Consider the following 57,043-nt stretch of genomic DNA (forward strand, 5'->3'; position numbering starts at 1 on the left):
GCCGGTGGCGGCGCGGGTGAAGGATCTTCAGGAGCCCACGGCGAAGATGGGTAAGTCGCATGCGCGGACGGCGGGGATCGTCCATCTGCTGGACGAGGCGGAGGCGGTGCGCAAGAAGGTGGCGCGGGCGGTGACGGACGCGTACCCGGATGTGGTGTACGACCCGGTCGAGCGGCCGGGGGTGGCGAATCTGCTGGAGGTACTGGCGGCCTGTACGGGTGGCGAGCCTGGGGCGTTGGCCGGGGCGTACGGCTCGTACGGGGCGTTGAAGAAGGATGTGGCGGAGGCGGTGGTGGAGCTGTTGCGGCCGGTGCGGGAGCGGCATGCGGAGCTGGCCGCGGATCCGGGATATGTCGACGGTGTGCTGCGGGCCGGGGCGGAGCGGGCCCGGGCGCTGGCGCGGCCGCGGGTCGATGCGGCGTGCCGGGCTGTGGGGTTGCTGCCGCCGGGGTGAGGGCGGGGCGTGCCGTAGGGGTGAGCTCTGTGAGGGGTGCCCTGCGGGGGGCTTTCCCCTTACGGGTCGGCAGGTCGGTAGAGCCCGTAGGGGAAGGGGCGCTGCGTCGTGGCGGCGCCGAGGGGGCCGGCCCGCAAGTGGGCGGCCTCGGCCGCGCACCGGCCTCGCCCCTGGTGCGGTTCCCGGACTCGGCCTCGGCCCCGTGGGAGAAGGGTGGCCCGGGGGCGGCCCCGTAGGGGAAGAGCCCGGGGGGGGGAGCGGCCCCTACGGGGCGGATCCGTCCCGTAGGGGCCGCTCGTGGGCAGGGGGTCAGCCGTTGCCGGAGGCGAGTTCGCGGCTGCGGTCGCGGGCGGCTTCGAGGGCAGCGAGGAGGGCGGCGCGGACGCCGTGGTTCTCCAGTTCGCGGATGGCGTTGATGGTGGTGCCCGCGGGGGAGGTGACGTTCTCGCGGAGTTTGACGGGGTGCTCGCCGCTGTCGCGGAGCATGACGGCGGCGCCGATCGCGGCCTGGACGATGAGGTCGTGGGCCTTGTCGCGGGGCAGTCCGAGGAGGATGCCGGCGTCGGTCATGGCCTCGACGAGGAAGTAGAAGTAGGCCGGTCCGGAGCCGGAGAGGGCGGTCGCGGCGTCCTGCTGGGACTCCGGGACGCGCAGGGTCTTGCCGACGCCCGCGAAGATCTCCTCGGCGCGGCGGAGGTGGTCGCCGGTGGCGTGGGTGCCCGCGGAGATGACGGACATGGCTTCGTCGACGAGGGCGGGGGTGTTGGTCATGACGCGGACGACGGGGGTGCCGGTGGCCAGCCGTTCCTCGAAGAAGGCGGTGGGGACGCCCGCGGCGCCGCTGATGACGAGGCGGTCGGCGGGGACGTGCGGTGCCAGTTCGGTCAGGAGGGTGCCCATGTCCTGCGGTTTGACGGTGAGGATCAGGGTGTCGGCGGCGGCTGCGGCCTCGGCGTTGGTGACCGCTTCGACGCCGTAGCGCTCGCGGAGCTGGGCGGCGCGCTCGGGGCGGCGGGCGGTGACCAGCAGGTCGGCGGGGGCCCAGCCGCCGCGGATCATGCCGCTGAGCAGGGCTTCGCCAATTTTTCCGGTGCCGAGTACGGCGACCTTCTGAGCCATGTTGCGCTTCACCTCGCCGGTGGTGGTGTCAGGGTGCGGTGCCGGTTTCCCCGCCGGTTCTCCGGTCGGGGCCCACGGCCGGCCGGTGGCCGGGCGGGCGGCGGCACGTCCCTGGGGGTGCCTGGTTGCGCGGTCATCCTCGCACCCGGGGACAGTGGGTGGCGGGGGTGTTCCGGGGTGCGGACGGCGGGCCCCTCTCCCCCGGCCCTACGGGCTCCGGGTGACGCCTCCGGTTCGTGGGCCTCGGTCCGTTCCGGGCCCTGCGGCTCTCCGCCGCGTTCCACTCTCTTCGGCATGCGGCGTTCCACCCTTATTCCGCCCCGTTCCACCCATTCCACCCGTCTCGCGGGTCCGGTTCGTTGCTGGTCGCCGGTTGTGTCCTGCCCCGTGCCGGAAAAGTCCGTAGGGTCGGCGTTTCGTGATCATGCAGGGGCCGGGCGGGGTGACCGGTGCGGTTCCCGGCCCGGTGTTCCGGGTCCGAGCCGATGTCTGGAGAGCTGTGAAGCGCCGGTCCGTCCGTTTCCGTCGTGGGGCCGCCGCCTCGTCCGCCGCGCTCGTCGCCGTACTGCTGGTGTCGTCCTGTACGCGGGGCTCCGAGGTCAAGGGGGCGGTGGGTGCGGGCGGGGTCGGGGATCCGCTGTTCCCGACGCTCGGCAACGGGGGGTACGACGTACGTCATTACGGGCTGGAGCTGGCGTACGACGTGGCGGAGCGGCAGCTCGATGCGACGGCGCGGATCACCGCGAAGGCGACGCGGGACCTCCGTGCGTTCCGGCTGGACCTCCAGGGGCTGCGGGTCACCTCCGTAAGGGTCGACGGTGCCCCGGCCGGGTTCTCCCGTAAGGGACACAAGCTGACGGTGCGTCCGGCGGAGGGGCTGCGGAAGGGGAGCACGTTCCGGACGACCGTGGCGTACGACGGGGTGCCGCAGGAGATGACCGACGCGGACGGGTCGGCGGAGGGGTGGGTGAAGACGGCGGACGGGGCGTTCGTGTCGGGGGAGCCCGCCGGGGCGATGACGTGGTTCCCCGGGAACAACCATCCGCGGGACAAGGCGGCGTACGACTTCCGGATCACCGTGCCGCGCGGGTACACCGCGGTCGCCAACGGGGAACTGCGGTCGAGCGTCACCTCCGGCGGGCGGACGACGTTCGTGTGGCACTCCGGGGAGCCGATGGCGACGTACCTGGCGACGGCGACGATCGGGCGGTTCGACGTCCATCAGTCGCGGACTGCGGACGGGTTGCCGCTGTACGTCGCGGTGGATCCGAAGGAGGCGGCGGGCAGCCGGGAGGCGCTCGACCGGCTGCCGGAGGTGCTGGCCTGGTCGCGGAAGCTGTTCGGGCCGTATCCGTTCGCGTCGGCGGGGGCGGTCGTCGACCACACGCCGGAGCGGATCGACTGGGTGGCGCTGGAGACGCAGACGAAGCCGGTGTACGCGGGTGCCCCCGATACGTCGACGGTGGTGCACGAGACGGCGCACCAGTGGTTCGGGGATTCGGTGACGCCGCTGACCTGGGAGGACGTCTGGCTGAACGAGGGTTTCGCGCAGTACGCGGAGTGGCTGTGGGAGGCGCACGAGGGCGGGCGCACGCCCCAGGAGCAGTTCGACGCGCTGTACGCGCTGGAGGAGGGCGACGAGGACGAGGTGGACGGCATCTCGTACGAGGAGCTGTGGGAGTTTCCGCCGGGGGACCAGGGGTCGGCGGAGAACGTGACGGGGGCGCCGGTCTACGATCGGGCCGCGATGGTGCTCCAGCAGCTCCGGAACGCAGTCGGTGACAAGGTGTTCTTCCGGATTCTGAAGGAGTGGCCGGCGGCGCACCGGCACGGGAACGCGGATTCCGAGGAGTTCATCGACTTCTGTCAGGAACGCACGGACGAGGATCTGACGGATCTCTTCGACGACTGGCTGTACGGGGAGGGGCGGCCGGACTGGGAGTACTGAGCGGCCGGTCCTGGGGTGCGTGCCCCGGGTGAGGAGGGTGCGCGCCCTCGGGTGCGGGAGGGCCTGGCTTCCCCTGCGGTTTGCCCGTGCGGGCCCCCTCAAGGCCGCCCAGCCGCTACTTCCGCTTCCCCTTGGGGGATTTCGCGTTCTGGTCGTTCTTCGCGCGTTTCGCCGCCGGGTTGCCGGTACGGGCCGTGCGGCGGCGTTCGTGGCGGGAGCGGGCGGCGGCGTACTCGGCGCGGTGCAGTTTCTCGCCGGGAGCCTCGATCAGACTGCGGCAGAAGTAGGCGAACAGGGAGCCGAGGAAGCCGATCAGGAGCAGGCTCTGCGCGGAGCGGTCGGCGGCGCTCGCCGAGGACGGGTCGGGGCGGCGGACGAACCCGTCCCAGGTGCGGCGGAACGCGAGCGCGCTGCAGACCGCGAACCCGGCGATGACCAGCACGGTCACCAGCGGTCCGACCTCACCGATCGCGAGGCCCTGGAACGCGAACCGCAGGATGAGCGCGCCGACCACGGTGAGCAGCAGCGATCCGGCGGCGACGGCAACGCGGCGCAGGGCGTAGCCGTGGTCGTGGTGGAGCCAGCAGGTGCCGAAGAAGCGGATCGGCTCCGGCTCGGGCCCGCCGTCCGCCGGGCCGGTACCGGTGCCGGTGCCGCGTTCCGGACCGCCGGGGGTCGTCCGCTCGTCGCTCATACTCCGATTATCGCCGCCCCGGGCGCCGCGGGCCCCGGGCCACCGGGCGGTCCTGCCGGGCACCGCCTGGAACGGGTGGGAACGGGCTGCCCGGCGCCTGGAACGGGTCGGGTATCCCGCTGGAACGGCCCGGCGACCGGTACAGGACGACGGCCGCGCACTCCGCCGAACACCGCGGCGCACGGGGCCGGACTCACTGCCTGGAACGGCCGGCTCACCACCGGGAAACCGGTGGGCCCACCGCCTGGAACGGCCGATGCCCGAACACGTCGCCGTACGAGCCCCGACGGCACAGCCGCCGCCCCTACCGGTCCGGGCTCACGTCCCGGCCGGGCCGCGCGTCCGGCGACGGCCCGCGGCTCATCCAGGCGGCCTGGAAAACGGCCCCCTCCCGCACGGCGTCGGCCGTTCGCCTCAGGACGCGCACCGCGGCGCCACGAACCCGCTGCTCCCCGTCCGGACGTAGCTGTCGGAGACGTAGCCGCCGCCTCCGATCGCATCCCAGATGTCGGAGACGCCGGTCGGACCGGAGACGCGCTGGCCGTGGCGCTGGCAGCGGATCTGGACGTACGAGCCGGCCGGGAGTCGCCGGATGACGGCGGTGGCGGTGCTGGGGCCCTGGCGGACGTTGACGCGGTAGCCGGGGACCAGCGGGTAGGTCGCGGCGGAGGCGGCGCGGGCTTCGAAGGTGCCGTCCGCCGTGCCGTCCGCCGGGGTCTCGCCGGGTGCGGACGGGTCCTGGGTGTCGCTCATGGTTGCTCCCCCGTGGAGTGCGCCGTCGGGCGCGCGGTGGTGCGCCGCCCGGTGCGGGCGGGCGCCTGTGCACCGGCACGCTAGCAAGCCCCGTCCGTCCCGTACGCACCATCGACTAGGCTCCGCGCGTACCCCTGCGCCCTTCTGAGCGCGGGGTTCGGCACGGCGAAGGACACGGGGGTGGACGATGTCGCCGCTGCGGGAAACCGGCGCGGAGCCGGAAGCGGAACGTCCGGGATATGCGGGGCAGTACCGGCTGGAGAGGCGGCTGGGCGCGGGCGGTATGGGCGAGGTGCATCTGGCCCGTTCGTCGTCGGGGCTGCCGCTGGCGGTCAAGGTCATCCATGCGGAGTTCGCGCAGGATCCGGAGTTCCGGGGGCGGTTCCGGCAGGAGGTGGCGGCGGCCCGGCGGGTCAGCGGGGCGTTCACGGCGCCGGTCGTGGACGCGGACCCGGATGCCGCCCGGCCGTGGATGGCGACGCTGCACATCTCCGGGCCGACCCTCGCCGAGCAGGTGAAGCGGAACGGGCCGCTGCCCGCCTGTGAGCTGCGGGCGCTGGCCTGCGGCCTCGCCGAGGCGCTGCGCGACATCCACCGTGCCGGGGTGGTGCACCGCGATCTGAAGCCCAGCAACGTCCTGTTGGCTGCGGACGGGCCGAAGGTCATCGACTTCGGGATCTCGCGGCCGTCCGACAGCGAGATGCGCACCGAGACCGGAAAACTCATCGGGACGCCGCCGTTCATGGCGCCCGAGCAGTTCCAGCGCCCGCGTGAGGTGGGGCCGCAGGCGGATGTGTTCGCACTGGGGTCGGTGCTGGTGCACGCGGCGACGGGCCGGGGGCCGTTCGACTCGGACAGCCCGTACATCGTCGCGTACCAGGTGGTGCACGACGACGCCGATCTGGACGGTGTGCCGGAGGAGTTGACGCCGCTGATCGCCGCCTGTCTGGCGAAGGATCCGGCGGACCGGCCGACGCCGCGCGCCCTGATGGACCGGTTGCGGACGGAGTTGCCGACCGAGGTCCACCTCGACCTGTGGGAGCGGCTGGCGGAGGGCGGCCCGTCCGATACGCCGGTGGGGTTCGCGGCCCGGCCCCGCGTTCCGGGGCAGGCGGGCCCGCCGGATCATTCGCTCGTTCCAGGGAAGCCGGGGGCGCCGGGGCAGGCGTTCGTTCCGGGGTGGCCGGCCGCGGATGCGCCGTCGACGGAGGTGACGCACGTACGGGACGCGCTCCGGGAGGTGACGGACGGGGAGCCCGGCGCGGAGCCGGGGGCGGCGTTCCAGGGTGGGACGGGGGCCGGGGCCGATCCGGGGGCCGCGTTCCAGGGTGGTGCGGAGTCCGACGTCCGGACCGGGGCCGCGTTCCAGGGTGGAACGGAATCCGGCGCCCGGCCCGGGGCCGGGCGCCAGGCCGAGGGGCGGCCCGAAGACCCGTCCCGCTCCTCGAACGATGCCCCCGGGAAGGCCCGCCGCCCCCGGCGTCGTCTGTTCGTCTGGGCCGCCGCCGCTCTTGCCGTGGCTCTGACCGGCGGTTTCGTCATCGCGCAGGCCACGTCCGGGGGTGGGGCGCCGCGTCGTCCCGCGCCGTCGCCGAGCGGCGCGTTCCACCCCTGGCGCACCACGTTGCTGCCGCGTCCCGCCGGGCACGAGGCCGAGATGCCCGCCTGTTCGGCGGGGAGCGGCGGCGCCGTTTTCTGTGCGCAGCGCGGTGTGACCGCCGCCCGGCTCGATCCGGTGACGGGTGAGGTGGTGTGGCGCCGCGCCGCGCCGCCTTCCGGGAAGACGGACACCGCGCCGCCCGCACCGCGGCTCTCCGGCGGTCTGCTCTACGTCACCTCCGCCGACGGCACCCGGCTGAGCGCCCTCGACCCGTCCGCCGAGGGCCGGGGCCGTACCCGCTGGTCCACCGCCCTCACGGCGTACCAGGGCGGCGCGTCCCTCACCGGGAACACGGTCCTGCTGACCGCCGCCGACGGCACGGTCACCGCCCTCGACAGCGCCACCCACCGCCCCCGTTGGCACCGCGCCTTCCCCGGGCACGCGCTGCCGTCGTTCCGGACGTACGGGACCGACGTCCGCACCGCGTACGCCGCCGAGACCGGCGCGGACGGCACCGCCACGCAGGTCACCGCGATCGATCCGGCGTCCGGTGACGTCCGCTGGCAGGCTCGGCTGCCCGGGATGCTGACGGTCGCCGGGGCGGGCGCCTCCGGGACGCTCTATCTCACCGCCGGCGAGCCGCAGTTCGCCTCCCGGACGACCGCCGTCGTCCGCTACGACCCGCGGACCCGGCACAGCCGCCGCCTGCCGCTCGCCGCCCCGCTGGACGGCGTTCTCGCGACGGTGCGTGGTGAGACGGCGTACCTGCTGGCCGAGGGCGGCGCGCTCCAGGCCGTCGGCGAGCGGAAGTGGGACGTGGAGACCTCCGTCGCGCGCGGTTCCACGCCCGTGGTCACGGCCGACGACCGCTTGTACTTCTCCTCCGCCGACGGCCGTCTCCTCGCCCTCGATGCCCGGAACGGCGATCTGACGGGCCAGACCCCGCCCCGTCTGAAGGCCACCCGCCACAACGGTTTCCTGGAGACCGTGCCCGCGCCCGCCCCGTCCCTGGGACGGATCTACGGGACGTCCCCGGACGGCACGATCTTCGGCATGTTGACGAAGGACCCGGCCGCCTGGTGAGCCGGGCCCTTCGGTGACGTCGAACGCCTTCCGGCGCACCGCTGTTGGCCGCCGGGACGAACACGGGCCGGGCCGGGAACGCCTTCGCGGCGAGGGCGCGGTCCGGCCCTAGCGCTCCTGGAATGGGGCGCGTTCGACCTGACCGAGGCGGGAGAGGCCGCCCCCGGTCCCTCTCCTCGGCGCGCATTACGACGGCGCGTGATGCGGAAGGAGTCGCCAGGAGGCGCTCGGGCGACGCAGCGGGGATCGTCCGAGAAGGCTGTCCGCGGAGGACCGGAAAATAGGCAATGTACGAGTAAAGGCGACTGCTATTGTCGCCAGTTCGTCTCTTTCCGATCGATACGAGGACTTCGCATGCCTGTGCCCGCTCCGCCCGGAGAGCAGCAGCCCGACGGCAGACCCGATGAGACGCCCGACGGCGCCGCACGCGATCCCTGGGCGGCGCCGCCGCCCGGGACGGAACCGGTCGAACGGGCGCCGTACCCGGCGGCGGCACCCTGGGGCGCGCCGCAGCCGCGCAACGGCATGGGCGTCAGCGCGCTGGTGCTCGGCATCACCGGTCTCGTACTCAGCCTGTTCATCGTGCTGTTCTGGCTGGCGTGGCTGCCCGCGCTGCTGGCCCTGATATTCGGCGGCATCGGCGCCTCGCAGGCGCGCAAGGGCGTGGCGACGAACCGTGGCATGACGCTGACCGGCGTGTTCCTGGGGATCGCCGGACTGCTGATCGCGGCGGTCAGCCTGATCTTCACGGTGGTGATCGTGGACAGGGCGGTCGACCGCGTCCGGTCCGAGGCCGAGGAGATCAAGGCCACCGACGAGGCGTCCAAGAAGGCCGAGGCGGCGGCGGAGAAGGCCCGTCACCTGACGTTCGGGGAGACGTACACGTTCGCCAACGGCCTGAAGGTGACGGTCGGCGAGCCGGGGCCGTTCACCCCGGACGAGTTCGCCAACGGGCACGCCGAGGGCAACAAGGCCATCGAGGTCACCGTCACCGTGGTCAACACCGGTGCCGAGCGGGTCCGGGTCAGCACCGGGCTCCCCGATGTCAGCGACGCGGACGGCGCGACGGCGGAGCTGGTGATCGACGGCAGCGGACGCCAGAAGGTCATCGACGGCTACGTCCTGCCGGGCCGCAAGGCCGTCGGCAAGTACGCGTTCTCGCTGCCCCCGGAGGCCGCCGGGAAGGCCGAGGTCGCGTTCAGCCCGGACGCGATGAAGATGGACGACGCGTACTGGAGCGGGAAGGTGGGCGGCTGACGCCCCGTAGGGGTGAACCCGGAGAAGGCCCGTAGGGGTCGTCTGCCATGAAGGCCGAGGGGGCCGATTCCCCTAGGGACAAGGCCGTAGGGGACTTCACCGCGGGGCCGGTCACCCAAGTCCTTTGAGCGCAGAGCCCGTACGGGACGTCCCGTACGGGCCCTGTTCCGTCAGTCCTCGTTGCCCGGGAGGACGCGGGTGCGGACGCGGCCCCCGCCGGGCGGGGCGTCCTTGCGGCGCTCGGCCAAGGCGGACTCCGCGAGGTGCCGCGTGGCGACACGGGCGAGCGTCTGGAGGGCCGCCTGCGCCTCCAGGTGGTCGAGACCGTCGACGTCTCCGGTGACCAGGGGGCTGTCGCCCGTCAGTCGGGTCCACCCGGTCTCGTCGCGCCCCACCCGGAGCGTGAGGGTCTCGCCCGTCGGCAGGGTGAGCGTGACGCTCGCCCCGTCGGCCACCGCGTGCCGGCCGGTGTGGAGGAGGGCCTGGCGGCGGTGGTCGGAGTCGGCCGCGAGGTCGGCGGGTCCGGCGACGGCGGCCAGGGCCCGGTGACTGTGGTGCGTGAGCGCCTCACCCTGAACCGCCAGGCCGGGCAGCGTCTCCCGGGGCGTCCAGCCCGGCCCCTGATCCGTCGGCGGCTGCAGCACGTCGGCGACGGTTTCCAGCGCGCCGGCCGCGGCGAGGGCCGCGCGTGCGAGGGGGTCGCGGGGGTCGTGCACGTAGGCGGGCCGGGCGACGGCGTCGGCGATCCGGGCGGCGGTCCGCACCGCGTCGCCGTGCAGGGGGACCCCGCCGGCCGCCCGGGGGCCCGGCGCCTCCTCCTCGCGGGAGCCGCGGTCGATGTTCCGGGCGGCCAGGTCCGCGTAGATGGTGTCGCGGGTGACCCGGGCGAGGCGGGCCAGCTCGGCGACGTTCCGGGTGCCGGTGCGCCAGGCGGCGGCGACGGCGTCGGCGCGGTCCTCGCTGAGCCGTTCCCGGCGCGCGGCCCAGGCGATGAGGTCGGACAGGGCGGCGAGGCGTGCCGCTTCTGCTTCTCGGGATTCGGGCATGCCCGAACCTTATGTCGACTCACTCGACATGTCGAGTGAGTCGACACTTTTCGGGGCGGTGTACCCCGAGGAAGAGCCCGCGCGTCCCTTCCGGGATGCCCCCGGGGGCGGGCAAGGGCGACGACGGGGCGCTCGGCGCGGACCCGCACACCCCTTACGGGACGGCTCCGGGCGGTCTGTCCCCTCGGGCGCCGGTCTCCCCATACTGGGCGGCGACGACAGGAGAGACCATGGCATCCGCTGTCCCGAGCCCCTACTCCAGCGCCGTCCACTGGCCCGTAGGGGAGACCACCCTGACGGCCCTCAGCGACGGGTTCTTCACCGCCGATCTGGCGACCGTCCTCCCCCGCTTCGACACCGGGGAGGCGGTACGTCTCCAGAAGGCGGCGCACCGGCCGGAGTGCGCCGCCCTCACCCACACCATGTACCTGCTCCGGGGGCCGGGCCACGGCCCCGCACTGATCGACGCGGGCATGGGGAACGACTCGGTCCCCACCCTGGGACGGTTGCCCCACGCGCTGGCCGGGGCCGGTGTGCGCCCCGAGGAGATCGAGACCGTCCTCCTCACCCACCTCCATCTCGACCACAGCGCCGGGCTCGTCACCCCCGACGGCGCCCCGTACTTCCCGCGCGCCGAGGTCGTCCTGCACGCCGACGAGCTGGCGCACTGGCTGCCGGACGGGGCCGGCGCGCCGGTGCCGGAGCCGGACGAGGGGCTGCCGCCGTGGGCGCCGGAGATCATCCGCGCCGGCGCGGCGCGCGCCCTGGCGCCGTACCGGGAGCGGATCCGCACGTTCACCGGTGAGCACCCCGTCCTGCCGGGCGTCACGGCGTTCCCGTTGCCCGGCCACACCCCGGGCCACTGCGGCTACCGGCTCACCGGCGGCGGCCGGACCGTCCTGCTCGTCGGCGACCTGCTGCACCTGCCGGCCGTACAGGCACCGCGCCCCGACGCGACCGTCGTCTTCGACTCGGACGCCGCGGCCGCGGCCCGCACCCGGGAGGCGGTCCTGCGCGGGGCGGCGGCGGACGGCGCCCTCCTCGCGGGCGCGCACACCGAGTACCCGGCCCTGAGCCGGGTCGAACGGCACGGCACGGGGTACCGGCTCGTACCGGAACTGTGGATCAGCGCGATGGTGGAGGCGGCGGGACCGTAGGGGACATCGGGGCCCTACGGGGAGGCCGGGGCTCCGAGAGGTGCCGGATTCCCGTAAGGGGGGCAGGCCCGTAGGGGACGTCAGGCCCGTACGTGATCGCCCGTCCCTTACGGGACTCCGGGCCGTAAGGGACAGGCGACTCCCCTACGGGATGCCGAGCCCGTAAGGGCCGGAGCCTCCCCTAAGGGACACGGGCGGTCCCGTACGGGACCGCCCCGGCCCCACCGCACACCGCCCCGTCCTCACCGCTCCGGCAGGTGGATGACCGGGAAGCTGCCCGTGGCCGTCGGGGCGTTCTCCGGGAGCCAGAGGATGGCGACGGCGCCGGTCGAGCCGTCGCCCACTTCGTCGGCGTTGCGGAAGGTGAGGCGGGCGCCGAGGACCCGGGCCTGACCTGCGGCGATGGTCAGGCCGAGGCCGTGGCCACGGCCCGCGCGGTCGCTACTGCCGGTACGGAAACGGCTCGGGCCCTCCTTCAGCAGCGCCTCCGGGAAGCCCTTGCCGTGATCGCGGACGCGCAGGATGCGGCCCTCGACGGTGACCTCGATGGGCGGTTTGCCGTGCCGGACGGCGTTGGCGATGAGGTTGCCGAGGATGCGTTCCAGGCGGCGCGGGTCGGTGGTGACCTCCGCGTCCCGGACGATCTCGACCCGTACGTCCGAGTTGAGGGCCCGCACCCGGCGGCCGACGAACTCGCCGAGCGCCACGTCCTGGAGTTCGGCGCGTTCCGCGTAGCCGTCCAGGCGGGCCACCTCCAGCACGTCCTCGACCAGGGTGCGCAGCACCTGCGCCCGGTCGCGGACCAGCTCCGAGGGCCGGCCCGGAGGCAGCAGTTCGGCGGCGGTGAGCAGACCGGTGACGGGGGTGCGCAGTTCGTGGGCGATGTCGGCGGTGACCCGGCGCTCCGCCTCGATGCGCTGCTGGAGCGCGTCGTTCATCGCGTCGACCGCCCAGGCCAGATCGTCCGTCTCGTCCCGGATGCGCCCGCCGACCGCGTCCCGGATCCGGACCGAGGTGTCGCCGTCGGCGAGCTTCCCGGCGGCCGCCGCGGCCTTCCGCAGCCGCTGCGAGAGCCGCCCGCCGACCAGGACGCCCAGCGCGCAGCCGCCGACGACGACCGCTGTCGAGCCGATGACCAGCGCCTGGTCGAGATCGTCGAGGACCTTGAAGCGGTCGTAGAAGCGGTTGTGCATGGACAGCACCCGGCCGCCGCTGAGCGGGGAGGCGGCCCACACCTCGGGGGCGGCCTCGCCGTTGTCCTGGAGGTAGGTGGCGCGGGTGTTGGTGAGGACTTCCTTGCGCAGCTCCGCGGGGATCGCCGGGTCGTCGATCTTGGCGCTGAACAGCAACTGGCCGGTCGACTCGTAGATCCGCTGGGTGGAGTTCAGCCGCTCGATCTGGACGTCACGGCTGTTGTCGAGCATCGAGGCGCGGGCCGCGTTGTGCACCACGAGGCTCAGCGCCAGCGCCACCAGGGCGCCGACCAGCGCGATGGCGGCGCTGAGCTTCCACCTCAGCCCCGTCCGCAGGGGGAGCCTGAACACCTGGCGCGTCAGCCTCTCAGCTTGTAGCCGAAGCCGCGGACCGTCTCGATGCGGTCCTGTCCGATCTTGCCGCGCAGCCGCTGCACATGGACGTCGACGACGCGGGTGTCACCGCCCCAGCCGTAGTCCCACACCCGTTCCAGCAGGCGGTCGCGGGTCAGGACGGTGCCGGGGGCGTCGGAGAACTCCAGCAGCAGGCGCATCTCGGTCGGCGTCAGCGCGACCGGCTCGCCGCCCTTGCGGACCTCCATGCCCTCGGTGTCGACCTCCAGGTCCCCGAAGCGGAGTATCGCCTCCGCGGGCTCGGCGTCCGCACCGGACGGCTGGGCCCCGCTGCGCGCGTCCGGCCCGCTGGCATGGCCGAAACGGCGCAGCACCGCGCGGATACGGGCGACGAGGACGGCACCGTCGAACGGCTTGGTGACGTAGTCGTCGGCGCCGGCTTCCAGCCCGAGGACGACGTCGATGGAGTCGGCACGCGCCGACAGCATGATCACGGGAACGGTGGACTCGTCCCGGATACGGCGGCAGAGGCTGACGCCGTCCAGGCCCGGCACCATCACGTCGAGCAGCGCGATGTCGGGCCGGTCGGCGCGGAACGCCTCCAGGCCCGCGAGACCGTCGGGCATCGCGGTGACCACGAAACCGTCGCGTTCCAGGGCGAGTTGGGTGGCCTCGCGGATGACATCGTCGTCCTCGACGAAGAGCACATGGGTGTCGGCCATGCCGTTGTCTCAACCCTCCGATGTGTCGTCGTCATCGGGCCCGGGGCCGTCGACGGTGGTCTTGCTGTAGTCCGTGTGGTAGCGGTCCAGTTCCGCGAAGCGGTTGCGGGACCAGTGGTAGGTGGTCACGTCCTCACCGGACGGGCAGCACACCTTGTCCCCGGTGCCGTAGGTCTGCTTGGAGACCTCCAGGTCCCCCTTGTTGACCCCGGCGGAGACGGACGGCTGCTCATCGCTGAACACGTTGTCATACCCGCTGCCGCCCGCCTCGCTCTTACGGTAGACGTACGCACCGATCCCGATGGAATCCGCGCAGGTCATGACGTTGACGATGACGTCGGGAGCCTTGTTGCCGGTGAGCGAGGCGTACGTCACCTCGACCGGGTACGCGTCCGCGACGCACGGCTTGGCGAGGGTGCGCCGCACCTCGTCGCTGACCTTCGGGTCGCCCTTGAGCAGCGCCACCGCGTCGATCTTCTTCAGGGACGCGGACGTGGTGGGCGACGGGTCGGTGGTGGGGGCGTGGCCGGGTGCGGGGGCGGTGGTGGCCGTGCCCTCGCTGCGGACGCCCTCGCTGCCGGGGTTGCAGCCCGCGAGCAGCAGACCGAGCGCGGCCACTCCCGCCGTGGCCGCGCCGCCTGTGGTCAACCCGCCCACGGTCAACCTGTTCCTGGACAATCCGCTCCCGCTCACCGCGCTGTTCGCACAGCCGCCGTTCCTGATGCCGTACCGGTCAGGCCGCGCACCGCTCCCGCTCCGTCTCGCCGCGCTCCAGCATGCGCGCGTCGATGTCACGGTCGGCCAGCTCCTGACGGAGGCGGGCCAGGGCCCGGTGCAGCGTGCTCTTGACGGTACCCGTCGACATGCCGAGCGCGGCAGCCGTCTCCTCGGTGCTCATCTGCTCCCAGTGTCGCAGCACCACGACGCTGCGCTGCTTGGGCGCGAGCACCCCGAGGATGTCCATCAGGAGGGCGCGGTCGGCGCGCTGCTCGGTGCCGTCGTCGACGCTCGCGTCGGGCAGTTGCTCGGTCGGCACCTCCTCCAGCTTCCGCGCCCGCCACCACTCGGTACGGGTGTTGATCATGACGCGGCGGAGGTAGGCGTCGGCCAGCGACTTGTCGGCGATGCCGTCCCAGCGGCCGTACGTGCGCACCAGCGCCGTCTGCAGGAGGTCCTGGGCGTCCACGGGGTCCGGCACCAGCCGCCGGGCGCTGCGCAGCAGCGCATCCTGCCGCGTCCGTACGTACTCCTCGAAGTCCAGTACCTTGCCGCCGCTGGTCGCCATCCCGACGCCTCCGCTCCGCTTTTGCGAGTCCCCACGTTGACCGTGCCGGTGGTCATCTCCAGCACGAGGAGGACGCTACGGAGGGGGTGTTGCGGCGCAATGTGCGTCGGCACCACAGGCAGTGCACGGAAATCCGTCGGTTGTGTAACAGCGCCCCAGGGGTCCTACCAGGGACGGACGGCCCGTCCGAAATGCGTCATCCTCCGGACGGACGGGGCCGCCGAAGGGTTGAGGGGGCGGCGCCGGGGGTGATGGGGCGTTCCGGGCGGCGGGGCGTTCCGGGGTGGTGCGCCCGGCCGTTCCGGGAGGGCGCGCGGGACGTCCCAGGGCCGAGCCGGGCGTTCCGGGGCGGCGTACGGGGCGTTCCGGGGCGGCGTCCGCGGGAGAGCCGGGGCGGGACGTTCCGGGACGGCGGAGGTGTCCCGGACGCGGCGGAGGGACGCGCCCCGGGGACGCGTCCCTCCGTACGTGGCCGGATCGGACGGCCGGGCCGGGTGGCCGGGTCAGGTGCGCGGCAGGCGGTAACGGCCGCCGGGCAGCGGTTCCACCAGACCGTCGGAGACCAGGCCGTCGAGCGCGCGGGCCCGCTGCACCGGCTCGTCCCACACCGCGTCCAGTGCCGCCTGCGGCACCGGCGACAACGCCTCACGCAGGACGGCGAGGAGCTTGCCGCGGACCTGACGGTCGGTGCCCGCGTACGACTGCGTACGGCGGGCCGGGCCCTCGTGGGGCGGGGAACCGGCCAGCTTCCAGGCGCACCGGGCGGCGATCGGGCAGCGCCCGCACTCCGGGCCGCGCGCCGTGCACACCAGCGCGCCCAGCTCCATCGTGGCGGCCGCCCACTTCGCGGCGATCCGCTCGTCGTCCGGGAGCAGCGCCCGGGCGAGCTTCCGCTCGGCGGCGGTGGTGGCGTTCGGCGGGAACTGGCGGCCGGTGACGGCGCGGGCGAAGACCCGCCGCACGTTCGTGTCCAGCACCGCGTGCCGCTGCCCGTACGCGAAGGAGGCGACGGCGGCGGCGGTGTACTCGCCGACACCGGGCAGCGCCAGGAGCTGGCCGTGCTCGCGCGGGACGTCCCCGCCGTGGCGTTCCTGTATGGCCAGCGCGGCGGCGTGCAGGCGCAGTGCGCGGCGCGGGTAGCCGAGCCGGCCCCAGGCGCGGACCGCCTCGCCGGGGGCTTCGGCGGCCAGGTCGGCGGGGCGCGGCCAGCGGGCCAGCCACTGTTCGTAGACCGGCAGCACCCGGCTGACCGGCGTCTGCTGGAGCATGAACTCGCTGACCATCACGCCCCAGGCGCCTGCTTCGGGGCGGCGCCAGGGCAGGTCGCGGGCGTGTGCGTCGAACCAGTCGGTGACGGGGCCGTGGAGCTGGGACCCGTCGGACCCCTCCGCGGCCGGTACGGCGGCAGAGGGCAGGGAGGCGGCGGAGGGCGGGACCGTGGGGGTGGTGGCGGGGATGGAAGTCATGGCCCACCGATCCTGGCACGGGCGCACCCGCCCATGAAACGCGCCGGGCCCGCACCACCCCGCGCCCACCCGCACGCGGGAGGCTCGGTACGTACGGGTGGCGGCTTACCGGGGGTAGGGGTGACACGCCACCGGGACCCGCGCGGGGCATTTGCCAGAGGCTTTCGCCACTCCTCGGGTGCGACTGCTCCGGGGGCGGCCTCGGGGTGGCGAGCCGGGGCGGCCTCGCGGGCAGCCCCCCCCATGCCCGGCGTACGGACCAGGCCGGTCGACGGATGCGGTTCTCCGGAGCCGATCCGCGAGCCCCGGTAAGGCCCGATGCCCGCTCCGGGGGCCGAGGGGTGCCCCCGCCTGCACGGGGCCCGTCCCGGGCGGCAGAGTGGAGGGACGGGCGGCCGGCGAGGCGCCGCCGTCCCGTGCGGCACCAGGAACGGAGACAGCGACGATGACCACGTACGAGGCGGACGGGCCCAGGGACGCGGTGCCTGAGGGCCCCGGGGGCGGGACTCCTGGCGACCCCGAGGGCGGGTCGGCCGGCCCCCGGGACGACCGGCCCGGCATCCCCGGGGACGACCGCTCCGGCGCGCCCGGGGACGGCAGGCCCGATGTTCCAGGCTCCCGGCCCGGTGGTGAGGGTCCCGGCCCGGCCGATGGGTGCTGTCCGGCCGCGATCCGGCAGGCGCTGGCCGCCCATACGACGCTGACGCTCGCGTACGCGGACGACGACGGGCCGCAGGCGTGCGCGGTGCTCTACGCGCCGGGCGGGGACGCCGCCGCGCCCCTGCTGTACTTCGTCACCGCGCGTTCCACCCGGCACGGGCGGGCGCTGGCCCGGCCCGGTGCCCGGGTGGCGTTCACGGCGCAGCGCGACGGCCAGGAGTGGAGCGGGCTCACCGGGCTCCAGGGACGCGGCCGCTGCCGGGAGCTGACCGGCGCCGCGCGGGCGGCGGGCTGGAACGCGTACACCGGCCGGTTCCCCTTCGTCGCCGGGGACGAGCGGCTGCGCGCGGCCCTGGAACGGACCGCCCTGTGGGAGCTGCGCCCCGACTGGCTGCGGCTGATCGACAACGGCCGGGGTTTCGGCCACAAAGAGGAGTGGCGGCCCCAGGGCCCGTAGCCCCGCGCCGCCACCCGGTGGTCGCCGACCGGTCAGCCGGCCGCGTGCGAGCCCCGCCGCGCCTCGACCAGCGGCTTCAGCGGCCCCGTACGCAACTTCAGCATCAGCGCGGTCATCGGACCGGTCAGCGCCGTCACGCAGATCGCGGCGATCACGGCGCCGAAGAGCAGCCCGGCGGCGACGTCGTGCGGGTAGTGCACGCCGACGAAGACCCGGGAGAAGCCGGTCAGCAGCGCCACCGGCACCGCGAGCCAGGCCGCCGCGCGCCAGGCGAGGAAGATCCCGACGGCCAGCGAGGCGGCGATCACCGAGTGGTTGCTGGGGAAGGACCAGTCCCCCTCGGGCGGGCAGGTGGCGATCGACGCGGCGGCGTGCGCCACCGCCCGGCACGGCCGCTCCTCGTGGACGAAGCTCTTGAGGATCTCGCTCAGGAGGTAGGCGACGGCCGTGCCCACCGGCACCAGCACGGCCAGGGCGACCGCGCGCGGTTCGTGGCGCCGCGCCCGCCACCAGCCGAGGACGGCCATCGCCATCAGGAGCAGGATCCCGCCTTCGGTACCGGCGTCGGCGAAGGAATGGACCCACCCAGGGGTGCCGTGCGCGAAGTCGGTGACATCGCGATAGAGGTCGGTGCTGTTCATGAGGGACGACGGTACGTAATGCCGGGCCCTTAGCGCACCTGGCCCACGTCCCCCGGACCGTCCGGCCAACGCAGGGCACCCCTCCGGTGACCGTTCGGAAACACCGGGCCGGTGGGATACGGGATGGCCGGGCCGGTGGCGGGACGGCGGAACGGCAGCACGAGAGGCGGCCGCAGAACGCGCCCGGAACGGCACCGCCCGAACGAACCGAAGGCAGGGCGAAGGGGCGCCCCCTGGGAACGTCCCCCCTCCTCGCGGGATGTTCCTGGAACGGTTCCGGAGCGGCCCTGGAACGCCTCCCGCCCCCTCTCCCGTCCTGCCTCCGGGCCGATCATGGGAAAAGTTGCCGTTCTGTGCGGCGGGTACTGGCCGGTGCCGGTGGTGATCTCTCGTAGAGTTTCCGCGTGGGATCTCTGCGCAATCCGATCGGGCCGCTCCCCTCCTCCATCTACTGGCGGCGGAGAGCCGTTGCGCTGGGCATCATCGCGCTGCTCGCCCTCCTCGCGGTGTGGATCCTCAACTGGGGCGGCGGCAGCGGCTCCACCGGCTCCCAGGACAAGAGCGCCGCGGGGCACGGCCCGGCCGACGCCATCACTCCGGGGCCGTCCTCCACGGGCCCCGCGATCAGTCAGAAGCCGGGCGGCCGCGACGAGTCGGGCGACGGCGGCGCGGGGGGATCCGGCGGCGCGGACGGTGCCGGCTCCGGTGGTCCGGGCGGCGGAAGCGCGGGCTCGGGCGGCGCGGGATCCGGGGGCTCCGGTGAGGGGCCGATCGGCACGGGTACCGGCGGCGCGCCCGTCGCGGCCGGTTCGGCCCTGCCGAACTGCACCGGTTCCAGCACGGAGTTGGCGCTGCGCAGCGTCAAGGACACGTACCACCCCGGCACGAAGCCCGAGTTCGAACTGTCCGTCAAGAACACCGGCGGCGCGGACTGCAAGGTCGATCTCGGCGCGAAGGCCGCGGTGCTGACCATCACCGACACCACCGCGGACGACCCGGTGTGGGCCTCCGACGACTGCCCGAAGGGCTCCGCCACCGCCTTCCTGAAGATCCCCGCGCACTCCACCGTCACCCGCACCGTCACCTGGGACCGCCGGGCCGCCGGCCCGCAGTGCGCCACCCCGAGCACCGCCTCCGTCCCCGCCGGCAAGTACCGCGTCGAGGCCGCCGTCCCGGGCCTGACCGCGGTCCACACGGACTTCACGCTCGCCAAGGACTGACCCGGAACGATCCCGGGCTGTCCCGGAACGGCCCCGGGCTGTCCCGCCCGGGGCCGGACCCATTCCGCGTTCCAGGCGGCGTACCCCGCGTTCCCTACGCCCTGACCCCGTTCCGGCCCGCGCCGTCCGCGTTCCAGGCGGCGCCCCCGTTCCGGTCTCGCCGTCGCCCGCCGTACGTCCCGCGCCCCACCGAGGACGACGGCGGCACCCACCCGCGGCGTTCGTTTCAAGGCGCCCCCTGCCGAGCAGCGGGGCGGGGGTACGGCGCGAGGGAGCGCAGGGGTACCCCGCAAGCGTCGCGCCTTGCGGACCGCCGTCTTCGGACGCACGGACTCCGGTTGTTCCGCCCGTGGCGGATCTGCTCGCAGCACGCGTCCCTGGCGGGCCCGGGACGGCGCGGGACACAGTCGCCGTATGAAGCTGCTCATGCTGGGTGGAACGGAGTTCGTCGGCCGCGCGGTCGCCGAGGAGGCCCTGGCCCGGGGCTGGCAGGTGACGGTCTTCCACCGCGGTCGCCACGCACCGCCTCCAGGGGCGGAGGTGCGCACCGGCGACCGGAACGCCCCGGGCGGGCCGGACGCGCTGAAAGACGGGGCCTGGGACGCCGTCGTCGACACCTGGAGCGGCGCGCCCGCCGCCGCCCGGGACACCGCACGGCTGCTGTCCGGCAGGGTCGGGCGCTACCTCTACGTCTCCTCGCGGTCGGTGCACCCGTTCCCGTGCGCCGCCGGGCTCGACGAGAGCGGCCCGGTGGTCGACGCCTCGCCCGACGACACCTCCGCCGACGACTACGCGCGGGCCAAACGGGGCGCCGAACTGGCCGTCCAGGAGGTGTTCGGCGAGCGGGCGGTGCTGGCCCGTGCCGGGCTGATCCTCGGGCCGTACGAGAACATCGGGCGGCTGCCGTGGTGGCTGGGCCGCATCGCCCGGGGCGGGCCGGTTCTCGCGCCCGGCCCGCGCGAACTGCCGCTGCAGTACATCGACGTCCGCGACCTGGCCCGCTGGTCGCTGGACGCGCTGCGCGACGGGGTGCCCGGCGGCGCGTACAACCTCGTCAGCCCGACCGGCCACGCCACGATGGGTGAACTCCTCGACGCCTGTGTGCGGGTGACGGGTGCGGACGCCGAACTGCGCTGGGCCGCGCCGGAGGCGGTGACGGCCGCCGGGATCGCGCCGTGGACGGAACTGCCGGTGTGGCTGCCACCGGGTGAGCAGCACGACACGCTGCACCGCGGCGAGGTGACGAAAGCGCTGGCCACCGGGTTGCGGTGCCGTCCGGTGGCGGAGACCGTCGCCGATACGTGGACGTGGCTGCGGTCGGTCGGCGGCACCGCGCCGCTGCGCCGGGGCCGGCCCGCGGTGGGGCTGTCCCCGGAGAAGGAGGCGGCGTTCCTGGCGGGGTGACGCCCGCCCGTCATGCGTGCGCGCGGGCCCGGCGGCCGACCGGCCCCGGGCCCGGCACCGTCAGACGTACCGTTCGAGGATCGACGACTCGGCGAGGCGGGACAGGCCCTCGCGGACGGAGCGGGCGCGGGCCTCACCGACGCCGTCCACCGCCTGGAGGTCGTCGACGCTGGCGGCCAGCAGCTTCTGCAGGCCGCCGAAGTGGTCGACGAGACGCTCGATGACCGCGCCGGGCAGCCGCGGCACCTTCGCCAGCAGCCGGAAACCGCGCGGCGACACGGCGGAGTCCAGCGTCTCGGGCGAACCGCTGTAGCCCAACGCGCGGGCGACGGTCGGCAGTTCCAGCAGCTCGGTGTGGGTGAGCGCGTCCAGCTCCGCGAGCGCCTCGGGGACGGTACGGGAACGCTTGGCGGTCGGCTCGGGGACGTAGTCGCGGGCGACCAGCTCACGCTCCGGCTCGACACCGGCGATCAACTCGTCGAGCTGGAGCGTCAGGAGGCGGCCGTCGGTGCCCAGTTCGACGACGTACTCGGCGATCTCGGTGGCGATCCGGCGGACCATCTCCAGGCGCTGCGCGACGGCGGAGACGTCGCGGACCGTGACCAGGTCCTCGATCTCCAGGGCGGAGAGGGTGCCGGCGACCTCGTCGAGGCGGAGCTTGTACCGCTCCAGCGTCGCGAGCGCCTGGTTGGCGCGGGAGAGGATCGCCGCCGACTCCTCCAGGACGCGCCGCTCCCCGTCGACGTACAGGGCGATCAGCCGCATCGACTGGCTCACCGAGACGACCGGGAAACCCGCCTGGATGGAGACGCGCTGCGCGGTGCGGTGGCGGGTGCCGGTCTCCTCGGTGGGGATGGAGGCGTCCGGCACCAGTTGCACCCCGGCGCGGAGGATCTTGCTGATGTCCTTGTCGAGCACGAGAGCACCGTCCAGCTTGCACAGCTCGCGCAGGCGGGTCGCGGTGAACTCGACGTCCAGCACGAAGCCGCCGGTACACATCGACTCGACGGTCTTGTCGAAGCCGAGGACGATCAGTCCGCCGGTGTTGCCGCGCAGGATGCGTTCGAGTCCGTCGCGCAGGGCCGTACCGGGGGCGACCGCGCTCAGCGAGGCGCGCATCAGGGCGTCGGTGCCGGAACCCCCGCCGGACCTGCCGGGAGACGATGCCCGGTCGTTGGCTGCCACTGCACTCCTCCGTCGCAAGGTCTGTCGGTCCGCAGCCGCCCGGCCCCTGCCGTGGTGTCCTGCGGCGTACCAGGGAGCGTACGTGTCCCGGCGGCAGGACTCGGTGGGGCGGGCGGGACCGGGGCAGAGTCTACCGGCGGACCTCCTCCTCCTGCGGGGCCGCTCGCCGGGGCCGCTTGGGCAACACCCGCAGCGCCTCACCGACGTCGGCGACCTCCAGCACCCGCATCCCGTCGGGGATCTTCCCCGGATCGGACGGCACCAGAGCGTGGGTGAAACCGAGCCGCGCCGCCTCGGCGAGCCGCCGCTGCACACCGGTGACGCGCCGCACCTCCCCGGCGAGCCCGACCTCCCCGATGGCGACGAGGTTCTTCGGCAGCGGGGTGTCGCTCGCGGCGCTGGCCAGGGCGAGCGCCACCGCGAGGTCGGCGGCGGGCTCGGTGAGCTTCACCCCGCCGACGGTGGCGCTGTAGATGTCGCGTTTACCCAGGGCGCTGATCCGGCCGCGCTGCTCCAGGACGGCGAGCATCATCGAGACGCGGGAGGTTTCCAGGCCGGAGGTGGTCCGCCGCGGCGAGGGGATCTGCGAGTCGACGGTGAGCGCCTGCACCTCGGCGACGAGCGGACGGCGGCCCTCCAGGGTGACGGTCAGGCAGGTGCCGGGCACCGGCTCGGCGCGGCGGGTCAGGAAGAGACCCGACGGGTCGGCGAGCCCGGTGATGCCCTCGTCGTGCAGCTCGAAGCAGCCGACCTCGTCGGTGGTGCCGTAGCGGTTCTTGACGCCGCGGACCAGGCGCAGCCGGGCGTGCCGGTCGCCCTCGAACTGGAGGACCACGTCGACGAGATGCTCCAGCAGCCGGGGACCGGCGATGGCGCCGTCCTTGGTGACGTGGCCGACGAGGAGGGTGGCCATCCCGCGCTCCTTGGAGGCGCGGATGAGCGCCCCGGCGACCTCGCGGACCTGCGCCATACCGCCCGGGGCGCCGTCGATCTCCGGGGAGGCGACGGTCTGCACGGAGTCGAGGACCAGCAGCGACGGCTTGACGCTGTCGAGGTGGCCGAGGACGGCGGAGAGATCGGTCTCGGCGGCCAGGTAGAGGTCTTCGCTGAGCGCGCCGATGCGGTCGGCGCGCAGCCGGACCTGGCTCGCGGACTCCTCACCGGTGACGTAGAGGGTGCGGTGCGCGTCGGACGCGGCCTTGGCGGCGACGTCCAGCAGGAGGGTCGACTTGCCGACACCCGGCTCCCCGGCGAGCAGCACCACGGCACCGGGGACGAGGCCGCCGCCGAGCACACGGTCCAGCTCGGGCACGCCGGTGGAGCGGGCGGTCGCCCGGCGGCCGTCGACCTGCCCGATCGGCACGGCGGCGGTGGTGACCCGCCCCGGCGCGGTGGTGCGGACCGCCCCGGCGCCGCCGGTCTCCTCGACCGTGCCCCACGCCTGGCATTCGGGACAGCGCCCGAGCCACTTGACGGTGGTCCAGCCGCACTCGGTGCATCGGTAGGAGGGACGCTCCTTGGCCGACGTTTTACGGGTTGCCATGACGTCACCGTAACGGCGGGGTGTGACAACGGGCGCCGGCGGCGGGACGGCGCGGGCGCCGGTCCGGGCAGGTGGCGCGTACGGCGGCGGCCCGAGCGGCGTGCCCGGCCCGCAGCTCCTCCCCGAGGCGCCGCCGGACTTCCCCGCCGCTCGGGCCGGGGCACCCGGCCGCCGAGCACGCCGCGGCACTCCCCCGTTTCCGTCATCTCTACACAGGCGACAATTTGATGCAGGACCGCTGGAGCGCCGTTCCAGCTCCCGTTCCCACCGACCCCGCCGTTCCACCCGTTCCACCCTCCCGTTCCACCACCGGTCGCTCCGGCCGCGCCGCGTTCCACCCCGTTCAGAAAGGCCGGGCGTTTCCGTCGGAAACGGTCCAGGACGCCCGACCCTGGCCCCGTCACCTTCGGGAGGCTTGGGCGGAACGGGTGGTTCATGTCCCCTTTTGAGTGAGATGCTCACTCGTTAGGGTTGAATGTGCGGCCAGACGGCGAGTACCGCTGGATCATCGCCCTACCGTCGCCGGGGTGATGAGCAGGCCCGAGCACCCCACGCACACCACCGGCGCACACCGGTCGCGCAGCGGCGCTTCGCATCGGAGCAGGCCGCAGCACCCCGGTCGGCCGGTGCCGTCCGACCGTCCCGAACAGACCGGCCACCCCGAGCGGACGGCCCGCGTCGCCTGGCCCGTCCTGGCCCTTCCCCCGGGCACTCCGGGCGCCCCGGGCACGCAGCCGCACGCCACGCGTTTCGGCGCCCCCGGGCGTCCGGGGCACCCCGTCCGGGCCGCGGGCTACGAGCCGTACCTGGACGGGCTGTTCACGTACTGCCTGTCGGTGCTGTGCGCGCACGACGCGGCGACCGCGGTGCTCGGCGAGACGCTGGCGCTCGCCGAGCGGCAGCACGGCAGGCGCCCCGGCGATCCGGGCCTGTACCGCCCCTGGCTCTACGCCCTCGCCCGCTGGGCGTGTCTGCGCCGGCTGGCCGATGCCGCCCCGCCCGACCCGGCGGACGGCCCGGAGGCCGGACGGCGGGAGCTGGCCCGGCTGGCGTGGCCCGAGGCGGCCGGGATGTCGCCCGAGCAGCGCGAGGCGCTGGAGCTGTCGGTCCGCCACCGGCTGCCCACGGCGGAGGTGGCCGCGGTGCTCGGCTCCGACCCGGTGGCCACCCGGGCGCTGCTGGCCACCGCGTCCTGCGAGGTCGAGCGGACCCGCGCCGCGCTGGCCGTCGTCGAGCGCGGCCGCTGCCCGGACGTGGCGCGGCTGGCCGGCGGCACCGGAATGCTGCTCGGGGGGGTGCTCCGCCGGGAGTTGGTGCGGCACGTCGACGACTGCGCCGAGTGCCGCCGGACCGCCGAGTGCGCGACGGCCGCCGGTCCCTGGCCGGGGACCGCGCCCGCGGCCCGGGGGACGTTGCCGCTGGTCGCGGCGCCCCGGGAGGCGGTGTTCGGGGCGTTGGCGGCGGCCCGGCGGGCGCGCTCGGGGCGGGCCGAGGGGGTGGCCGGTTCGGGTGTGCCCGGCGGGGTGCGCCGTACGGGCCGCGGCGGTGGGCCAAACGGTTCTCCACGGTATGACCGACGGGGCTTCCCGGTCCGCCCGACGGATCTGGCGGCCCGCCGCCTACGGCTGCGCAGCCGCGCGATGACGACGACGATCGTCGCGACCGTACTGGCCGCCCCGGTGCTGGCCCTGTGGGCGGCGTACCGCGGGGCCCCCGGTCCCGGTGAGGCGGAGAGCGCGCCCCCGGTGTCGGCCGTCGACTCGGACAGCGGACGGCTGGACGGCCGTCCTTACGAGAACGCGGGAAACGCCGGGACGCCCTCGCGCCCCTCGGCGTCGGTGCCCGGAGGGGCGGGGAGCGTGGCGGCGCGGGTGACCGGCGTGGATGCCGGACGCGCGCGCCGGGACACCGGTCCCGGGCGGCTGACCGTGGCGGCGCAGCCGCGGGGCGCGGCGACCGTCATCACGCTCAGCGCGTCCGGGGGCACCCCGGTGCGCTGGACGGCGGCGTCGCGCGCCCCGTGGCTCCGGCTCAGCCGGACGGCCGGGGAGCTGCGGCCGGGGCAGACCACGACGGTGACCCTCCACGTCGATCACGACCGGGAGCCGGCCGGCCCGTGGCGGACCCGCGTCGTCATCGGTCCGGGCACGGCCACCGTCGCGATGGAGGGCCACGGCACCGGCTCGGGCACGGACGCCCCCCGCCCCACGGACCCGTCCCCCGCCCCGTCCCGCCCGGCCACCCCGTCCCCTCGCCCGACCGGTCCGTCCCCGACGTCCCCCGGCCCCACGCCCACGGGGCCGACGCCCGCGGACTCGTCCACGCCGGTGGCCACGGTGCGCTGAACGGGCGGGCGGCGCGGGACGCCGGTACGGGATGGGCATCGCCCCGTACAGGTGGAACGCCGTCCCCTACGGGTGGAACGCCGGAACGGCCTGGTGGAACGCCCCACGGCCGACGCGGGACAGCGGAAACGGCCCCGGCAAGGCATCGCACGGTCCAGCCGGAACGCCGGACGGAACGTGCGGAACGCCCTTCCCCCACGGGTGGAGCGCCACCCGGCCCGACAGGGACGGCGGGCGCCCCGAACGAGGTGAACGGGACGCCACCGCCACCGCACCTGTTCGGGGCACCGGAACGGTCAGCGGGAACATCGGAGCCGCCGAGAGCGGCCGGGCAGAGGGCCGGAACGATTCAGACGGGACGCCGTCCCACACCGGCGGACCACCGGAACACGCCGGCCGGGACACCGGAACACGCCGCTGGAACACCGGAAACGGCCCGGCGGGAACCCCGGAACGTCCCAGCCGTCAGACGCGCCCCTCAGCCCCGAACGGCCTTCCCCCTCCCGGGGCTTCGTCCCGGGAACGCGCCGGTCAGACCGTTCCCTCCGGGTGTTCCAGCTTGGCCGCCTTGCCCGAGCGGGCGGACTTGGGCGGACGGGCCGGATCGGCAGGGTGCGGGGCCAGCGGGAGGGTGGCGGCCAGGCGTTCCTCGCAGAGTTCGGCGAGCTTGGCGTAGCCCTCCTTGCCCATCAGTTCGGTGAGTTCGGGCTCGTACGAGACGTAGACCGGGTCGCCGGCGCCGTGGGCGGAGGTGGCGGAGGTGCACCACCAGTGCAGGTCATGGCCGCCGGGGCCCCAGCCGCGGCGGTCGTACTCGCCGATCGTGACCTGGAGGATCTGAGTGTCGTCGGGCCGGTCGATCCAGTCGTAGGTGCGGCGCACCGGGAGCTGCCAGCAGACGTCCGGCTTGGTCTCCAGGGGCTCGCGGCCCTCGCGCAGCGCCAGCAGGTGCAGCGAGCAGCCGGCGCCCGCCGCGAAGCCGGGGCGGTTCTGGAAGATGCAGGAGCCCTGCCAGCGGCGGGTCTGCCGGTCGCCGTCCTCGTCCTCCTCGGTCCAGCCGGTCTCCGTGCCGACGTCGTGGAACTGCCACAGCTCCGGCGTGAGCCGCGCCACGTGCTCCGCGACCCGCTGCTCGTCCTCCTCGTCGGAGAAGTGCGCGCCGAGCGTGCAGCAGCCGTCGTCGGCGCGGCCCGCCTGGATGCCCTGGCAGCCGCTGCCGAAGACGCAGGTCCAGCGGGAGGTCAGCCAGGTCAGGTCGCAGCGGAAGAGCTGCTCGTCGTCGGCCGGGTCCGGGAAGGTGACCCAGGCGCGGGCGAAGTCGAGGCCGACCTCGTCGGTCGCGGCGCCCGCCTGGCGCTTTGCGCCCTTCTCCGCGGTTTTCCCGTGCTTCGCCTTGTTCGTCTTAGCCACCTCTCCAGCGTACGGGCCCGGCGCCGCAGGCTCCGGACCCCGGGGGCGCGCGCATCGCCGCCGGGCGCCCCGGAAAGCACCGCATCCCCCGGGCGGGCCGCTCCGCCCCCGGGCGCCGCAGTAGGTTTCCCCGTATGAGACTCGGTGTCCTCGATGTGGGTTCGAATACGGTGCATCTCCTGGTGGTCGACGCGCACCCGGGCGCGCGTCCGCTGCCCGCCTACTCGCACAAGGCGGAGCTGCGGCTCGCCGAACTGCTCGACGCGGACGGCGCGATAAGTGACGCGGGCGTGGAACGGCTGGTCGCGACGGTCCGGGAGGCCGGGCAGGTGGCCGAGGACAAGGGCGTCGAGGACGTGCTGCCGTTCGCGACCTCCGCGGTCCGCGACGCCGCCAACGGCGAGGCGGTGCTGCGCCGGGTCACCGAGGAGACCGGTATCGCGCTGCGGGTGCTGTCCGGCGCGGACGAGGCGCGCCTGACCTTCCTCGCCGCCCGCCGCTGGTTCGGCTGGTCCGCCGGCCGGCTGCTGCTCCTGGATATCGGCGGCGGTTCGCTGGAGATCGCGTACGGGCTGGACGAGGAGCCGGACGCGGCGGCGTCGCTGCCGCTCGGCGCGGGCCGCCTGACCAGCGGCGCGCTTCCCGGCGATCCGCCCGGCGCGGACGAGGTGCGGGCGCTGCGCCGCCGGGTGCGGGCCGACATCGCGAAGGTGGTGAGCGACTTCACCCGGTACGGCACCCCCGACCACGTCGTCGGGACGTCGAAGACCTTCCGGCAACTGGCCCGGATCACCGGCGCCGCCCGCTCCTCCGACGGGCTGTACGTCCAGCGGGAGCTGGAACGCAAGAAGCTGGAGGAATGGGTGCCGAGGCTGGCCGGGATGACGGCACGGGAGCGTGCCGAACTGCCCGGCGTCTCCGAGGGCCGCTCGCGGCAGTTGCTGGCGGGGGCGCTGGTGGCGGAGGCGGCGATGGACCTGTTCGGGGTGGAATCGCTGGAGATCTGCCCGTGGGCGCTGCGCGAGGGCGTGATCCTGCGGCGGCTCGACCACCTGCCGACGGCCTGAGCGGTGCGGCCCGTACGCTGTCCCTCGTGACAGAGCCAGTGGTGCGCATCCCCGATGCGAAGGTCGCGCTGTCCACGGCCTCGGTCTACCCGGAGTCGACGGCGACGGCGTTCGAGATCGCCGCGCGTCTGGGGTACGACGGCGTCGAGGTCATGGTGTGGACCGACCCGGTCAGCCAGGACATCGAGGCGCTGCGGCGGCTGTCGGACTACCACGGTGTGCCGGTGCTGGCGGTGCACGCGCCGTGCCTGCTGATCACGCAGCGGGTGTGGTCGACGGATCCGTGGGTCAAGCTCCAGCGCGCGAAGAACGCCGCGCAGAAGCTGGGCGCCTCCACCGTCGTCGTCCATCCGCCGTTCCGCTGGCAGCGGGCGTACGCCCGGGAGTTCGTACGCGGTGTGTGGCGGATGGAACAGGAGACGGACGTCCGGTTCGCCGTCGAGAACATGTATCCGTGGCGCTACCGCGACCGCGAGATGCTGGCGTACGCGCCGGACTGGGACCCGACCAACGACGACTACCGCCACTTCACGATCGATCTCTCGCACACCGCGACGTCGCGCAGCGAGGCGCTGAAGATGGTGGAACGGATGGGCGACCGGCTGGCCCACATCCATCTCGCCGACGGCAGCGGTTCGGGCAAGGACGAGCACCTGGTGCCGGGACGCGGTACGCAGCCGTGCGCGGAGCTGCTGGAACAGCTTGCGGTGACCGGCTTCGACGGGCATGTCGTCGTCGAGGTCAACACCCGCCGTGCGATGTCCGCGGCGGAACGCGAGGCCGATCTCGCCGAGGCGCTGGCCTTCACCCGGCTCCATCTGGCGTCGCCCACGGGGACGCCAGGAGTGTGAGGCGGCGGGGCGGGGGCCCCTTAGGGGAAAGCGCCCTGTGAGGGTTCCTTCCTCTAGGAGGCGGCCCGGCCCGTACGGGAACGGCCCCGGCCCGTACGGGTCGCCCGGTCCGGCCCGTAAGGGATGCGGCCCCGGCCCGTAAGGGATCGCCCTCACCCCTTGAGGGAGCCGGAAACACCGCCCAGGGACAGCGCGGCCCCCTCGTACCGTCCCCCCGGATCTGTCCGCACTCCGGTCACCCGTCTCACTATGCGGAGGGCTTGTCCGGATCGCGGATCGGCAGCGTACTCTCGGATGAGCTGATACAGGACGGCTGATGTACGGCGCCGCCGGTACGCGGCGGGGTGCCCGTGCCCCCTCCGGTACCGCCGCGGCGGTCGTCCGAGACGATCCCCTAGGGAGTGACCATCGTGCCCGAGCTGAGGTCCCGCACCGTTACCCATGGCCGCAACATGGCCGGCGCCCGAGCCCTTATGCAGGCCAGCGGCGTAGCGCGCGAGGACTTCGGCAAGCCGATCATCGCCGTCGCCAACAGCTTCACGGAGTTCGTGCCGGGCCACACCCACCTCCAGCCGGTGGGCCGCATCGTCTCCGAGGCGATCCACGCGGCGGGCGGCATCGCCCGGGAGTTCAACACCATCGCCGTCGACGACGGCATCGCCATGGGCCACGGCGGCATGCTCTACAGCCTGCCCTCGCGTGACCTGATCGCCGACTCCGTCGAGTACATGGTCGAGGCGCACTGCGCGGACGCGCTGATCTGCATCTCCAACTGCGACAAGATCACCCCGGGCATGCTGATGGCCGCGATGCGCCTCAACATCCCGACCGTCTTCGTCTCCGGCGGCCCGATGGAAGCCGGCCAGACCACGCTGGTCGACGGCACCGTCCGCAAGCTCGACCTCGTCAACGCCATCTCCGAGGCGGTCAACGAGAACGTCTCCGACGAGGACATCCTCCGCATCGAGCAGAACGCCTGCCCGACCTGCGGTTCCTGTTCCGGCATGTTCACCGCCAACTCCATGAACTGCCTGACCGAGGCGATCGGCCTGGCCCTGCCCGGCAACGGCTCCGTCCTCGCCACCCACACCGCCCGCAAGGCGCTGTACGAGAACGCCGGCCGCACCGTCGTCGAGATCACCAAGCGCCACTACGAGCAGGACGACACCACCGTCCTGCCGCGCTCCGTCGGCTCCCGCGCCGCGTTCGAGAACGCCGTCGCCCTCGACATCGCCATGGGCGGTTCGACCAACACGATCCTGCACCTGCTGGCCGCCGCCCAGGAGGCCGACCTCGACTTCGACATGCAGAAGATCGACGAGCTGTCGCGGAAGCTGCCGTGCCTGTCGAAGGTCGCCCCGAACGGCGCGTACTACATGGAGGACGTGCACCGCGCGGGCGGCATCCCCGCCATCCTCGGCGAGCTGTACCGCGCCGGGCTGCTCAACGAGGACGTCCACACCGTCCACTCCCCCTCGCTCGCCGACTGGCTGAAGAGCTGGGACATCCGCGGCGGCTCCCCGTCCGCGGAGGCCACCGAGCTGTTCCACGCGGCGCCCGGCTGCGTCCGCTCCGCGAAGGCGTTCTCCCAGTCGGAGCGGTGGGAGTCGCTGGACACCGACGCGGCGAACGGCTGCATCCGCGACATCGCGCACGCCTACTCCACCGAGGGCGGCCTCGCGATCCTCTACGGCAACCTCGCCGTGGACGGCTGCGTCGTGAAGACCGCCGGTGTCGACGAGTCGATCTGGACGTTCGAGGGTCCCGCCGTGGTCTGTGAATCGCAGGAAGCCGCGGTCGACGCGATCCTGAAGAAGCAGGTCAAGGAGGGTGACGTCGTCGTCATCCGCTACGAGGGCCCCAAGGGCGGCCCCGGTATGCAGGAGATGCTGTACCCGACGTCGTTCCTCAAGGGCCGCGGTCTGGGCAAGGCGTGCGCGCTCGTCACCGACGGCCGGTTCTCCGGCGGCACCTCGGGCCTGTCCATCGGCCACGCCTCCCCGGAGGCGGCGTCCGGCGGCACCATCGCCCTCGTCGAGAACGGCGACCGCATCCGCATCGACATCCCGAACCGCTCGATCGAACTCCTCGTCCCGGAGACGGAGCTGGAGTCCCGCCGCCTGGCCCTCGGCGGCGTCTACGCCCCCAAGGACCGCGACCGCAAGGTCTCCCAGGCCCTGCGCGCCTACGCCGCGATGGCCACCAGCGCCGACAAGGGCGCGGTCCGCGATGTGAGCAAGCTGGGCTGAACCACCGGATTCCGCACGTGGGCCCTCGCCGGGAGGCGGGGGCCCACGCGGCGTCCGGGGTGCCCTCGGTGTCGGGGTGCGGTGGCCGGGCATTGTGCCGGGGCGGTGGGGACCGTCGGTCCGGCGGGAGCGCGGTCGAGTCCGGACGTCCGGCGGCGCTCGGCTGGGCCCGGCCACGGGAGTGCGGCGGGGCCCGGCGCGAGAACGCGGCGGGCCCGGCGATGGGAGCGCGGCGGAACCCCGTAGGGGAACGCGGCGCCGCCCGCGGCGAGAGCCCGGCGGGGCCCGGGCCCGGTGGGGCGGTCAGCCGGTGACGGGCAGGGACCTGCTGGTCTCCACGACCCGGAAGCCGGCCCGGTCGTACAGGCGCATCGCCGTCTCGTTCCCGCCCCACACGGTGAACATCAGCGCCGTGTCACCGGCGGCCCGGGTGGCCTGTTCGCCCGCCACCATCGCGCCGTGGCCGTAGCCCTTGCCGCGGTGCTCGGCGTCGACGTAGAGGCTGTAGCCGTAGGTGACGCCGGGCAGATGGCCGTGGTGGAGCCAGGCAGTGCCGACGGGCCCGTCCGCCGCCTGGAGGACGAGGAAGGCGTGGCCGGGGGTGGCCTGCCCCCGGGGGATCAGTTCCGCGAAGTCGTCCTCCGCCTTCCGGACGGCTTCGTCCCTGGTCAGAGCGCCTGCCCGGACGATGTCACCGGTGTACGCGTCCTTCTCCACGGCGAGCCAGCGCGGGAACTCGTCCGCGGTCATCGGCCGCGCGGCGACCGCGGAGGGCGGCGGCGGGGCGGCGCCGAAGGTACGGATCCGCAGCTCCGCCTCGACCGGGTAGCCGGCGAAGAGGCCGCCGTCCGGTCCGGTGACCCGGACGGCGATCCGGCGCGCGCCCCGCTCGGCGCACCATTCCTCGGCCCAGGCACGCGCGGCCTGTTCACGGCCCTGACCCGCGTGTTCCGCGTCGATCCAGAGATCCCCTATCAGGCCCGCGGGCGTGCCGCGGTCGTCGGTGACGTCCACCGCGACATACCCGATCCGGGCCCCGCCGTCGGTGATCTCCGCGACGGTCCACTCCTCGGCCTTCTCCCGCTCCCGGAGCCTGCCGATCCGGACCTCCGCCGCTTCCGGCCCGAGCCCGGCGGCGCGGTACGCGTCCCGCCGCCGCTGCTCGAAGTCCCGCCGCCAGGCAGCGCGTTCGTCCAGCACATGGAATTCCGTCATCGGGCCACCGTAACCACGGGCACACAGCGGCGCGCGGGCATTTCCCCGTGCGGTGCGCGCGGGCATTTCCGTACGGTGCGCCCGGGCATTTCCACGTACGGTGCGCGCCGCCACCGGGCGTCGGTGGCGCGCCGTCAGAGCTTCTGCCGCGTGGCCCCGGCGGGTGCCATGGCCTCTCACCTGCCCGGAAGGGTTGGAGCCGGTGCCCTCGGATCACTCGGCGTGAGCCCGCTCCCTCCGCCCGTCCGCTGCCGCCTCCGCTATCCCTTGCCCCACCCGTTCTCCAGCAGGTCGAACGCGGCGTCCAGCGCCGCCACCTGGTCGTCGGAGCGGTACGCGAACGCGACCGCCTCCAGGGCGAAGCGGGCCAGGGCCGCACTGCGCGGATCGCCGGGGGCGGCACCGGAGTCCTCGGCGATGGCGTCGGCGAGGGCGGTCTGATGCCGCATCCACATGCGGTGGGCGTACGCGCTGAGCGCCGGGGTCCGCTCGATGAGGGCGAAGAACTCAGCCGCGCCGGAGCTCTCGTCGGAGATCTTCAGGCGGGCCCATTCGGCGTGGGCGCGGAGCGCCGCCGGAATGCTGACGCCCTTCTCCCGGTCGCGTACGGCGGCGACGAGCCCCGCCTCCTGGTCCGCCTCCTCGTCGAAGACCAGCGCTTCCTTGCTCGGGAAGTACTTGAGGAGCGTGGTGGTCGAGACGTCCGCGGCGTCGGCGACGGTGTGCAGCGTCACCGCGTCGTAGCCGTGTTCCAGGAAGAGGCGCAGCGCGGCGTCGGCCAGGGCACGGCGGGTGGCCGCCTTCTTGCGTTCGCGGCGCCCTACGGGTGCGGGCTCGGCGGGAGTGGGCATGCCGTCACCCTACCCAAGGTGACACGACCAAAAAAGTTGCATGGTTGCACTTTCTTGGTCAGTGTTCTTTCATGGACACGGCAGCGCGGCGGCCCACCGGACCACACCGCGCCCCCATTCCTTGCCCCCTTTTCCCCTTTCCGCTTTCCCCTTCCCTCCTTCTCTTTTTCTCCTGCTCCTTCTTCCGGCCGTCCGCGCCGGGCTCCCCTCCGCGCTTCCGCGCCTTCCCGGCCGCCACGTGCCGATGAAGTTCCACCACCATCCGAGGACCGTCATGCCTTCTTCCCGCGCACCCCGTATCGACGTTGTCGGCGCCGGCCCCGGCGGCCTGATCTGCGCCCGCATACTCCAGCGCCACGGCGCCGCCGTCACCGTCCATGACCTCGACACCTCCGCCACCGCCCGTGACCAGGGCGGCAGCCTCGACATGCATCCCGGCACCGGCCAACACGCCCTGAAGGAGGCCGGTTTGTGGGACGCGTTCGCTCCTCTCTCCCGCCCCGAGGGCCAGCAGATACGAGTGGCCGACCGCCACGGCCGGTTGCTGCTCGACGCCGCGCCGCCCGAGGAAGGAGACGGTGCCGATGTCCGGCCCGAGATCGACCGCGGTCGCCTGCGTCACCTCCTCCTCAACTCCCTCTCGCCCGGCACCGTCCGGTGGGGCCACCGCCTGGAGCGCGCCGAGCCGCTGGGCGACGGCGTCCACCGCCTGCACTTCGCCGATGGCTCCACGACCGAGACGGACCTGGTCATCGGCGCGGACGGCGCCTGGTCCCGGGTCCGCCCGCTGGTCTCGGACGCCCGCCCCGACTACACCGGCGTCACCGTCGTCGAGGCCGAACTGCTCGACGCCGACCACCGCCACCCGGAACTGTCCACCTTCACGGGCAACGGCATGATGATGGCCATCGACGCAGGTCAGGGCGTGATCGCACAGCGCAACGGCGAAGGCCGGATCCGCGTCCACATCGCCCTGCGCACCGCCGAGGACTGGCACCGCACGGCAGGCGCCGACCTCGCCGACCCTGCCGCCGTCCGCGCCGTCCTCCTGGCACGTTTCTCCGACTGGGGCGCCCCGCTGCTCGCCTTCCTCCGGGCCGCCGACACCGGGTACGTCAACCGGCCGCTGTACGCGCTGCCCGTCCCGCACACCTGGCGGCCCACCGCCGGTGTCACCCTGCTCGGCGACGCGGCACACCTTATGTCCCCGATCTCCGGCATGGGCGCCAACCTGGCGATGCGGGACGGCGCGGACCTCGCCCATGCGCTCCTCGACCACGTCACGACCGACGCGGCGGTCGCGGCCTACGAGAAGGTGCTGTTCCCTCGCTCCGCCGAAGCGGCCCAGGGCGCTGCGGCGGGACTGGCCGACCTCTTCTCCCCGGACGGCGCCGCGCACGTCCTCGCCCATATGTCGGGCGAGGAGTGAGAGGACCGGCACCGACACGGATCGCGTCCGGCTACCGTCCCTCGCCCGGCGGCCGGAAGCAGTCCATGGTGACCGCCAGCCGGACCGTGTGCGGCGGCTTGGCGGAGGCGACGGCGAGGTGACTGCGGTGCGGTCCGTCGGTGGCGTCGAGCTGGGCCTCCTGGGCCGGCGGCCGTTCCTCGTACGCGGTGATCTCGATGCCGTCACGCCGTTCCAGCGCCGCCCGCAGCCGTCGCAGCGCGGCGATATGGAGCCGGTCGGGAAGGTCCGCGTACGCGGTGTACGTCAGTGCGTACGGGCCGTCGGCGGGCGCCCGCACGCCCTGCCGGTCGCATCGCTCGTAGGTCTCGCCCGGGCTGTACCGCCCGGTGATGCCGATACGGGCATCGGCGACCAGTGCCCGGACCTGCTGTTGCGCCGTCGCGAGTGCCGCCGCCCGGCTCTCCCGGGGCGGCGCCTCCCCGGCGGACGACCATGCCAGCCACCAGACGACGATCGTGGCGATCACCGCCGTGGCCGCGATCAGCCCGCCGCTTCGCCGCCCGATCCCGTGGTGACCTTTCAACGGCCGGACGGTATCCCGCTGTTCACAGCACCGGCGTACGACATCCGAGCCGATGCCCAGGACGCGGGCGCGAGAGCGGTCGGGACCTTGCTTTCCTGGATGGGGGCGAGTGCGGAGAGGTTGTCGGAGACCTCTGCACAAGCCTCGCCCTCGTGGTTGCGGTATCTGGGCCTGCGTGGCTGAAGAGCGCTCAGTTCGGCGTGGCGGGCGGGCATGAGGCTCCCTTCAGGGCGCGGTCTGAACTCGATGCGCTCGTGTGAGGAAAGAGCGCGAGCACGCAGGCGATCGTAACTGACCTGCATGTACTCAACTCTGGCGCTCTGGGCGACCAGTTATCCGTCATATCCGGCCCCTCCAGACGGTGCGGTCACTGGCACATGCCGATCGCTCCGCCGCGGCACCGGCTCCCGTTCGGGCAGTGAACTGCCCTGCGGGACCGGTGCCGGAAAGGCGACCAGGGGATCGGGCGCGGAGGCCGAGGGCCCATCGGTCTCAGAAGGAGAGGGCGGCGTTGGGGTCGGTCTGCCAGTAGGTGACGAAGGCGTTGTCGTCGATCTTGGTGCCGTCCGGCAGGGCGAGGGTGACGCTGTGCCCGGCGTCGGGCTCATTTTCGTCCCGGCCCGGGAAGTGGATCTCCAGGTTGCGTGCGTCGCGCAGGTGGGTGTCGTCGCTCGGCTCGCCTATCAGCCCGACCCCGGCGTACGCGGACTCACCGGGCTCGACGCTGACGACGGCCTGCGGCTGGGAGTCGTCCAGCACGCGGGTGGCGGCCTGGTCCTCGTCGAAGCGGAGCTGGGGTGCGTAGTACGCGTTGCAGCGCTTGCTGCCGGTGTTGGTGATCTTGATGAGCAGGTGGTTGATCGGGCGCGACGCCTGGGAGACCTCGGCCTTCACCGTCGCACCGGTGCAGGGGGCGTCCTCCGGCGCCTCGTCCCCGCCGCTGTTGTTCTTGCCGGCGTTGCTCCTGCCGGCGTCGCTGCCCTGGTCGGTGGTGGCACGGGCCTCTCCCTTGCCCGCGCTCTGGCCGCCCTTGGCGTCGGTGCCGCCGCCGGAGGTGTGCTGTCCTTGCTCCTCCGACGCGGAGGGAACGGACTTGAGCGCGTCGTCCTTCCCGTCGACGGGACCGCAGGCGGTCAAGGAGAGGGCCGCGAGGGCGGTAACGGCGAAGAGGGCGGGCTTGCGGATACGGCGAAGAGCAGACATGGCAGACCTCGGTCAGGTGATCGGAGTGGATGACCGCGGTGGAGAACCTCAACGCCGCGGCGTGGTCACCACATTCACCGTTCCACTCCTCACGCTGCAAGGATTCGGGCCTCATACGGGACGCCGGAATGATTCCACCCCACCTGACCTGCGGGGTTATCCACAGCCTGGAACGCCTGCCTGGAACGGGTGGAATAGTTGAGGCATGACGAAGGACGAAGGGGAGGGCTCCTTCGCGGCCATGCTGCGGGAGTTGAAGGGGCGTTCGGGGCAGAGCTACGGCACGCTGGCGAAACGGCTGCACGTGAGCACATCGACGCTGCACCGCTACTGCAACGGTGACGCGGTGCCCGCCGAGTTCGCGCCCGCCGAACGTCTTGGGCGGTTCTGCGGCGCGAAGCCGGACGAGCTGGTCGAGCTGCACCGCCGGTGGATCCTGGCGTCCGCCACCCGGGGAGGGAAGAAACGCCCGGCGGGCGCAGCCGGCGAGGAGTCAGCCGAGCGGGAGCCGGCGCACGTACCGCACGCGCCGTCCGCCACGCGGACCGCACCGACCGGACCGACAACGGAGTTCGAGGCCGCCTCCGGCCCAGGTCCGGAGCCGGAGGACGCGTCGGCAGCCGAGCCGGAGCCCGGGGGCGCGCCGGCACGGAAGCCGGAGTGGGCACGGGACGCGGAAGCGGCGTCGGCGGCGTCGGAGATGGATCCGCCCGAACCGGTCCGGGACGTCCGCCCGGACGAGGAAGCGGCCCGGAACGCCGCCTTCCCTGTTCCCACCGGCCCTGCTCCCGGCTCGGGCGACCACCCGGACGACGGCGCCGCCCGGAACGCGGCCTTCGCCGTCCCGCCGAAGGCGTCCCGGAAACGCCGGCCGCTCCTCATCACCGCGGCGGTGGCCGTCGTCGCCGCGCTCAGCGTCACCGCCGCGTACAGCATCGCGGGCGACGACGCCGCACGCCGCGTCACCACCCACGACGGGCAGGACGACGCCCCTGACACCCCGGGCGACGGCACCGCGTCGGCGACCGCCGGGAAGAAGGGCAAGAAGGGGGACGAGAAGGACAAGGACGGGAAGAGCGGCTCCTCCGCCTCGCCCGGCAAGGGCGATCGCGATCCGACCGGCACCCCGTCCGCCTCCGCGGGCACCGGCAACGGCCACCCTTCGAGCGGCATCCCCTTGTCGGTGAACGTCCGCCCGTACGTCTGGGGGGATGAACTCCCCTGTATGCAGACCTTCCTGATCAACCGGGCCCCGGAGAACATGCCCGGTACCCCGCAGACCGGGGACACCGTCGGCTGGGCCCGCAGTCTCGGCGGTGTCGACGCGGAACACTCGCGTATCGGCGTGGTGGTCCGCGGTACGGAGAAGGAACCGGTGGTGCTGGAGGCGCTGCGCGCCCAGGTCGTGGGGCGGGGCCCGGCGCTGGGCTGGCAGCACTACAACCCGTCGGGCGGCTGCGGCGGCGGGCTGACCCCGTCCTCGTACTCCATCGCCCTCGACAACACCAGCCCGGTCGTCAAGCCGATCCCCGGTCAGCAGGCGGGGAAGCCGGTCCCCGCCAAGCCGTTCCCGCGCACGGTCAGCGCCAGCGATCCGGAGGCGCTTGCGGTCCGGGCGGACGCGGTCTCCTGCGACTGCAGTTGGTACCTGGAGCTGGACTGGAGCAGCGGAAAGCGCAGCGGCACCCTCCGTATCGACGACGGCGGCCGCCCGTTCCGCACCAGCGGCGCCGCCAGCCACACGACCTACACGTACGGCGGCGACCCCGCCAAGTGGTGGGGCGACGACTGATCCCCCGCCCACCGGCGCCGCACCCTGGAACATTGGCCATGGAATGCGGGTGGCGAGCAGCCCTGGAACGGCGCCGCCCCAGCCCGCCCGTCCCCCTTGGAACGTTGGCCACGGAACGGGCAAGTAGCGGACCGGAACACGGCAGCCCCCGCCTCGTAGGTCCTGGAACGCACACAGCGGCCCCCGCCGAAACGGGGGCCGCTGAGCGTATGCGCTGGTCAGGCAGGTGGAATGGATCAGACCGGTTCGGCGACGGGCGCCGGGGCGGCCGTCTTCTCCTCGGTCTCCGGACGGACCGGGCCACCACGCAGCGGGATCTCCTTGAGGTACCACGCCGCGGCGAACCCGATGACGCTGATCACCGCGCCCCACAGGAAGACATGGTGCGTACCGGCGGAGACCGCGTGCAGATACGCGTCCTTCACCATCGGGGGCAGCTCCGCCAGACCCTTCGGGTCCAGTTGCGCGGCACCGCCGGACGGCAGCTTGCCGCCCGCCGCGCCGAGCCGCTCACTCATCGTGTCCCTCACCTGCTGGGTGAAGATCGCGCCGAAGACCGCGACGCCGAAGGAACCACCGATCGTCCGGAAGAGCGTGGCGGACGACGAGCCGACGCCCATGTCCTTCATCGCCACGCTGTTCTGCGCGATCAACATCGTCGTCTGCATCAGGAAGCCCATACCGGCGCCGAGCACCGCCATGTAGAGACCCGAGGTGAAACGGGTGGTGCCGACGTCCATCAGGGACAGCAGCCCCAGACCGACGGTGATCAGCCCGGCGCCGACCACCACGAAGACCTTGTACTTACCGGTCGTGGTGGTGACCCGGCCCGCGAACAGCGACACCACCATCATCGCCAGCAGCATCGGCAGAAGCAGCAGCCCGGAGTTGGTGGCCGAGGCACCCTGCACCGTCTGCTGGAACAGCGGCAGGAAGGTCATCGACCCGAACATCACGAAGCCGACGAGGAAACCGATCAGCGTGACCAGCGAGAAGTTGCCGTTACGGAAGATGTGGAGCGGCAGCACCGGCTCCGCGACCTTCCGCTCCACCAGCACGAACAGCACCAGCGCGACGACCGCGCCCGCACCCAGCCCGATGATCTGCGGCGACGCCCACTCGTACTCGGTACCGCCCCACGTCGCCATCAGCACCAGCGCGGTGATGCCGACGGTGAGCAGCGCGGCGCCGAGGTAGTCGATCCGCGCCTGCGCCCGCTTCTTCGGCAGATGCAGCACCGCGGTCACCATGGCGAGGGCCACGGCGCCCAGCGGCAGGTTGATGTAGAAGCTCCAGCGCCAGCCGAGGTGGTCGGTGATGGTGCCGCCGACCAGCGGTCCGCCAATCATGGCGATGGCCATGACACCGGCCATCATGCCCTGGTACTTACCGCGCTCCCGCGGCGGAATCAGATCGCCGATGATCGCCATGACGCCGACCATCAGTCCGCCGGCGCCCAGTCCCTGCACGGCGCGGAACCCGATGAGCTGGCCCATGTCCTGGGCCGCGCCGGAGAGCGCCGACCCGATCAGGAAGAGCACGATGGACGACAGGAACACGCCCTTGCGTCCGTACATGTCGCCGAGCTTGCCCCAGATCGGGGTGGACGCGGCGGTGGCGAGCGTATAGGCGGTGACCACCCAGGAGAGGTGCTCCAGACCGCCCAGTTCGCCGACGATCGTGGGCATCGCGGTGCCGACGATCATGTTGTCGAGCATCGCGAGCAGCATCGCGATCATCAGCGCGAAGAGCACCACCCGCACGCTGGCGGGCGGCTTACCCGCCGCCTGCTGTTCCGGCGCCGGTTTGTCCTTGTCGCCCGCTGCCATTCCATCCCCCGTCGGGGTCGCGCTCCGCGACTTCCCCATCACTCTCACTTACTCCCACTTACTTGCCGCCCGGCTAGTTCAGTACAGTGAGGAAAGGTAAGTCGGCACTAGCCGGTCGTCAAGTAAGTTTTTTTCCTGGCGCACCGGGAGCATCACATCGAGGACCCAGGAGAGCGGCATGAGCACAGGTCAGCGCAGGGGCAACACCCGCCGGCGCATCCAGGACGCCGCACTGGAACTGTTCTCCGCGCAGGGTTACGAGAAGACCTCGCTCCGCGAGATCGCCGAGCGGCTGGACGTCACCAAGGCCGCCCTCTACTACCACTTCAAGACCAAGGAAGACATCGTCATCGGGCTCTTCGAGGACGCGGCGCAGCCGATCGATGACCTGCTGACCTGGGGGCGGGAGCAGCCGCGCACCACGGAGACCAAGATCGAACTGGTCCGCCGCTACGGCGCGGCGCTGCGCAACGCGGAAGCGCTGTTCCGCTTCGTCCACGAGAACCAGGCCACGGTGCGCGACCTCAGCATCGGCGAGATCTTCAAGCGGCGGGTGATGGAGCTTTTCGACATGCTCAAGGACCCGGACGCCGATCTGGTCGACCAGATGCGGTGCCTGACCGCGGTGCACGCGCTGCACGCGGGTCAGTTCACGATGCAGCACGTCGAAGGCGACCCCGAGGAGAAGCGCAAGGCCATCCTCGAGGTCGCCACGGAACTGGTCACGGCGGCCAACCCGCCGTACCGCCGGCCAGCCCGGCCGGACTCAGCTCAGACGGCGTCGCCGTGAGCCCGCAGGAATCCGGTCGGCTCGATGCCCGACCCGTAGTTGGGGCCGGTGCGGACCTCGAAGTGCAGGTGCGGGCCGGTGGAGTTACCGGTGGAGCCCGACAGGCCGATCTGCTGACCGGTCTTGACGGCCTGGCCGACGCTCACCTGGATCTGCGACAGGTGGGCGTACTGGGTGTACATACCGTTCGGGTGCTTGATCACGACGGCGTTGCCGTACGCGGGGCCGTCGCCGCCACCGTTCGGACCGGCCTTGACCACGATGCCGTTGTGCACGGCCTTGACGGCGGTGCCGGTCGGCACGACGAAGTCCTGACCGCTGTGGTTGTGCGACCAGTGCGTACCGGCGAGGCCGAAGGTGGAGCCGAGGGTGTACTTGTCGACCGGCTTGACCCAGGCGTTGGCGGACTTCTTGGCGCTCTGGACGGCCTTGGTCTGCGCGTCGGCCTGCTTCGCGACGGTGGAGCTCACATTCGAGGTGAGGCTCGTCAGCCCGGAATCCGCGGCGTTCGCGACACCCGCGCCGAGCGCGACGGAGGCGCCCAGGCCGACGGTGACGGCCACCGCACGGGTACGGAGAGCGGACTTCTTGGAATTGCGGAGCTTGGCGAACTTCGACATGCGGGTTGTACCTCCGGAAAGGAACGGAAAGGGATCTGCGATCCGGCTGCGGACCGGCATCGCCATTCCTTGGTAACCCGCCATTGCCGTGCTGCCAAGGGCCCTTTCTACTAGCCCGGACCGTAAGCACGCCGAGGCACGGATGTCCGCCGGACACCCCGAACAGCCGGTGGATCAATCCCCCAAATCACCCCATCTCGCCTAGACCCACGCGACCTCCATACCCTCCCTGAACTGGACATATAGGCTTACGTCGCCCGACTTGGAGGCCCTGCGCCCCACCCCCGGGAGACGCGACCCACGAAGGGGTATCCACAGCCCCGTACGCCCCCGAGGAACTCCCCCTAATTCCTCTAGTAGGCCGGAATTCTGCTGTGCGACACGTCACCGGAAAGCCGTTCCGGAGGGACTTTTGATGTCCGTTTCGGGACCAACGGCCTTCTGTGACCGGGGTTACCCGCCTGTCGCTCACAGACTCTTTCGATCGCCATTTCCCCGGTTTTATGTGACCGCGGTTACTCGGAATGGGGTGAATGTGACCGGGGTTATGTGACGGCGGTTACCCGGTACTGCACGATGGCAGGAAAGGGGGCGAGGAACGGCCGCCGAGGCTTCCGTCGGACTGCTGGGACCGTCGCCCGGCGCCGCTGCCGGTAGCTGCCGGTAGTGGCCGGTAGCTGCCGGTAGTGGCCGGTAGCTGCCGACCCCGGGTGCCATCGCCTCCGACGGGCCGCCGTCGCGGAACCGTCCGAAACCGCTCCCGGGCCACCCGTACGCCCCTAGCCTTGTTCCCGCCCGTGCCCGCCTGGAACGACGAGGGCTCCCGGCCCACGTTCCAGCCGTTCCTGGAACGGCGACGGCCGAGAGGCCGCGTCCCACCCCTGGAACAGCGGGCCAGGACTCCCCTCCCACCGTTCCAGGAACAGCGGGAGCCGGGAGCCCGCGTTCCACCCATCCCTGGAACGGCGACGACCGAGAGCGCGGCCCCGTACGCCGGAGCCACGCACAGGGGCCGGGCACAGGGGCCCGGCACTCAGGGCAACAAGAAGAAACAAGGGAACTCGGGGGACCCACTCATGGATCCATCCACCGCGGGCGTGCGCCTCGCCTCCGCCGCGGTCGGGCCGCTGGTCCGGAAACTCTTCGTCCGGGAAGGGCCCGGCGCCGGCCTGACCAACGCACCGGTCCGGCTCTCCGCACTGGTCTCGTTCCGCGGCGAGAAACGCACCCTCACCCCGAAGGACCTGCACAGACTCGCCGCCGAACTGGTCCGCCGGGCCGTCGACGCGGCCGGGCCGGGCGAGCGCCCCGTCCCCGCCGACGAGGAGACGGCCGTCGCCGATGCCCTCGCCGCCTCCCTGGGCGCCCTCGGAGACCTCGACATGGACGACGTCCAGGCCGTCCAGCTAGGCGCCACCGTACTCGCCGCCCGCCTCACGGCCGCCGCCCCGCACGCCACCCGCGGCCTCAGCCGGGACGCCGAGGAGCTGCACCGCACCCTCCTCACCACGTCCTGCCTGCACATCGTCCACTTCTTCACCCAGCGGTCGACGTTCGTGGCCCGCACCCTCGTCCAGCAGAGCCGCGGTCTGGACACCCTGATCGCCCGCGTCGACACCTTCCTAGCCCGCCATCCGTCCGCGCACGCCGCCGACGCCGCCTTCGAGCGCGACTATCTCCGCTACATCGCCCGCAAGCACAGCCGCCTGACCATCTACGGCATCGACCTCGCCCACTCCCCCGACCGCTGGCCCCTCGACGCCGCCTACCTGAGCCTGCGCGCCGCCCCGCGCCACCACACGGGCCCCAGCGGACTCACCGACCCCGACGGCCTCGGCACGGAACCCGCGCCCCCACCCCTCGAACCGGCGGACCGCGCCCTCGCCCACCTCGACCGCGTCCTGTTACGCGGCGTCGCCGGCTCCGGCAAGAGCACCCTCGTCCAGTGGCTCGCCGTCGGCTGCACCCGCGAACCCGCCGCCACCCCGCTCCCCCACCTCTACGGCCGCATCCCCTTCGTCCTCCCGCTGCGCACCCTGCACCGCGCCGACACGCTGCCCACCCCGGACCACTTCCTCGCCGCCGTCGGCTGCCCCCTCACCGGCCCCCAGGGCTGGGCCGAACGCGTTCTGACCACCGGCCGCGGCCTCCTCCTCATCGACGGCCTCGACGAGATCCCCGAAGCCGACCGGGAACGCACCCGCCGCTGGCTCCGCGACCTCCTCGACGCCTTCCCGGACAACCTGTGGATGGTCACCGCCCGCCCCTCCGCCGTCCGCGAGGACTGGCTCGCCGCCGAACACTTCACGGAACAGACCCTCGCGCCCATGGGCCGCGACGAGGTGGCCGCCTTCATCGCCCGCTGGCACACCGCCGCCCGCCCGGACGCCCCCGACCCGGATCTCCTCGACTCGTACGAAACGTCCCTGCTCACCGCCGTCCGCACCAAGCAGGACCTCGCCCGCCTCGCCACCAACCCCCTCATGTGCGGCCTGCTCTGCGCCCTCCACCGCGACCGCCGCGGCTACCTCCCCACCGGCCGCAAGGAGCTGTACGACGCCGCGCTGACGATGCTCCTCGCCCGCCGCGACCGGGAACGCGACATGCGCGGCCCCGACGGCATCGAGCTGAGCGACGCCCCGCAGATCCAACTCCTGCAACGCCTCGCCTACTGGCTCATCCGCAACGGCCGCACCGAACTCGACCGCCCCCACGCCGAACGCCTCATCGCCCAGGCCCTCCCCTCGGTCCCCGCCGCCGCGGCCCAGGGCGACGCCCCGCGGATCTTCCGCCACCTCCTCCTCCGCAGCGGCCTCCTCCGCGAGCCCACCCCCGGCTCCGTCGACTTCATCCACCGCACCTTCCAGGACTACCTGGGCGCCAAGGCAGCGATCGAGGAGGGCGATCTCGGCCTCTTGGTCCGGCACGCCGCCGACTCCCAGTGGGAGGACGTGATCCGCATGGCGGTGGCCCACGCGCGACCACGGGAGCGGGCGGAGCTGCTCACCGAGATGGTGGCTCATGGGGACGAGATCGAGGACCGAACCGTCCGCCTCCGCGTCCATCTCCTCGCTCTCGCCTGCCTGGAACATGCGACAGAGCTGGCGCCCGCGGTACGGGAGGCGGTGGAAGAACGGGCGGGGGTCATTTTGCCTCCACGGCATTTCGAGGAATCCAAACTGCTTGCCGACGTCGGCCCGCTCGTCCTGGAACTGCTGCCAGGGCCCGAAGACGGCCTGTCGGACGAAGAAGCCACGGAGACGGTCCACACGGCCGGCCGGATCGGTACGGCCGGCGCACTGGAATTCCTCAAGCGCTTCCGGGAACACCCGGCTCCTGCCGTCCGACTCCAACTCGCACGTTCCTGGTCGTCGTTCGACACCGACCGCTATGCGGAGGAAATCATCCGGCACCTCGCCCCGGAGGTCCTCCACAAGGCCAATTCCACCGCCGAACTGCAGATCCTCAAGGCACTCGGCGGTCGCACCCGTATGTGGGTGAACGGCCCCTTCCCCGACGCGGAACTCGTCGATGCCCTGGACGTGGAACACCTCGAAGCGCTGTCCCTCATGGATAATCCGGTCCTCGATGACCTGAGTTTCCTCCGGAGAGCCCAGCACCTGACGTCACTGACGTTGTCCAACTGCCCGAAGATCACCGACCTCGCTCCGCTGGCCGGGATCAGGACCCTCCGCGCGCTCTACCTCCACGGCACTGACACGGACCGCTCTCCCGACGGCCTCGTCACACTCCGCCACCTCGAATCCTTGAATGTCGGCGTGCCACTGCCACCGGACGGCTTGCACGCCTGCCCTACGGACGCCCCGCTGACGCATCTGTCGCTCGGCGCGCCACTCGGCGCCGAGTTCGACCGAACGGCGGAGTTCTGGCCGCTCCTGAGCAGTCTCCAGCTCCGGCGTCTCACGACCGACTTCGGCGAGGAACAGTGGGACGTTCTCGCCCGTCTCCCGGCGCTGACGGACTTCGTCTTCGGGGTGCACGCAAACGCAACGCTCTGCCTCCCCGCCGGGCTACGGATTTCCCAGGTGACGACGCTCAGCATCGTCAATGACGAAAGGGATCCCGAAACAGCCCTCACCGCCCGGCTGCGCGCTGTCCTCCCTCATTTCCCCGGCGTCCGGACCCTGAAGGTGTTCGGCATGGGCACCCATTTCCCCGCCTTCGACGCCCCGGACCTTTCGCTTCTCCCCTTCCTCGAAGAGCTCCATCTCTCCCACCTTCTGCCCGCCACGGATATCGCCCTGCCCCCCGGCGTAAAACTCACCCTCTTTCCCGAGCCACGCGGCTGAAGGCGCCCGCCCAAAAACACCACCGCCCCGAACCCATAACCAGGGTCCGGGGCGGTGCCACAGCCACTACGCCAGGCGCAGGGCCGTCACGCGTTACGCGTCCTTACTCAGGTTCGTCGGACCGGAGCCACCGGCCGCGGACTCGATCGGCGGCGCGTCCGGCAGGGCCGACTTCTCCTCGCCGCGGAAGGTGAAGGCGGCGGAGTCGCCCTCGCCCTCCACATCGACGACGACGATGTGACCGGGGCGCAGCTCGTTGAAGAGGATCTTCTCCGAGAGGGTGTCCTCGATCTCGCGCTGGATCGTGCGGCGCAGCGGACGGGCGCCGAGCACCGGGTCGTACCCGCGCTTGGCCAGCAGCGACTTGGCCTCGCCGCTGAGCTCGATGCCCATGTCGCGGTCCTTCAGCCGCTCGTCCACCTTGGCGATCATGAGGTCGACGATCTGGATGATGTCTTCCTCGGTGAGCTGGTGGAAGACGACGGTGTCGTCGACACGGTTGAGGAACTCGGGGCGGAAGTGCTGCTTCAGCTCCTCGTTGACCTTGTTCTTCATCCGCTCGTAGCCGGTCTTGACGTCGCCCTGGGCGGCGAAGCCCAGGTTGAAGCCCTTGGAGATGTCCCGGGTGCCGAGGTTCGTCGTCATGATGATGACGGTGTTCTTGAAGTCCACGACCCGGCCCTGGGAGTCGGTCAGGCGACCGTCCTCCAGGATCTGCAGCAGCGAGTTGAAGATGTCCGGGTGGGCCTTCTCGACCTCGTCGAAGAGCACGACGGAGAACGGCTTGCGGCGCACCTTCTCGGTGAGCTGGCCGCCCTCTTCGTAGCCGACGTAGCCGGGAGGCGAACCGAAGAGCCGCGAGACGGTGTGCTTCTCGCTGAACTCCGACATGTCGAGGGAGATCAGCGCGTCCTCGTCGCCGAAGAGGAACTCGGCGAGCGTCTTGGACAGCTCCGTCTTACCGACACCGGACGGGCCGGCGAAGATGAACGATCCACCGGGACGCTTGGGGTCCTTCAGACCGGCACGGGTACGGCGGATGGCCTGCGAGAGCGCCTTGATGGCGTCCTTCTGGCCGATGACGCGCTTGTGCAGCTCGTCTTCCATCCGCAGCAGCCGGGAGGACTCCTCCTCGGTGAGCTTGAAGACCGGGATGCCGGTGGCCGTCGCCAGGACCTCGGCGATCAGCTCCTCGTCCACCTCGGCGACGACATCCATGTCGCCGGCCTTCCACTCCTTCTCCCGCTTCGCCTTCGCGGCCAGGAGCTGCTTCTCCTTGTCGCGGAGACCGGCGGCCATCTCGAAGTCCTGCGAGTCGATCGCGGACTCCTTCTCGCGGCGCACGTCGGCGATCTTCTCGTCGAACTCGCGGAGGTCCGGCGGCGCGGTCATCCGGCGGATGCGCATCCGGGAGCCGGCCTCATCGATGAGGTCGATGGCCTTGTCCGGCAGGAAGCGGTCCGAGATGTAACGGTCGGCGAGGGTCGCAGCGGCGACCAGCGCGGAGTCCGTGATGGACACCCGGTGGTGCGCCTCGTAGCGGTCCCGCAGGCCCTTGAGGATCTCGATGGTGTGCGGCAGCGACGGCTCCGCGACCTGGATGGGCTGGAAGCGGCGCTCCAGCGCGGCGTCCTTCTCCAGGTGCTTGCGGTACTCGTCGAGCGTGGTGGCACCGATGGTCTGCAGCTCACCACGGGCCAGCATCGGCTTGAGGATGGAGGCGGCGTCGATCGCGCCCTCGGCGGCGCCCGCACCGACCAGCGTGTGCAGCTCGTCGATGAACAGGATGATGTCGCCGCGGGTGCGGATCTCCTTGAGGACCTTCTTCAGGCGCTCCTCGAAGTCACCGCGGTAGCGGGAGCCGGCGACCAGCGCGCCGAGGTCGAGGGTGTAGAGGTGCTTGTCCTTGAGGGTCTCGGGCACCTCGCCCTTGACGATGGCCTGCGCCAGGCCCTCGACGACGGCGGTCTTGCCGACGCCGGGCTCGCCGATGAGGACCGGGTTGTTCTTGGTGCGGCGGGACAGCACCTGCATGACCCGCTCGATTTCCTTCTCGCGCCCGATGACCGGGTCGAGCTTGGTCTCCCGGGCGGCCTGCGTGAGGTTGCGGCCGAACTGGTCCAGGACGAGGGAGGTCGAGGGCGTGCCCTCGGCCGGGCCGCCGGCGGTGGCGGCTTCCTTGCCCTGGTAGCCGGAGAGCAGCTGGATGACCTGCTGCCGCACCCGGTTGAGATCGGCGCCCAGCTTCACGAGGACCTGGGCGGCGACGCCCTCACCCTCGCGGATCAGGCCGAGCAGGATGTGCTCGGTGCCGATGTAGTTGTGGCCGAGCTGAAGGGCCTCGCGGAGCGAGAGCTCCAGGACCTTCTTGGCACGGGGGGTGAAGGGAATGTGGCCGGACGGAGCCTGCTGGCCCTGCCCGATGATCTCCTCCACCTGCTGGCGGACCGCCTCGAGCGAAATCCCGAGGCTCTCCAGGGCCTTAGCGGCGACACCCTCACCCTCGTGGATCAGGCCCAGGAGAATGTGCTCGGTGCCGATGTAGTTGTGGTTGAGCATCCGGGCTTCTTCCTGAGCCAGGACGACAACCCGCCGCGCGCGGTCGGTGAACCTCTCGAACATCGTAAATCGCTCCTCAGAGCGGTCGGGCAGTGAAGGGGGCGGTCCCCTCCCTGTCCTTCCGCATGCTAGTCCCGCAGGGCGGGACAGCTCATTCCAACTGCCGACACCCGTACGCGGCTCACCCCACTCTCGTAGGGACGTCACCTGCCCCGAACAGCCGACAACTGCTCCAACCCGATGGTGCGAGACGATGTTCCCGCAGGCCAGGCATATACGCCCACCACCACTACGCCCGTGGCGAACGCGGCCCGTTCCGGCGCGGCGTCCGGGAAACCGGCTCTGCCGCCGATATCCGGGCGTCGTGCGCCGTCACACCGTCTTTTCCCATGATGAATGTCTTACCCGCCGCCACTGACACTCCATGCGGCACGGACCCTGTCCATCCGCTACGGGCGAACACCGCGGGACCGATCCGGGCCCCCGTCCGGCACCCATACCCATACAGAACGCAGTCAGCCGTCGACCCTGCGTAACCTTCCCGGGTTCCGGGAGTTCACCGGGCATGGCCCGCGCGCTCCCGCGTCCCCGTACGCCTTTCGCCGCCCTGCGCCGCCGGTACGAGCGGGAACTCGGCTGGCCGACGGCCCCCGGGGAGCCGCCGGAGCTGCTGACGGGGGTGCGGTTCGACGTTCTGGAGATGCCCGCGGACGCGGGCCGGGCGGTGCTGCGGCGGCTGCCGGGCACCGGGCCGGTCGCGCTTTGGGGCGGTCACCCCTGTGCGACGTCCGGCCCCGGGGCGGCGGTGTGCCCCGCCGGGAGTGTTCCGTCCGGTACCGACGGGATTTCCCGCGTCGATCGGCCGAAAATACTCATGCTCGTGGCAGTGGGTGGCGCCGAGGAACTGCCCGGAATCCTGGAATGGCTGGAGTGGGGCTCACTCGTGCCCGATCTCACGGCGCGGGGCACCGGAGAACGGATGCCCGCTCCGTCATTCCCCACTTCCGGGCAGTCGTCATGCGGAATCGGCTCGCGGGAGGCCGCGGTTTGGATGCGGCCTCCCGAACCGGGATACGAGGCCGAGAATTCCCTGCCCGTCACGGGGATCGGGGCAGGTTTCGGGGGACGCGGCGGCGCCCCCGACCTCGTACGACTCGTGAGCGCGGCGGCTACGGAATGCCACCGGGCCCGGTTGCTGCGTGCTCGTAATGGCCAAACGGATCGCGCCGGAGGCGATCAGCCGTTGGCCTTCTCGTATGCCTCGCGAATGTCGGCGGGGACACGGCCGCGGTCATTGACGTTGTAGCCGTTCTCCTTGGCCCATGCGCGCACCTTCGCGGTGTCCTGGCTGCCACCGGAAGCCGCACGCGCCTTGCCGCGGCCGGAAGCGGAACGGCCTCCGGTACGACGGCCCGCCTTCACGAAGTCGGCAAGAGACTCACGCAGCTTGTCCGCGTTGGCGGTGGTGAGGTCGATCTCGTAGGACTTGCCGTCGAGAGAGAACGTCACGGTCTCGTCGGCCTCGCCACCGTCGAGGTCGTCGACAAGAAGAACCTGAACCTTCTGTGCCACCGGGTTTCCCTTTCATCGAATGCGGATTACGACGGAAAGCAAACCGCTTTTCCCTGAAAAACACAAACCCCCGGGTAGGGTTCACTTGCCTGTGCACCGGGGAACACGTCGTGTCCTGGCCATGGGATAGGGGCGCGATTCGGACATAGAACGCCGGTCAGAGGTGCAGAAGCATGCGGCTGTTGCCCAGGGTGTTGGGCTTCACTCGTTCGAGACCGAGGAACTCCGCCACTCCCTCGTCATAGGAACGCAGCAGCTCGCTGTAGACATCACCGTCCACGGGAGTCTCACCGATCTCGACGAAGCCGTGCTTGGCGAAGAAGTCGACTTCGAAGGTGAGACAGAAAATGCGCCGCACGCCGAGCCAGCTCGCGGTCCGCAGCAGCTTGTCCAGGACCTGATGACCGACGCCGGCGCCCTTGAGCTGCGGGTCCACGGCGAGCGTGCGGACCTCGGCGAGGTCCTCCCACATCACGTGGAGGGCGCCGCAGCCGACGACCTCGCCGTCCTCGTCGCGTTCGGCGACCCAGAACTCCTGGATGTCCTCGTAAAGCGTGACGGTGGCTTTGTCGAGCAGGATGCCGTCACGGGAGTACGAGTCGATGAGGTGACGTACGGCGGGCACATCTGCGGTCCTGGCGCGGCGGACGGTGAGCCCTTTTGAATGCGGAGGCATGCGGCGACGCTATCGCTACGTGCCGCGCGCGTCCGCTCCGGGTTCATCGCCTTCCGCCGGGGCGGTGCGGTGCGGCTCTTCCGTGACTTCTTCCGGTGCCGCCGCGGGTGTCCGGGAAGTGTTCGGGCGAGTGTCTTCCGTCTCTTCGGCGAGTCCGGTGCCGGATGTCCGTTCGGGGGCGGCGGGGCCTTCCGCGGCTTCGGCGAGTTCTGCCGGCGGGGTCACCGCGTCGATCTGAACCATATGGACGGCATCACGCAGTGCCTTGCGTTGTTCCGCCGACATCATGCCGAAGAAGGCGACAAGAGCGGCTGCCGGGTTGTCGCTCGCGGACCACGCCTCGTTCATCAGTGCGGCCGAGTATGCGGCGCGGGTGGAGACCGCTTCATATCGATAGGCACGGCCTTCCGCTTCGCGCCGGACCCAGCCCTTCTGGTGGAGGTTGTCCAATACCGTCATGACGGTCGTGTACGCGATCGACCGTTCCTTCTGCAGGTCCTCCAGAACTTCCCGGACGGTGACCGGGCGGTTCCACTCCCAGACCCGCGTCATGACCGCGTCTTCCAGCTCACCCAATCGTCTCGGCACACTTGAACAATAGTGGGAGATGTCGCGATTGCCGGTTCATCGGGTGCGTTTGCACGGGAAAAACGAGGTACGGCCCGGGAGGAATCCCGGGCCGTACGAAGTGCGGGTGGCGGCGTTCGCCGGATTGCGTCGTGGATCAGACGCCGCGCGCGGCGGGCTTCTGGCCGGAAGCCGCCGATTCGGCGAGCGCGGCGTCGACCGCGGCGTCTTCCTTGGCCTTGTTCTGACCGCCCTGGCTCTTGACCATGACCACAATCAACGCGGTGAACGCCACGGCCATTAGTGCGGGCGGGAAGAGCGCGGCGACGTATTGCATGGCGGGGCCTCCTTGGGGCGTGAGGATTCCAGGGTACGCAGCGCTCAGGCCGTGCGGGCCGCGGGGGGCGGCGTGGGGCGGCGGGGCGGGAAGACCTCCCCCGGGGTGGGGACGGGGCGGTCGGGCCGGGGCGCCTTGGGTGCGGGGCGCGGGGCCGGGCGGGACGCGGGGCCGGGTGCGGGGCGGGGCTCGTCGGCGCTGCGGGCGGCCGGGAGGGTCCTGAGGCGGGTGTCCGCCGGGCGGGGGCGGGCGGTCCGTCCGGCGCGGTCCTCGCAGCGGTGGAGCAGTCCGGTGCGGCGGTCGCGTTCGGCGGGCCCGGCGGCCCGCGGGGCGAGGGTGCGCAGGGCGGCGAGGTCGTCGGCGGCGGGGGTGCAGCCGGTGGCGAGGGCCTCGTCCAGGCGGGCGAGGTAGCCGGGGGCGGCGCCGGGGAGGGCGGCGCGGTAGCGGGCGAGGTCGGCGAGGAGGAAGGCGCGCAGCCGGGCGCCTTCGCGTTCCGCCTCGTCGACGGCCTCGGCCAGCCGGAGGTACTCCTGCGGCTCCACGGGGCGCTCGGGTCCGGTGAGGCCGGGCGGGGCGGCGGGCGCGGGACGGCGGGCGTGGGCGAGGGCGCGGCGGAGCACGCGCAGTTCGTCGGCGCTGAACACCATGCCGCCGCGGGTTCCGTATGGCATAGGCATGCAGCGGACTTTACGTGCAATCAGGACAAAAGCTGCTTAACGGGATGGAGGCGGCGTGGGACGGGCGGTCCCGGGCGGGAAAGGGCGCGGCCCCCGGGGTGGCGCCTCGGGGGCGCCTGCCGGGGGCCGTGCGGGCCGATCGGGAGAGGGTGGTGGTACGGGCGGCGCGGGTCGGGCGCGGGGCCGTACCGGGCCGTTCAGGAGCGGGCGACGTTGCGTTCGTGGACGAGGCGGAGGCCGATCAGGGTGAGCCAGGGCTCGTGCTCGTCGATCTCGGTGGCCTCGCCCAGGACCATGGGGGCGAGGCCACCGGTGGCGATGACGGTCACGTCGTCCGGGTCGTCGGCGAGTTCGCGGGCCATCCGGCGGACGACGCCGTCGACCTGGCCGGCGAAGCCGTAGAGGATGCCGGACTGCATCGCCTCGACGGTGTTCTTGCCGATGACGCTGCGCGGCCGGGCCAGTTCGATCTTGCGGAGCTGGGCGCCGCGGACGCCGAGGGCGTCGACGGAGATCTCGATGCCGGGCGCGATGACGCCGCCGACGTACTCACCGCGGGCGCTGACCGCGTCGAAGGTGGTGGCGGTGCCGAAGTCGACGACGACGGCCGGGCCGCCGTACAGCTCGACGGCGGCCAGCGAGTTGATGATCCGGTCGGCGCCGACCTCCTTCGGGTTGTCCATCAGGATCGGCACGCCGGTCTTGACGCCGGGCTCGACCAGGACGGCCGGGACGTCGCCGTAGTAGCGGCGGGTGACCTCGCGCAGTTCGTGCAGGACGGAGGGGACGGTGGAGCAGATGGCGATGCCGTCGATGCCGTCGCCGAGGTCGTCGCCCAGGAGCGGGTGCGTGCCCATCAGGCCGTGAAGCAGGACGGCGAGTTCGTCGGCGGTGCGGCGGGCGTCGGTGGAGATCCGCCAGTGCTCGACGATGTCCTCGCCGTCGAAGAGTCCGAGGACGGTGTGGGTGTTGCCCACGTCAATGGTCAGCAGCATGGCGGTCAGCGGTCCTCGTGCTCGTCGTGGGCCGGGGCGGCGGGGGCCTCTTCGCGCAGGTCGAGGCCGATGTCGAGGACCGGCGCGGAGTGGGTGAGGGCGCCGACGGCGAGGAAGTCGACGCCGGTGCGGCCGTAGCGGGCGGCGTTGTCGAGGGTGAGGCGCCCGGAGGACTCCAGGATCGCGCGGCCGGCCACCAGGGCGACGGCCTCCTCCGTCTGCTCAGGGGTGAAGTTGTCCAGGAGGATCAGGTCGGCGCCCTCGGCGAGGATCGGCGGGATCTGGTCGAGGCGGTCGACCTCGACCTCGATCGGCACGCCGGGGAACTCGTCGCGTACGGCGGTGAACGCCTCGGCGACGCCGCCTGCCGCGATGACGTGGTTGTCCTTGATCAGCGCGGCGTCCGACAGCGACATGCGGTGGTTGACGCCGCCGCCGCAGCGCACCGCGAACTTCTCCAGGGCGCGCAGCCCGGGGGTGGTCTTACGGGTGTCGCGGACCTTGGCGCCGGTGCCCTCCAGGGCGTCGGCCCAGGCGCGGGTGGCGGTGGCGATGCCGGAGAGGCGGCCGAGGAGGTTGAGGGCGCTGCGTTCGGCGGTGAGCAGGTCGCGGGTGCGGGTGGTGACGCTGAGGAGGGTGGTGCCGGCCTCGACGCGGTCGCCGTCCTCGACGTGCCGCTCGACCTCGAACTCCTCGGTGCACACCAGGGAGAGCACCGCCTCGGCGACCCGGAGCCCGGCGACCGTACCGGCCTGACGGGCGGTGAAGTCACCGGTGGAGACGGACTCCTCGGGGACGGTCGCGACGGTGGTGACGTCCACGCCCTCGTCGAGGTCCTCCTCCAGGGCGAGGTGGGCGATGCCCTCCACCTGGACGGGGTCGAGCCCGGAGGCCACCAGGAGGGCGGCGAGGTCCGGGTCGAGGCCGCAGGTCAGCGGGTCCAGGTCGTAACCCTCGTCGGGCCCGCCGCAGCCGCAGGCGTCGCCGCAGCCGCCGGCGGGCGCCTCGGCCGACGGCCTGCCGATGCCGATCTGGAGGAGGGGGAGGTCGTCGGGGGTGCTGCTCACGGGATGGGCTCCGTATCGGGAAGGGGCGGGTGTGGCGGGTGGTGAGACGTCCGGTGGGGGCGCGTCAGGCGGACGGTGCGCCGGGGGCGGGCGCGCTCGGGCCCGGTGCCGTCGGCGGGAAGGCCGCGGTCTTCGTGGTGTGGACGGCGAGGGTGCGGCCGGTGCCGAGGGTGATGCGGAAGTGGCGGCGCCAGGCGGCGTCCTCGCGTCCGGGGTGGTCCTCGCGCCAGTGGCAGCCGCGGGTCTCCTCCCGGCGCTGTGCCGCGGCGACGAGGACGCGGGCGACACAGAGCAGGTTGGTGGCCTCCCACGCCTCGACGCCGGGCTCGGGCGCCTTGAGGTCGGGGGCGCCGTCGCCGCCGGCCGCGGCCGCGTCCTGGTGGAGCCGGTCGAGCGCCGCGGCGGCCCGCGCGAGACTGCCGGCGCTGCGCAGCACCCCGGCGCCGTCCGTCATGACGCGCTGCACCTGGGTCCGCGCCTCGGGGGCGAGGAGGGGCAGGGCCGGGGTGCCCTCGGGTGCGGCGGGGGCCCAGGGCGGCGTGCCCGGGGAGGCGGCCGTGTCCGGGGCGGTGGCTCCGCCCTGCTCTCCCGGGGCGGCGTCGGCGTCCGGCGCGTCCGTGGTGAGGTCCGTCGCGATGCGTTCGGCGAAGACCAGGCCCTCCAGGAGGGAGTTGGAGGCGAGGCGGTTCGCCCCGTGGACGCCGGTGCAGGCCACCTCGCCGCAGGCGTAGAGCCCGGGGACCGTCGTACGGCCCCACAGGTCGGTGCGGACGCCACCGGAGGCGTAGTGGGCGGCGGGGGCCACCGGGATCGGCTGGGTGACGGGGTCGATGCCGTGGCTGCGGCAGGCGGCGAGGATGGTGGGGAAGCGGGTCTCCCACATGGCGGCGCCGAAGTGCCGGGCGTCGAGGAACATGTGGTCGGTGCCGGTCTCGTGGGCGCGGCGCATGATCGCCTTGGCGACGATGTCGCGCGGGGCGAGTTCGGCGAGTTCGTGCTGTCCCGCCATGAAGCGGTGGCCGTCCGCGTCGACCAGGTGGGCGCCCTCGCCGCGGACCGCCTCGGAGATGAGCGGCTGCTGTCCTTCCGCTTCGGCCCCCAGGTAGAGGACGGTCGGGTGGAACTGCACGAACTCCAGGTCGGAGACCTCCGCCCCGGCCCGCAGGGCGAGGGCGACACCGTCGCCGGTGGAGACGGCCGGGTTGGTGGTGGCGGAGAAGACCTGCCCCATGCCGCCGGTGGCGAGGACCACGGCGGGGGCGTGGACGGCGCCCACGCCGTCGTGGCGGCCCTCGCCCATGACGTGCAGGGTGACGCCCGCGGCGCGGCCCCGTTCGTCGGTCAGCAGGTCGAGGACGAGCGCGTTCTCGATGGTGCGCAGCCCGGCGGCGCGGACCGCGGCGACCAGGGCGCGGGAGATCTCCGCGCCGGTCGCGTCGCCGCCCGCGTGCGCGATGCGGCGGCGGTGGTGGCCGCCCTCCCGGGTGAGGGCGATGCCCTCGCCGCCCGGGGTGGGGTCGAACCGGGCGCCCGTCCCGATGAGGCGGTGGACGGCGGCCGGCCCTTCGGTGACGAGGGTGCGGACGGCGTCCTCGTCGCAGAGTCCGGCGCCGGCGACGAGGGTGTCCGCCAGGTGCTGTTCCGGGGTGTCGCCCTCCCCCAGGGCGGCGGCGATGCCGCCCTGCGCCCACCGGGTGGAGCCGTCGTCCAGGCGCGCTTTGGTGACGACGACGGTGCGGCGTCCGGCGGCGGCGCAGCGCAGTGCGGCGGTCAGGCCCGCGACGCCGGAGCCCACGACGACGACGTCGGCGTCGATGGCCCAGCCCGGGGCGGGCGCGGTCAGCCGTATGCCGGTGGGGACGGTGCCTGTTCCGGTGGCGGTCATCAGGACGCTCCGAGGGGGCCTTGGGGTTCGTCGGACGGGGCCCCGCCGGGGGCCTGCGGTGAGGTTACGGCCGCCCCTCCACGGGGGCGCACGGGCCCCTGGGACGCGCCCGGGGTGTGCGCGTCGCGCCCTGGGGCGGTGCCGGGGCCGAAGTGGAGGCGGATGTTGTCGATGAGGCGGGTGGTGCCGACGCGGGCGGCGAGTGCCAGGACCGCTTCGCCCTGGTAGCCGTCGGGGACCTCGGTGAAGTCCGACGGGTCGACGAGTGCGAGGTAGTCCAGCTCCAGCGGCGGGTCGAGGCGCGCGGCGTCGGCGAGGACGGCGTGGGCGGCGGCGCGCGCCACGGCGGGTCCGGGCGGGCCCGCGGCGGCCCGGGCGACGGCGTGGGCGTCCGCGGCGGCCCGCTCCTCGCCCAGGGCGGCCAGCGCCTCGGAGCGGCGCCGGGAGCGCGGTCCGTCGGCCCCGGCGCGGGCGCGCAGCGCTTCCTCGGCGGTGAGCCGGTCCCGGGCGGCGAACAGCGCCGTGGACAGCGCCAGGGCGGTGCGGCGTTCGGCGGCGGAGAGGTAGCGGTTGCGGCTGGAGCGGGCCAGCCCGTCGTCCTCCCGGACGGTGGGGACGCCGACGATCTCCACGGGGAAGTTCAGGTCGGCGGCCATCCGGGTGATGACGGCGAGCTGCTGCGCGTCCTTCTCGCCGAACAGCGCGACGTCCGGGGCGGTGAGGTGCAGCAGCTTGGCGACGACGGTGAGGACGCCGTCGAAGTGCCCGGGGCGGCTGGCGCCCTCCAGGAGCGTGCCCATCGGTCCGGCGGCGATCCTGACCTGCGGTTCGCCGCCCGGGTAGACCTCGTCGACAGACGGCGCGAAGACGACGTCGGCGCCCGCACCGGCGGCGACGCGGACATCGGCGTCCAGGGTGCGCGGATAGCGGTCCAGGTCCTC

Annotated in this window: 46 protein-coding genes (2 of these 46 only partly in view); 17 read left to right on the forward strand and 29 right to left on the reverse strand. The window is 72.8% G+C overall.

Features of this window, described 5'->3' with window-relative positions; genetic code table 11:
• A protein-coding gene (gene trpS, locus ACGH2B_RS10750; RefSeq protein ID WP_399087413.1) for a tryptophan--tRNA ligase crosses the window boundary here: on the forward strand, nt 1-454 show its 3' end. Its footprint begins 542 nt before the window's first position; the window shows 454 of its 996 coding nt (coding positions 543-996); its start codon lies beyond the left edge, outside the window; the stop codon is at nt 452-454.
• A gap of 309 nt (nt 455-763) precedes the next feature.
• On the opposite strand, the gene proC is transcribed toward trpS, so the two are convergent.
• Nucleotides 764-1,573 (reverse strand): pyrroline-5-carboxylate reductase, encoded by an 810-nt coding sequence (gene proC, locus ACGH2B_RS10755; RefSeq protein ID WP_399087415.1) that lies wholly within the window; start codon nt 1,571-1,573, stop codon nt 764-766.
• 499 nt (nt 1,574-2,072) lie between these two features.
• Between proC and ACGH2B_RS10760 the strand changes: the two genes are divergently transcribed.
• A complete protein-coding gene (locus ACGH2B_RS10760; protein ID WP_399087417.1) occupies nt 2,073-3,521 on the forward strand; it encodes a M1 family metallopeptidase in 1,449 nt (482 codons plus the stop codon).
• Nucleotides 3,522-3,636: 115 nt separating this feature from the next.
• On the opposite strand, the gene ACGH2B_RS10765 is transcribed toward ACGH2B_RS10760, so the two are convergent.
• Complete coding sequence (locus ACGH2B_RS10765; protein WP_399087419.1) at nt 3,637-4,215, reverse strand: hypothetical protein; 579 nt, start codon at nt 4,213-4,215, stop codon at nt 3,637-3,639.
• 414 nt (nt 4,216-4,629) lie between these two features.
• Nucleotides 4,630-4,968 (reverse strand): peptidase, encoded by a 339-nt coding sequence (locus tag ACGH2B_RS10770; protein WP_399087421.1) that lies wholly within the window; start codon nt 4,966-4,968, stop codon nt 4,630-4,632.
• A gap of 187 nt (nt 4,969-5,155) precedes the next feature.
• On the opposite strand from ACGH2B_RS10770, the gene ACGH2B_RS10775 reads away from it, so the two are divergent.
• A complete protein-coding gene (locus ACGH2B_RS10775) occupies nt 5,156-7,651 on the forward strand; it encodes a PQQ-binding-like beta-propeller repeat protein (RefSeq protein WP_399087423.1) in 2,496 nt (831 codons plus the stop codon).
• Nucleotides 7,652-8,005: 354 nt separating this feature from the next.
• The gene (locus tag ACGH2B_RS10780) at nt 8,006-8,908 is read left to right on the forward strand and encodes a DUF4190 domain-containing protein (RefSeq protein WP_399087425.1); all 903 of its coding nucleotides are present in this window, start codon (nt 8,006-8,008) and stop codon (nt 8,906-8,908) included.
• Nucleotides 8,909-9,078: 170 nt separating this feature from the next.
• Here ACGH2B_RS10780 and ACGH2B_RS10785 read toward each other — a convergent pair whose 3' ends face one another.
• Nucleotides 9,079-9,954, reverse strand: coding sequence for a hypothetical protein (locus tag ACGH2B_RS10785; RefSeq protein ID WP_399087427.1), 876 nt, complete (start codon nt 9,952-9,954; stop codon nt 9,079-9,081).
• Nucleotides 9,955-10,184: 230 nt separating this feature from the next.
• Here ACGH2B_RS10785 and ACGH2B_RS10790 point away from each other — a divergent pair, with 230 nt between their 5' ends.
• On the forward strand, nt 10,185-11,111 hold the full coding sequence (locus tag ACGH2B_RS10790) for an MBL fold metallo-hydrolase (RefSeq protein WP_399087429.1): 927 nt from the start codon (nt 10,185-10,187) through the stop codon (nt 11,109-11,111).
• A 242-nt stretch (nt 11,112-11,353) separates the two neighbouring features.
• Here the strand turns inward: ACGH2B_RS10790 and cseC are convergent, their stop codons facing one another.
• From cseC to ACGH2B_RS10815, 5 genes are all read right to left on the reverse strand, one after another.
• The gene (gene cseC, locus ACGH2B_RS10795) at nt 11,354-12,655 is read right to left on the reverse strand and encodes a two-component system sensor histidine kinase CseC (protein WP_399087431.1); all 1,302 of its coding nucleotides are present in this window, start codon (nt 12,653-12,655) and stop codon (nt 11,354-11,356) included.
• Between the two features lie 8 nt (nt 12,656-12,663).
• Nucleotides 12,664-13,380: a two-component system response regulator CseB gene (gene cseB / locus ACGH2B_RS10800; protein ID WP_399087433.1), complete on the reverse strand. Its 717-nt coding sequence runs from the start codon at nt 13,378-13,380 to the stop codon at nt 12,664-12,666.
• 9 nt (nt 13,381-13,389) lie between these two features.
• A complete protein-coding gene (locus ACGH2B_RS10805; protein ID WP_399087435.1) occupies nt 13,390-14,037 on the reverse strand; it encodes a hypothetical protein in 648 nt (215 codons plus the stop codon).
• 76 nt (nt 14,038-14,113) lie between these two features.
• Nucleotides 14,114-14,665, reverse strand: coding sequence for a SigE family RNA polymerase sigma factor (locus ACGH2B_RS10810; RefSeq protein WP_399087437.1), 552 nt, complete (start codon nt 14,663-14,665; stop codon nt 14,114-14,116).
• Nucleotides 14,666-15,168: 503 nt separating this feature from the next.
• A complete protein-coding gene (locus ACGH2B_RS10815; RefSeq protein ID WP_399087439.1) occupies nt 15,169-16,131 on the reverse strand; it encodes an A/G-specific adenine glycosylase in 963 nt (320 codons plus the stop codon).
• Nucleotides 16,132-16,576: 445 nt separating this feature from the next.
• Between ACGH2B_RS10815 and ACGH2B_RS10820 the strand changes: the two genes are divergently transcribed.
• Nucleotides 16,577-17,248 carry a pyridoxamine 5'-phosphate oxidase family protein gene (locus ACGH2B_RS10820; RefSeq protein ID WP_399087440.1) on the forward strand — a complete coding sequence of 224 codons (672 nt, stop codon included), beginning with the start codon at nt 16,577-16,579 and terminating at the stop codon, nt 17,246-17,248.
• A gap of 32 nt (nt 17,249-17,280) precedes the next feature.
• Here ACGH2B_RS10820 and ACGH2B_RS10825 read toward each other — a convergent pair whose 3' ends face one another.
• Nucleotides 17,281-17,889, reverse strand: a complete 609-nt coding sequence (locus tag ACGH2B_RS10825) for a phosphatase PAP2 family protein (RefSeq protein ID WP_399087443.1) — start codon at nt 17,887-17,889, stop codon at nt 17,281-17,283.
• Nucleotides 17,890-18,293: 404 nt separating this feature from the next.
• Between ACGH2B_RS10825 and ACGH2B_RS10830 the strand changes: the two genes are divergently transcribed.
• Together ACGH2B_RS10830 and ACGH2B_RS10835 are read left to right on the forward strand one after the other, a co-directional pair.
• A complete protein-coding gene (locus tag ACGH2B_RS10830) occupies nt 18,294-19,109 on the forward strand; it encodes a hypothetical protein (protein WP_399087444.1) in 816 nt (271 codons plus the stop codon).
• 414 nt (nt 19,110-19,523) lie between these two features.
• On the forward strand, nt 19,524-20,513 hold the full coding sequence (locus tag ACGH2B_RS10835) for an NAD-dependent epimerase/dehydratase family protein (protein WP_399087446.1): 990 nt from the start codon (nt 19,524-19,526) through the stop codon (nt 20,511-20,513).
• A gap of 60 nt (nt 20,514-20,573) precedes the next feature.
• Here ACGH2B_RS10835 and disA read toward each other — a convergent pair whose 3' ends face one another.
• Nucleotides 20,574-21,698, reverse strand: coding sequence for a DNA integrity scanning diadenylate cyclase DisA (disA, locus tag ACGH2B_RS10840; RefSeq protein WP_399087448.1), 1,125 nt, complete (start codon nt 21,696-21,698; stop codon nt 20,574-20,576).
• Nucleotides 21,699-21,828: 130 nt separating this feature from the next.
• Nucleotides 21,829-23,241, reverse strand: coding sequence for a DNA repair protein RadA (gene radA / locus ACGH2B_RS10845; protein WP_345077337.1), 1,413 nt, complete (start codon nt 23,239-23,241; stop codon nt 21,829-21,831).
• Nucleotides 23,242-23,771: 530 nt separating this feature from the next.
• On the opposite strand from radA, the gene ACGH2B_RS10850 reads away from it, so the two are divergent.
• Entirely contained in the window at nt 23,772-25,586 is a 1,815-nt protein-coding gene (locus ACGH2B_RS10850) for a sigma-70 family RNA polymerase sigma factor (RefSeq protein ID WP_399087451.1), read from the forward strand.
• 531 nt (nt 25,587-26,117) lie between these two features.
• Here ACGH2B_RS10850 and ACGH2B_RS10855 read toward each other — a convergent pair.
• The gene (locus ACGH2B_RS10855; protein WP_399087453.1) at nt 26,118-26,996 is read right to left on the reverse strand and encodes a hypothetical protein; all 879 of its coding nucleotides are present in this window, start codon (nt 26,994-26,996) and stop codon (nt 26,118-26,120) included.
• Between the two features lie 134 nt (nt 26,997-27,130).
• Here ACGH2B_RS10855 and ACGH2B_RS10860 point away from each other — a divergent pair, with 134 nt between their 5' ends.
• The 3 genes from ACGH2B_RS10860 (at nt 27,131) to ilvD (ending at nt 31,163) form a co-directional block, all read left to right on the forward strand.
• A complete protein-coding gene (locus ACGH2B_RS10860) occupies nt 27,131-28,063 on the forward strand; it encodes a Ppx/GppA family phosphatase (RefSeq protein ID WP_399087454.1) in 933 nt (310 codons plus the stop codon).
• Nucleotides 28,064-28,101: 38 nt separating this feature from the next.
• Complete coding sequence (locus ACGH2B_RS10865) at nt 28,102-28,914, forward strand: sugar phosphate isomerase/epimerase family protein (protein WP_399096918.1); 813 nt, start codon at nt 28,102-28,104, stop codon at nt 28,912-28,914.
• Between the two features lie 410 nt (nt 28,915-29,324).
• Nucleotides 29,325-31,163, forward strand: a complete 1,839-nt coding sequence (ilvD, locus tag ACGH2B_RS10870; protein WP_399087456.1) for a dihydroxy-acid dehydratase — start codon at nt 29,325-29,327, stop codon at nt 31,161-31,163.
• Between the two features lie 303 nt (nt 31,164-31,466).
• Here ilvD and ACGH2B_RS10875 read toward each other — a convergent pair whose 3' ends face one another.
• Nucleotides 31,467-32,378, reverse strand: a complete 912-nt coding sequence (locus ACGH2B_RS10875) for a GNAT family N-acetyltransferase (RefSeq protein ID WP_399087458.1) — start codon at nt 32,376-32,378, stop codon at nt 31,467-31,469.
• Nucleotides 32,379-32,638: 260 nt separating this feature from the next.
• Nucleotides 32,639-33,229, reverse strand: coding sequence for a TetR/AcrR family transcriptional regulator (locus tag ACGH2B_RS10880; RefSeq protein WP_399087460.1), 591 nt, complete (start codon nt 33,227-33,229; stop codon nt 32,639-32,641).
• A gap of 274 nt (nt 33,230-33,503) precedes the next feature.
• Here ACGH2B_RS10880 and ACGH2B_RS10885 point away from each other — a divergent pair, with 274 nt between their 5' ends.
• Nucleotides 33,504-34,658 (forward strand): FAD-dependent oxidoreductase, encoded by a 1,155-nt coding sequence (locus ACGH2B_RS10885; protein ID WP_399087462.1) that lies wholly within the window; start codon nt 33,504-33,506, stop codon nt 34,656-34,658.
• A 31-nt stretch (nt 34,659-34,689) separates the two neighbouring features.
• On the opposite strand, the gene ACGH2B_RS10890 is transcribed toward ACGH2B_RS10885, so the two are convergent.
• Together ACGH2B_RS10890 and ACGH2B_RS10895 are read right to left on the reverse strand one after the other, a co-directional pair.
• Nucleotides 34,690-35,223, reverse strand: coding sequence for a hypothetical protein (locus ACGH2B_RS10890; protein ID WP_399087464.1), 534 nt, complete (start codon nt 35,221-35,223; stop codon nt 34,690-34,692).
• A gap of 492 nt (nt 35,224-35,715) precedes the next feature.
• Nucleotides 35,716-36,426 (reverse strand): DUF4232 domain-containing protein, encoded by a 711-nt coding sequence (locus tag ACGH2B_RS10895; RefSeq protein ID WP_399087466.1) that lies wholly within the window; start codon nt 36,424-36,426, stop codon nt 35,716-35,718.
• A 205-nt stretch (nt 36,427-36,631) separates the two neighbouring features.
• On the opposite strand from ACGH2B_RS10895, the gene ACGH2B_RS10900 reads away from it, so the two are divergent.
• Nucleotides 36,632-38,218: a helix-turn-helix domain-containing protein gene (locus tag ACGH2B_RS10900; protein WP_399087468.1), complete on the forward strand. Its 1,587-nt coding sequence runs from the start codon at nt 36,632-36,634 to the stop codon at nt 38,216-38,218.
• A gap of 236 nt (nt 38,219-38,454) precedes the next feature.
• Here the strand turns inward: ACGH2B_RS10900 and ACGH2B_RS10905 are convergent, their stop codons facing one another.
• Nucleotides 38,455-40,047, reverse strand: a complete 1,593-nt coding sequence (locus ACGH2B_RS10905) for an MDR family MFS transporter (RefSeq protein WP_399087470.1) — start codon at nt 40,045-40,047, stop codon at nt 38,455-38,457.
• 178 nt (nt 40,048-40,225) lie between these two features.
• On the opposite strand from ACGH2B_RS10905, the gene ACGH2B_RS10910 reads away from it, so the two are divergent.
• On the forward strand, nt 40,226-40,837 hold the full coding sequence (locus ACGH2B_RS10910) for a TetR/AcrR family transcriptional regulator (protein ID WP_399087472.1): 612 nt from the start codon (nt 40,226-40,228) through the stop codon (nt 40,835-40,837).
• Here ACGH2B_RS10910 and ACGH2B_RS10915 read toward each other — a convergent pair.
• Nucleotides 40,819-41,457 (reverse strand): M23 family metallopeptidase, encoded by a 639-nt coding sequence (locus tag ACGH2B_RS10915; protein ID WP_399087474.1) that lies wholly within the window; start codon nt 41,455-41,457, stop codon nt 40,819-40,821. The genes ACGH2B_RS10910 and ACGH2B_RS10915 overlap by 19 nt on opposite strands.
• A 1,076-nt stretch (nt 41,458-42,533) precedes the next feature.
• On the opposite strand from ACGH2B_RS10915, the gene ACGH2B_RS10920 reads away from it, so the two are divergent.
• The gene (locus ACGH2B_RS10920; protein ID WP_399087476.1) at nt 42,534-45,767 is read left to right on the forward strand and encodes an NACHT domain-containing protein; all 3,234 of its coding nucleotides are present in this window, start codon (nt 42,534-42,536) and stop codon (nt 45,765-45,767) included.
• A 93-nt stretch (nt 45,768-45,860) separates the two neighbouring features.
• On the opposite strand, the gene ACGH2B_RS10925 is transcribed toward ACGH2B_RS10920, so the two are convergent.
• A complete protein-coding gene (locus tag ACGH2B_RS10925) occupies nt 45,861-48,389 on the reverse strand; it encodes an ATP-dependent Clp protease ATP-binding subunit (protein ID WP_399087478.1) in 2,529 nt (842 codons plus the stop codon).
• Between the two features lie 502 nt (nt 48,390-48,891).
• On the opposite strand from ACGH2B_RS10925, the gene ACGH2B_RS10930 reads away from it, so the two are divergent.
• On the forward strand, nt 48,892-49,632 hold the full coding sequence (locus ACGH2B_RS10930) for an SCO3374 family protein (RefSeq protein ID WP_399087480.1): 741 nt from the start codon (nt 48,892-48,894) through the stop codon (nt 49,630-49,632).
• Here the strand turns inward: ACGH2B_RS10930 and ACGH2B_RS10935 are convergent.
• The 9 genes from ACGH2B_RS10935 to panC form a co-directional block, all read right to left on the reverse strand.
• A complete protein-coding gene (locus ACGH2B_RS10935) occupies nt 49,563-49,898 on the reverse strand; it encodes an Lsr2 family protein (RefSeq protein WP_030289381.1) in 336 nt (111 codons plus the stop codon). The two genes, ACGH2B_RS10930 and ACGH2B_RS10935, sit on opposite strands and share 70 nt — an antisense overlap.
• Before the next feature lie 157 nt (nt 49,899-50,055).
• A complete protein-coding gene (locus ACGH2B_RS10940) occupies nt 50,056-50,574 on the reverse strand; it encodes an amino-acid N-acetyltransferase (RefSeq protein ID WP_399087482.1) in 519 nt (172 codons plus the stop codon).
• A 15-nt stretch (nt 50,575-50,589) separates the two neighbouring features.
• The gene (locus ACGH2B_RS10945; protein ID WP_399096921.1) at nt 50,590-51,126 is read right to left on the reverse strand and encodes a BlaI/MecI/CopY family transcriptional regulator; all 537 of its coding nucleotides are present in this window, start codon (nt 51,124-51,126) and stop codon (nt 50,590-50,592) included.
• A gap of 172 nt (nt 51,127-51,298) precedes the next feature.
• On the reverse strand, nt 51,299-51,478 hold the full coding sequence (locus ACGH2B_RS10950) for a hypothetical protein (protein WP_399087484.1): 180 nt from the start codon (nt 51,476-51,478) through the stop codon (nt 51,299-51,301).
• Between the two features lie 44 nt (nt 51,479-51,522).
• Complete coding sequence (locus tag ACGH2B_RS10955; protein ID WP_399087486.1) at nt 51,523-52,155, reverse strand: hypothetical protein; 633 nt, start codon at nt 52,153-52,155, stop codon at nt 51,523-51,525.
• 197 nt (nt 52,156-52,352) lie between these two features.
• On the reverse strand, nt 52,353-53,150 hold the full coding sequence (locus tag ACGH2B_RS10960) for a type III pantothenate kinase (RefSeq protein WP_399087487.1): 798 nt from the start codon (nt 53,148-53,150) through the stop codon (nt 52,353-52,355).
• A gap of 5 nt (nt 53,151-53,155) precedes the next feature.
• Nucleotides 53,156-54,217 carry a carboxylating nicotinate-nucleotide diphosphorylase gene (nadC, locus tag ACGH2B_RS10965; protein ID WP_399087489.1) on the reverse strand — a complete coding sequence of 354 codons (1,062 nt, stop codon included), beginning with the start codon at nt 54,215-54,217 and terminating at the stop codon, nt 53,156-53,158.
• 64 nt (nt 54,218-54,281) lie between these two features.
• Nucleotides 54,282-56,102 (reverse strand): L-aspartate oxidase, encoded by a 1,821-nt coding sequence (locus ACGH2B_RS10970; RefSeq protein WP_399087491.1) that lies wholly within the window; start codon nt 56,100-56,102, stop codon nt 54,282-54,284.
• A protein-coding gene (gene panC, locus ACGH2B_RS10975; RefSeq protein WP_399087493.1) for a pantoate--beta-alanine ligase crosses the window boundary here: on the reverse strand, nt 56,102-57,043 show its 3' portion. Its footprint extends 249 nt past the window's final position; the window shows 942 of its 1,191 coding nt (coding positions 250-1,191); its start codon lies beyond the right edge, outside the window; its stop codon occupies nt 56,102-56,104. Before panC ends, ACGH2B_RS10970 begins: the two co-directional genes overlap by 1 nt.

Source organism: Streptomyces sp. BBFR2 (genome assembly GCF_044497305.1).
Classification (GTDB): Bacteria; Actinomycetota; Actinomycetes; order Streptomycetales; family Streptomycetaceae; genus Streptomyces.

Excerpts from the sequence above, each read along its gene's own strand:
- proC (WP_399087415.1), bottom strand. The coding sequence starts at position 1,573 with ATGGCTCAGAAGGTCGCCGTACTCGGCACCGGAAAAATTGGCGAAGCC.
- ACGH2B_RS10765 (WP_399087419.1), bottom strand. The coding sequence starts at position 4,215 with ATGAGCGACGAGCGGACGACCCCCGGCGGTCCGGAACGCGGCACCGGC.
- ACGH2B_RS10770 (WP_399087421.1), bottom strand. The coding sequence starts at position 4,968 with ATGAGCGACACCCAGGACCCGTCCGCACCCGGCGAGACCCCGGCGGAC.
- ACGH2B_RS10775 (WP_399087423.1), top strand. The coding sequence starts at position 5,156 with ATGTCGCCGCTGCGGGAAACCGGCGCGGAGCCGGAAGCGGAACGTCCG.
- ACGH2B_RS10780 (WP_399087425.1), top strand. The coding sequence starts at position 8,006 with ATGCCTGTGCCCGCTCCGCCCGGAGAGCAGCAGCCCGACGGCAGACCC.
- ACGH2B_RS10785 (WP_399087427.1), bottom strand. The coding sequence starts at position 9,954 with ATGCCCGAATCCCGAGAAGCAGAAGCGGCACGCCTCGCCGCCCTGTCC.
- ACGH2B_RS10790 (WP_399087429.1), top strand. The coding sequence starts at position 10,185 with ATGGCATCCGCTGTCCCGAGCCCCTACTCCAGCGCCGTCCACTGGCCC.
- cseB (WP_399087433.1), bottom strand. The coding sequence starts at position 13,380 with ATGGCCGACACCCATGTGCTCTTCGTCGAGGACGACGATGTCATCCGC.
- ACGH2B_RS10810 (WP_399087437.1), bottom strand. The coding sequence starts at position 14,665 with ATGGCGACCAGCGGCGGCAAGGTACTGGACTTCGAGGAGTACGTACGG.
- ACGH2B_RS10815 (WP_399087439.1), bottom strand. The coding sequence starts at position 16,131 with ATGACTTCCATCCCCGCCACCACCCCCACGGTCCCGCCCTCCGCCGCC.
- ACGH2B_RS10820 (WP_399087440.1), top strand. The coding sequence starts at position 16,577 with ATGACCACGTACGAGGCGGACGGGCCCAGGGACGCGGTGCCTGAGGGC.
- ACGH2B_RS10825 (WP_399087443.1), bottom strand. The coding sequence starts at position 17,889 with ATGAACAGCACCGACCTCTATCGCGATGTCACCGACTTCGCGCACGGC.
- ACGH2B_RS10835 (WP_399087446.1), top strand. The coding sequence starts at position 19,524 with ATGAAGCTGCTCATGCTGGGTGGAACGGAGTTCGTCGGCCGCGCGGTC.
- radA (WP_345077337.1), bottom strand. The coding sequence starts at position 23,241 with ATGGCAACCCGTAAAACGTCGGCCAAGGAGCGTCCCTCCTACCGATGC.
- ACGH2B_RS10850 (WP_399087451.1), top strand. The coding sequence starts at position 23,772 with ATGAGCAGGCCCGAGCACCCCACGCACACCACCGGCGCACACCGGTCG.
- ACGH2B_RS10860 (WP_399087454.1), top strand. The coding sequence starts at position 27,131 with ATGAGACTCGGTGTCCTCGATGTGGGTTCGAATACGGTGCATCTCCTG.
- ACGH2B_RS10875 (WP_399087458.1), bottom strand. The coding sequence starts at position 32,378 with ATGACGGAATTCCATGTGCTGGACGAACGCGCTGCCTGGCGGCGGGAC.
- ACGH2B_RS10880 (WP_399087460.1), bottom strand. The coding sequence starts at position 33,229 with ATGCCCACTCCCGCCGAGCCCGCACCCGTAGGGCGCCGCGAACGCAAG.
- ACGH2B_RS10885 (WP_399087462.1), top strand. The coding sequence starts at position 33,504 with ATGCCTTCTTCCCGCGCACCCCGTATCGACGTTGTCGGCGCCGGCCCC.
- ACGH2B_RS10895 (WP_399087466.1), bottom strand. The coding sequence starts at position 36,426 with ATGTCTGCTCTTCGCCGTATCCGCAAGCCCGCCCTCTTCGCCGTTACC.
- ACGH2B_RS10900 (WP_399087468.1), top strand. The coding sequence starts at position 36,632 with ATGACGAAGGACGAAGGGGAGGGCTCCTTCGCGGCCATGCTGCGGGAG.
- ACGH2B_RS10905 (WP_399087470.1), bottom strand. The coding sequence starts at position 40,047 with ATGGCAGCGGGCGACAAGGACAAACCGGCGCCGGAACAGCAGGCGGCG.
- ACGH2B_RS10910 (WP_399087472.1), top strand. The coding sequence starts at position 40,226 with ATGAGCACAGGTCAGCGCAGGGGCAACACCCGCCGGCGCATCCAGGAC.
- ACGH2B_RS10915 (WP_399087474.1), bottom strand. The coding sequence starts at position 41,457 with ATGTCGAAGTTCGCCAAGCTCCGCAATTCCAAGAAGTCCGCTCTCCGT.
- ACGH2B_RS10920 (WP_399087476.1), top strand. The coding sequence starts at position 42,534 with ATGGATCCATCCACCGCGGGCGTGCGCCTCGCCTCCGCCGCGGTCGGG.
- ACGH2B_RS10925 (WP_399087478.1), bottom strand. The coding sequence starts at position 48,389 with ATGTTCGAGAGGTTCACCGACCGCGCGCGGCGGGTTGTCGTCCTGGCT.
- ACGH2B_RS10930 (WP_399087480.1), top strand. The coding sequence starts at position 48,892 with ATGGCCCGCGCGCTCCCGCGTCCCCGTACGCCTTTCGCCGCCCTGCGC.
- ACGH2B_RS10940 (WP_399087482.1), bottom strand. The coding sequence starts at position 50,574 with ATGCCTCCGCATTCAAAAGGGCTCACCGTCCGCCGCGCCAGGACCGCA.
- ACGH2B_RS10945 (WP_399096921.1), bottom strand. The coding sequence starts at position 51,126 with ATGACGCGGGTCTGGGAGTGGAACCGCCCGGTCACCGTCCGGGAAGTT.
- ACGH2B_RS10950 (WP_399087484.1), bottom strand. The coding sequence starts at position 51,478 with ATGCAATACGTCGCCGCGCTCTTCCCGCCCGCACTAATGGCCGTGGCG.
- ACGH2B_RS10955 (WP_399087486.1), bottom strand. The coding sequence starts at position 52,155 with ATGCCTATGCCATACGGAACCCGCGGCGGCATGGTGTTCAGCGCCGAC.
- ACGH2B_RS10960 (WP_399087487.1), bottom strand. The coding sequence starts at position 53,150 with ATGCTGCTGACCATTGACGTGGGCAACACCCACACCGTCCTCGGACTC.
- ACGH2B_RS10970 (WP_399087491.1), bottom strand. The coding sequence starts at position 56,102 with ATGACCGCCACCGGAACAGGCACCGTCCCCACCGGCATACGGCTGACC.